Consider the following 57,671-nt stretch of genomic DNA (forward strand, 5'->3'; position numbering starts at 1 on the left):
TTTTTCCCGTGGTGGCGGCCTGGTCCAGTTCGTTCAGCCTCCGTTGGCGGAATTCATTGGGGGTGTAGCTGGGCAGGTCAGCGTTGCTGACCAAAGAGCGGGGCAAGTCATGGACCGCGGCCAGGGCGGAACCAATCTCCCGGGCCAGGCCGTCGGGTTCCGAAGCCAGTTCCTCGACACTGCGAGTGCTCCCGGACAGGTGCGAGTAGACGAAAGTGGTGAGGCTGCCCAGCCGGACACTGCCGGCAACGGTGGGCATCAGGAACGGCAGTTCCGCACGGACAGCGGGAGCGAAGGCACGCAGCACCAGGAACTCTGTTTCCAGGCGCGCGCTGGCTTCGGCATGCCGCGGCGACCGAACCCGCCAGCGTTTGCCTTCAGAATCGAGGAGCAGGGCCGAATCGAAGTCCGCGGGGTCATCCGGTGCGGAGCTAACAGCTGTCGGGGTCAGTCCGGGGACTGCCGCGGTTGCAATCGCCGCCAGTTCAATCGGTTTTCTTCTCACCGTTCCACGGTAGATTGCGCGCCGTCCCAGACGGCGGTCCGGCCGCGGCGAGTCTCCAGATAGCTGGAATTAGGGGGTACCCCCGTAACCGGTGTGGCCGGCTGGAATGTGAAATGTCGGTAGCAGTCAGTACGGTGGAAGCATGAGCCAAACGGAGTCCGTCCTGCCCGTCCACCAGGCTACGCCGGTCCCGCTGCCGGCCAACCATCTGGTGGATACCCTGCTCCCGGTGAGGCCTGCGCTCGTGGACCGCGGATCAGCTGCGCGCATCAAAGCCGGGATGATCGATGACCTGTTGACCCGGACGGACACATTGGCTGCAGTGCTCTCGGGGCGCCAAGGTTTGGTAAATGGCGCCACCCTCGCCCTGACGGGAGCCCGGGAGCTCCTGGCAGAGCTGGAAAAGGCAGGGTCCGCACCGCAACTCGTAGCGTATCTGGGATCCGCCCTGCCTCACGCGGACCTTCCGGCCGGCACGGAGCTGCTGCTGTTCGTCCTGCCTGAACCCCCGGAACCCGGCACCGCCGGGATCCCCGCGGATGCCAGGTGGGCCGGGTTCCGGGAGGTTGCAGGAGGCCTGACCGCCACCTCCACGGCCTTGTTTGTCGAGGCCAGCGCCATAGCCAACTGGCACGCGGCCCACACCCACTGCCCCCGTTGTGGCACACCTACCAACGTTGAGGCCGGCGGCTGGGTCCGCCGGTGCCCGGCCGACAACTCTGAACACTATCCCCGGACCGATCCAGCGATTATTGTCACCGTCGTTGGCCCCGACGGCCGCCTGCTCCTGGGCGGCGGCGGCCCCGTGGACGCACGCAACTACTCCACCCTGGCCGGGTTCGTTGAGCCCGGGGAATCCCTGGAGGAAGCTGTGGTCCGGGAAATCCAGGAAGAAGTTGGCGTGCAGGTTACTGCCTGCCAGTACCTGGGCTCCCAGTCCTGGCCGTTTCCGGCCTCCCTTATGCTTGGATTTACCGCCGTCACCGGGGACGCCCAGGCAACACCCGACGGCGTGGAGGTCACCAGGGCCCGCTGGTTCAGCCGCGAGGAGCTCCAGGAAGCTGTGCTCAGTGGTGAGATCACTATTTCCAGCAGGCTCTCCATTGCCCGTTCGTTGATTGAGCACTGGTACGGGGGCCGGATCCAGGACCTGGCCGGCGCGTAATTTATTTCCATCCACCAGACTCCAGCACGCGGTAGTCGAGAAACAAAGCAGCAGAAGTGACTACAGAACATTTTGACGGAGCAGCTTCCCTTGAGGACCGGATTCTCGGGGGGCTGGACGCGGAACAGCGTGAGGTGGCCAGTACGCTGAACGGCCCATTGTGCGTGCTGGCCGGCGCGGGAACCGGAAAAACCAGGGCCATCACCCACCGCATTGCCTATGGCGTCCACTCCGGGGTCTACAGCCCGCAGCGGCTGCTGGCCGTCACCTTCACCGCCCGTGCAGCGGCAGAGATGCGCAGCCGCCTGCGCGACCTTGGTGCAGGAAACGTGCAGGCCCGCACCTTCCACGCCGCAGCCCTGCGGCAGCTGCAGTTCTTTTGGCCCCAGGCCGTCGGCGGCACACTGCCCAACCTGCTGGACCACAAGGCCCAGATGCTTGCAGAAGCCGCCCGGCGGCTCCGGCTGAGCACGGACCGGGCGTCAATCCGGGACCTTGCCTCCGAGATCGAATGGGCGAAGGTGTCAATGCTGACACCGGCCAACTACCTGGAAAATGCGCAGGGGAGGGGCGCGCCCGGCGGTTTGGACCTCACGGCCGTGGCCCGGGTTTTCCAGTCCTATGAGGACGTCAAGACGGACCGCAATGTGATCGACTTTGAAGACGTCCTGCTGATCACCGTGGGTATCCTGCAGGAGGATGAGAAGGTGGCCGCCACGGTCCGGGAACAGTACCGGCACTTCGTGGTGGACGAATACCAGGACGTTTCCCCGCTGCAGCAGCGGCTCCTGGAGCTTTGGCTCGGTGGCCGTGACGAACTCTGCGTGGTGGGTGACGCCAGCCAGACCATCTATTCCTTCACCGGTGCATCGCCCAAGCACCTGCTGGACTTCAAAACCCGTTACCCCCAGGCCAGCGTGGTCAAGCTTGTCCGTGACTACCGTTCAACCCCGCAGGTGGTGAAGCTGGCCAATGACCTGCTGGCCGGACGCCGCAGTGGTGGGCCCGCCGCGGACGCAGCCTGGGCATCGCCCCTGCAGCTCGTGGCGCAGCGTCCTGCCGGCCCCGCACCCCAGTTCACCGAATGCACGGACGACGAAGCCGAGGCCGCCACGGTGGCGCAGAAGATCAGGATACTGCTCGACGCCGGGACCCCGGCCAGCGAGGTCGCCGTCCTCTTCCGCACCAACGGCCAGTCCGAGGCTTACGAACAGGCGCTGGCAGCGGCAGGAATCGGCTACCAGCTGCGGGGCGGCGAACGTTTCTTCGCCCGCAAGGAGGTCCGGGACGCCATCCTCCAGCTGCGTGCCGCCACCAGGGCCGTGGCGGAAACGGATGCCCCCGAACCGCTGGGCCAGTTGGTCCGGGACATCGTCTCGTCCCTTGGCTATACGGACTCGGCCCCGCACAGCGGGGGAGCCCTGCGTGAGCGGTGGGAGTCCCTGGCCGCGCTGGTGGCGCTGGCCGATGAACTGGTGCAGAACCGCGGGCCGGAATTCGGGCTCGGCGATTTCGTCAACGAACTCCAGGAACGTTCCCTGGCCCAGCACGCGCCCACCGTCCAGGGCGTAACGCTGGCTTCCCTCCACGCAGCCAAAGGCCTGGAATGGGACGCGGTCTTCCTGGTGGGCCTCAGCGAGGGCCTCATGCCCATTTCCTTCGCGGATTCGCCCGAATCGGTGGATGAAGAGCGCCGACTCCTGTACGTCGGCATCACGCGGGCCCGGGAAGACCTCTTTCTGTCCTGGAGCACCGCCAGGACCCCCGGCGGCCGCGCCAACCGGAAGCCGTCGCGGTTCCTGGACGGCCTGCGGCCGGACTCGGTGGCAAGCTCAAGCGCACGCGGAAAGGGAGCCGCCCCGCGCCGGAAAGCCGCTGCGCCAGCCGTGTGCAGGGTCTGCGGCACCATGCTCGCCACCGGGGCCGAACGCAAGGTGGGCCGCTGCAACGCATGTCCGCCAATCTACGAGGAACAGACCTTTGATGCCCTCCGGGACTGGCGGCGTGAGGTGGCCCAGTCAGCCGACGTCCCTGCGTTCGTCGTCTTCACCGACGCCACCCTTACCGCCATCGCCGAGGCAAGGCCGGCCTCCCTGGAGGAGCTGGCCGGCCTGGCAGGAGTCGGGCCGTCCAAGCTGGAAAAGTACGGGGAGGACGTCCTCCGGGTCCTGACCGAGAGTTCAGTCCTGTGACTGCTGCCGCCGGTCCCGCAACGAGCCAAGGCACCCCACTGACCACAGCCGACGGTTCCCCGGTCGAGATACGGCGCTCTGCAAGGCGGACGCGGACCGTTGCAGCCTTCTGGGAGGACGGAACGGCCGTCGTCGCCATCCCGGCCCGCTTCACTGCTGCCCAGGAGCGGGAGTGGGTGCACCGCATGCTGGCGAAGCTGCACAAACAGGGGGAGCGGCGGGCTGCAGCCGGCCGCCGCCGCCCGGCAACCGATGATGCCCTTGCAACCCATGCAGCCCAGCTTTCCGCCCAATATCTGGGCGGCCGGTCTGTGCCCACCTCCGTCCGCTGGGTCAGTAACCAGAACTCCCGGTGGGGTTCCGCCACGCCGGCCGAGGGAACCATCCGGTTATCGGACAAACTGCGGTCCATGCCCCAGTGGGTCATCGACTATGTCCTGCTGCATGAACTGGCACACCTCCTGGTGGCTTCGCACAACGCCGCGTTCTGGAAGCTGCTGGAGGCCTACCCCGAAACCGGCCGGGCCAAAGCGTTCCTGGAGGGTGTTTCGTTTGCCACGTCCCGTGGTCTGGACAAGGACCCGGCAGCCGGCAGCGGGGACGCCGACTAGCTCCCGGCCCTGCCAACACCGAACGAAAGACTGGACAAGGAAGCACCCCGGCCGGCCAGAACGTCCTGGCCCGCCGGGGTGCTTAGTATTCCGGTGCCTGTGCCGGGCTATCCTAAAGGTCAGCCTTTGGGCTGGCCGTGGCCGCCGTCGTCGTCCTTCTCACCGGGTTTGCCAGCATCCCCGGCGCCGCCGGCAGCACCATCAGCGTCCGCTGCGCCGCCCTCTTCGGCGGACTTATCGTCAAACCCGCCACTGAGCAGTTTCTGGAGTGCGTCGTCAACTTCGCTGTCACTGGCCTCGGCGAGCTTGCGGCGTGAGCTGAAGCCCTTCGGATCGTCCAGGTCTTCGGCGGTGGGCAGCAGGTCGGGGTGGTGCCAGATGGCGTCCCGGCCCTCGACTCCGCGCTCTTCCTTCAGGGTGGCCCACAGCGTGGCGGCGTCGCGAAGCCTGCGGGGCCGCAGCTCCAGTCCCACCAGGGAGGCGAACGCGTGCTCGGCCGGACCACCCGTCGCCCGGCGCCGGCGCACGGTTTCCCGCAGCGCCCCGGCAGACGGCAACACCTTCTCCGTAGCCGCCGCGGTCAGTTCATCCACCCAACCCTCCACCAGGGCCAGTGCGGTCTCAAGCTTCTCCAGGGCCTGCTCCTGCGCGGGCGTCCGCTGGGGCATGAAGACACCCTGGGACAAGGCTTCCTGGATGCCTTCCGGGTTGCTCGGGTCCAGGTCGCGGGCCAGTTCCTCGATGCGGGAAGTGTCGATGTGGATGCCGCGGGCGTAGGCCTCGATGGCGCCCAGCAGGTGTCCGCGCAGCCAGGGGACCTGCACGAAAAGCCGCGCATGGGCGGCTTCCCGGACGGCCAGGAACAAGCGGATGTCGTTCTCCGGCAGGGACAGGCCCTCACCGAAAGCCGCAACGTTTGCCGGCAGCAGTGCCATTTCCAGGTCAGCCAGCGGGACACCGATGTCCGTGGAGCTGACCACGTCCTTGGACAGGGCGCCGATGGCCTGGCCCAGCTGCATGCCGAAGATCGCGCCGCCCATGTTCTGGAGCATGGAGGAGGCGCCGCCCATCATGGACTTCATTTCCTCCGGCATCTGCTCCGTCATGGCCGAGGAGAGCGCATTGGCGATGCTGTTGGCCACCGGTTCGGTCAGCCGCTTCCAAGTGCCCAGGGTGGCTTCCACCCACTCGGCGCGCGACCATGCCTTGCCGATCAGGCCCGTGGCGGGCAGGTCGGTGACCGGGTCAAGCCACAGCTCGGCGAGGCGGAGGGCCTCGTCCACCTCCCGGGACTGCTGCGCGGAGACCGACGGGTCGGAGCTGCCGGCGGCTACGCGCCGGGCGTTGTCGTGGGCCAGCGTCCAGTTGACGGGGCCTTCGGACGGGGCGCTCATCATCGCCTGCACCTGGGAGAACATCTGTGCCAGCAGGTTGGGGTCATCCGGCAGGCCGGCAGCCTTGGCGAGCTCGGCGGGGTCGAAGTTTTCCATCCCCTTGCCGCCCATCAGGTTCTGCAGCATTTCGGTCAACGGATCCTTGGGGGTGTCGTCGCCGTTGGACGGATTGAGTGGGTTGGAGGTCATGGTCCCGCCGATCGATGGTGTGACTGTTGATCAACCTTCACGGTACCCCGGTGGGGCCGGGCTGTCTGCCGCCTGCCGCCGTCGTTCGCTCTAGGCAAAGCGCCCCGGCGCGGCGCCACCGCGTACTGTTGGTGGGGTGACTACAACCCGTGGCGGCCACCCCTCTGAGGACCACGCTTCCGATGTTTCCCCCTTCTCCAGCCACGGCCCCTTTGAGGCCGGCAATCTGCCGGAAGGCCCGGGCGGAGCGGGCGCGGGGGAAACCGGCGGCGGCACGGCGGACGACGGCGGACGCCCCCGCCGGCGGCTCTCCACCCTGATGGTTGCCGGGCTGGCCTCGCTGGGGCTGGGAATAGCCGTGGGCACCCTTCCGGTGCCGTACGTCATCGAGTCGCCCGGCCCTACCTACAACACGCTGGGGCAAAGCCAGGGGCATCCCGTTATCAACATCAGCGGCCACGAGACGTATCCCGCTGCCGGGAACCTGGACCTGACAACGGTGTACGTTGATGGCGGCCCCACCGGATCCGTGAGCATCCTCAACGCATTCTCCGCATGGCTGGACAACTCCAAGGCCGTCTACCCGGTGGAACTGATCTATCCCACGGGAACCACCAAAGAGGAAGCCCAGGAGCAGAGCGCCGTGGCCATGGCCACGTCCCAGGAGAACGCCGTGGCCTCTGCCCTGAATGAACTGAAGATTCCCTTCGGCCAGCAGCTGCAGGCCGCGGGGTTATCCAAGGACTCCGCGGCTGAGGGAAAGATCCAGCAAGGGGACGTCCTGAAGTCCATCAACGGCAAGGACATCACGTCCCTCAGCGTCATCCAGGATGAACTGGCCGCTGGGAAGGGAGCACCCGCCGAGGTAACCGTGGAACGCGCCGGCCAGCCTGTCACCCTGGAGGTGACGCCCAAGGACAACGGCCAGGGGCGGTTCATCCTCGGCGTCATGCTGAAGTACCTGTTCAGCTTCCCCTTCCAGGTGCAGATCTCCCTGGACAAGGTGGGTGGCCCCAGCGCCGGCATGATGTTCTCACTGGGAATCATTGACACGGTGACGCCGGGCGACCTCACCGGCGGCAAGCACATCGCCGGCACCGGAACCATTTCGCCGGACGGAACGGTGGGCCCCATTGGCGGCATCGGCCAAAAGATGCGGGGTGCGCGGTCCTCCGGGGCCACCCTGTTCCTGGCGCCCGCCGCCAACTGTGACGAAGTGGCCGGCCACGTCCCGGCCGGCCTCCAGGTGGTGCGCGTGGAGAACCTTGCGGAAGCGCGGCACGCCGTGGAACTGGCCGGGAGCGGGCAGGACACATCCGCACTCCCGGCGTGCTCGGGCAAATAGGCCGCCTGCGCCATGCATAGACTGGGCCCAAACAGTTTCGACAGGAACTAAGCTTTACCGCCACTCGTGGCACTGATGACGGACGAAACCAGCCGTTTGACCGGTACCGTACGTCGCTCGCACGCTTTGAATGTCTCGACGACCAGCTATGAGGTACCCAGTTTGTCCCGTCCCGCCAGCACCACGTCCACAGGAAGGCCCCCCTCGCGACGGGGAGCCCTGACGCCCACCCTCATCGTCGTCGCCTTGGTGGTGGTGGGCTTCATCTTCTTCGCCAACGTCTGGACCGACGTCCTTTGGTACCGGCAGCTAGGCTTCCTTGAGGTCTTCGTCACCGAAAACCTGGCCAAGATCGCCACCTTCGCCGCCGGCTTCGCCATCATGTTCGCAGCGGTGTTCTTCTCCATCCGCATTGCCTACAACGCCCGGCCCGTCTACGCCCCGGACTCCGAGATCCGGGACAACCTCAACCGGTACCAGGCGCAGCTGGAGCCGGTACGCAGGATTGTGATGATCGGCCTGCCGGTCCTCTTCGGCCTCTTTGCCGGCAGCGCAGCCGCGAGCCAGTGGCAGAAGGTCCTGCTGTTCTTCAACCAGGTGGGCTTCGGCCAGCCCGATCCCCAGTTCAAGATGGACATCAGCTTCTACGTGATGACGCTGCCGTTCCTTGGGTTTGTGACCGGCTTCCTGATCAGCGTGGTGGTGATCGCGGGCATTGCCGGCATCCTGACGCACTACCTCTACGGCAGCATCCGGCTGATGGAGCGGGGCGTCTTCACCAGCCGTGCAGCGCAGATCCACATCGCCGTGACCGGCGCCGCGTTCCTGGTGCTCCTGGGCCTCAATTTCTGGCTGGACCGCTTCTCATCGGTGCAAAACAACGGTGGCCGCTGGGCCGGCGCCCTCTACACCGACGTCAACGCCGTGATCCCCACCAAGGCCATCCTTGCCGTAGCTGCCGCCCTGGTGGCCATCCTGTTCATCGTGGCCGCTGTCATCGGCCGCTGGCGCCTGCCCGTCATCGGCACAGCCATGCTGGTCATCACCTCCATCCTGGCTGGCGGTGTCTACCCCTGGGTCATCCAGCAGTTCCAGGTCCGCCCCTCGGAGCAGACGCTGGAACGTGAGTTCATCCAGCGCAACATCGACAACACCCGCAAGGCCTATGGCCTGGATACCGTCCAGGAAACCCGGTACGACGCCACCAACACGGCCAACACCGGAGCGCTGGCCCCCGATGCCCAGACCACGGCCAACATCCGGCTCCTGGATCCCAACCTGATCTCCGACGCCTTTGCGCAGCTGGAACAGTACCGCCCGTACTACCAGTTCCCCAAGGCCCTCAACGTCGACCGCTACGAGGTGGACGGCAAGGTCCAGGACACCGTGATCGCCGTGCGCGAGTTGAACCCCACCAACGTTGCCACCAACCAGCAGGGGTGGCTGAACCAGCATGTGGTCTACACGCACGGTTACGGTGTCGTCGCAGCCAAGGGCAACAAGTTCACGGTGGATGGCAAGCCCGAGTTCCTCCAGTCCGGCATCCCGTCAACCGGCGTGCTGGGCAACGACACCACGTACGAACCCCGGATCTACTTTGGCGAGTCCTCGCCGGAATACTCGATCGTGGGCGCACCGGACGGTGCCACCCCGCGTGAGCAGGACCGGCCGTCCGGCAAGGAGGGGGAGGGTGAAACCCAGTACACGTTCAAGGGCAACGCTGGCCCGAACGTCGGTTCGTTCTTCAACAAGGTCCTCTACGCCATCAAGTTCCAGTCCTCGGACCTGCTGCTCTCGGACGGCGTGAACGCCGAGTCCCAGATCCTTTACGACCGCAACCCGCGTGAGCGTGTCCAGAAGGTTGCTCCGTACCTGACTGTCGACGGCGGCGCCTACCCGGCGGTGGTCGACGGCCGGGTCAAGTGGATCGTGGACGGCTACACCACCAGCCAGTACTACCCGTACTCGCAGCAGAAGTCGCTCTCGGACGCCACCGCCGATTCACAGACGAGTTCCGGCCGTGCGGTGGCCCTGCCCAACAGCACCGTGAACTACATCCGCAACTCGGTCAAGGCCACCGTCGACGCCTACGACGGCTCGGTCACCCTGTACGCCTGGGATGACACGGACCCGGTCCTGAAGGCCTGGCAGAAAGTCTTCCCGTCATCTTTGAAGCCGTATTCGGAGATGTCCGCCGCCGTGATGAGCCACGTCCGGTACCCGGAAGACCTGTTCAAAGTCCAGCGTGAACTGCTTGGCCAGTACCACGTGACCGATCCCATCAGCTTCTACAAGAACAACGACGCATGGAGTGTTCCCGCCGATCCCACCGTCGATACCGACGTGAAGCAGCCTCCGTTCTACATGTCGCTGCAGATGCCTGACCAGGAGAAGCCGGCATTCCAGCTGACCTCATCCTTCATTCCGCAGATCGTCAACGGCAATGCCCGCAACGTCCTCTACGGCTTCCTCGCCGCTGATTCGGATGCGGGCAACCAGGCAGGCGTGAAAGCCGACGGGTACGGGAAGCTGCGGCTGCTGCAGATTCCGCCGGAAACACAGGTCCCCGGTCCGGGACAGGCGCAGAACAAGTTCAACTCGGACCCCACTGTGTCCCAGGCGCTCAACCTGCTGCGGCAGGGTGCGTCCGACGTCCTGAACGGCAACCTGCTCACCCTGCCGGTGGGCGGCGGCATCCTGTACGTCCAGCCGGTCTACCTCAAGTCCACGGGCGAGACGTCCTATCCCACGCTCCAGCGTGTGCTGGTGGCCTTCGGCGACAAGGTGGGTTTCGCGCCCACGCTTGACGCGGCCCTCAAGCAGCTGTTCGGTGGGGATTCCGGCGCAGCCGCGGGGGATTCCGCCAACAACGGACAGACGCCGGCCGGCCCGTCAGCGCCGGCCACCCCGGCAGAAGCGGATGCGAAGGCCCAGCTCAAGGCAGCCCTGGACGAGGCGAACTCCGCCATCCAGGCAGGCCAGACGGCACTCGCGGCCGGGGACTTCGCCGCTTATGGCGACGCCCAGAAGAAGGTTGCGGCGGCGCTGAAAAAGGCGATGGATGCTGAGGCCAAGATTCCGGTGACTGCCCCGGAGGCCAGCCCGGCTCCTGCGGCATCCGCGTCGCCCTCGGCTTCGCCGTCTGCCTCGCCGTCCGCCTCGCCGTCGGCATCCCCTTCGGCAGGGCAGTAGTACGACGCCGGCGCCCGGCATCCGGTCCTGCGGGAACCGGGTGCCGGGCCGGGGTAACGGACGTCACGCCGCTTCGATTTGGCCTGCGGTTCACCTCCCGGTAGAGTAGTTCTTGCGACGCGGGGTGGAGCAGTTCGGTAGCTCGCTGGGCTCATAACCCAGAGGTCACAGGTTCAAATCCTGTCCCCGCAACTGAGGAAAGACCCGGACATTGGAAACAATGTCCGGGTCTTTTGCTTTTCCACCAGTTAGCCGTCCCGGGCCTCGAGCTCCAGCACCTGCGCGAGGATGGTCGGGGCCGACGCAAAAGTAGGGTAGTGTTGATCTAGCGACGCGGGGTGGAGCAGTTCGGTAGCTCGCTGGGCTCATAACCCAGAGGTCACAGGTTCAAATCCTGTCCCCGCAACTTATGAAGGCCCCGACCGGCAGATATGCCGGGCGGGGCCTTTCTTTTCCGTGGAAGCGTCCAGTTCCTAGTATTCTCTTTCGAAGGGTCCCGCGATCTGCGGGCAAGACCTGTCCATTCCTGAGAGGTATGTTGTTCGATGGCCACACCCACGAAGAAGCCCGGCACCGCGACGGGGAAGCGGTCCCGCCTCTACTGGATGGTTCCCGCCGTCCTCGTGGCCCTCGTCCTGGTGGTGCTGGCCGCCAAGCTGCTGGCCGGGCTTCCGGGCGTGGCGTCCTTCGTTGCCACCTACCCGGGCCGGTCGGAGCTGCCGGACAACGCGCCCGTGGGATTCCCTGCCTGGCTGGCCTGGCAGCACTTCCTGAATGCTTTCTTCCTGCTCCTCATCATCCGCACCGGATGGCAGGTGCGGACCACCACCCGGCCCAGCGGCCACTGGACCCGGAACAACAAGGGCCTGATCCGCACTAGGAATGCCCCCACCAAGATCAGCCTGGAGCTGTGGTTCCACCTGACGCTGGATGCACTGTGGATCCTGAACGGCCTTATTTTCGCCGTCCTGCTGTTCGCCACCGGGCAATGGATGCGCATCGTCCCCACCAGCTGGGACGTCTTCCCCAACGCTCTGTCAGCCGCCCTGCAGTACGCCTCGCTGGACTGGCCCACCGAGGACGGGTGGATCAATTACAACGCCCTGCAGCTGCTGGCCTACTTCGTGACCGTCTTCATCGCGGCGCCGCTGGCGTTCATCACGGGCCTGCGGATGTCCGGAGCCTGGCCCAAAAAGGCAGCCGGCCTCAACAAGGCATTCCCCATCGAATGGGCCCGGGCTGTCCACCTCCCGGTCATGGTCTACTTTGTTGCGTTCATCGTGGTGCACGTCTTCCTGGTCCTCACCACGGGCGCGCTGCGGAACCTGAATCACATGTACGGGGTCCGGGACGACGACGGCTGGTTCGGATTCTGGGTGTTCCTCGCCTCCGTAGCGGTCATGGTGGCGGCCTGGTTCCTGGCCCGGCCGATCTTCCTGCGGCCCATCGCGTCACTGATGGGCAAGGTCAGCCGCTGACCGCTCGGCGACGAGGGGCCGCCCTCAGGAGTCCTTGAGCTTCTGGTAGGCGTCCAGGGCGCGTTCCCGCGACTCGGGCAGGTCCACGAGCGGGGCGGGATAGCCGTCCGTTTCCGCTGACCATGGCTCATGGATCTCCTTGCCCATAAGGCTCCGGAGTTCCGGGATGAAAGCCTTCAGGTACGTGCCGTCGGCGTCGAACTTCTTGCTTTGGGTGACCGGGTTGAAAATCCGGTAGTACGGCGAGGCATCCGCCCCGGAGCCCGCCACCCATTGCCAGTTGGCGGGGTTGTTGGCGGCGTCGGCGTCCACAAGCGTGTCCCAGAACCATTCCTCGCCGATCCTCCAGTCCGTCAGGAGATTCTTGACCAGGAAGGACGCGGCAGCCATGCGTACCCGGTTGTGCATCCACCCCGTCTGCCACAGCTGGCGCATCCCGGCGTCCACCAGCGGGTAGCCGGTGTTCCCCTGCTGCCACGCGGCGAGCTCCTGGTGGTTGGGGGAGGCCCACTGGAAGTTGTCGAAGGCCGGCCTGAAGTTCCGGGTCGCAAGGTCCGGGTTGTGGTACAGGAGGTGCCAGTTGAATTCCCGCCAGCCCAGTTCGGCCTGGTAGGTGCCGACGTCGGAAGGGACTTTGCGTGGATGGCGGCGGCGGATCTCGCGCCACACGCGGAACGGACTGACCTCGCCGAACCGGAGATGCGGTGAGAGCCGGCTGGTCCCTTCCGTTCCGGGCAGGTTCCTGCCGGTCCCGTACTCCTCTATGGGACCGTCCAGGAAGTCGTCAAGGCGCTCCAGCGCCCCCTTCTCGCCTGGCTGCCACGTGTCGGCGAGACCGCTGCTCCAGTCGGGCCCGGAGGGAAGCAGCTTCCAGCTGTCCAGGCTGTCGCTGCCGGGCAGTCCCCGTCCCGAAGCTGCCGGCCCGGGCAGCGTGTCCGGCGCCTCTAGAGGGTCACGGATGTCCTGGGAGGCCAGGCAGGCGCGCCAGAACGGCGAGTAGACCTTGTAGGGGCCGCCTGCTCCGGTCTTGACGGTCCAGGGTTCGAAGAGAAGGTTCGCCTGGAAGCTTGAGGCCTGGAGGCCGTTCCCGACCGCCCATTCCTTGAGTTCGGCGTCGATGCTCCGCTCAGGCTGCCCGTACCGGCGGTTCCAAAAGAGGTGGCTGGCCTTCGTCCGGGCGGCAAGGTCCTTGATGGCCTCAACGGACGGGCCCCGCGCGAGCACCAGCCGGGACCCCTTGCCCTCAAGGTCGGCGGCCAAAGCGGCCAGTGAGTGGTGCAGCCACCAGCGGGCTGCGCCACCGAGCGGCCGCACGCCGTCGGACTCCTCGTCCAGGACGTAGGCCACCGTCATCGGTGCACCCCGGCGCGCGGCCTCAGCGATGGCGGGGTTGTCGTCCAGCCTCAAGTCATCGCGCAGCCAAACCAGGGACGTTCCATCAGAAGAAGTCATGGCACCACGCTACACACAGCAGACACGCCAATGGCCGGGACCACGGCCCCGGCCATCGCCAGATTTAATCGGAGTGGTTGCCCCGGATATTAGAGCTTGTCGAAGTCAGCCTCATCGACCGTCGATTCTGACGAGGCGGAGCCCGCCGCACCAAGGGCAGGCTTGGAGTTTCCGGCCTTGAGGGCGGCCAGCCTGGCTTCGATTTCCGTCTGCTCGCCCAGGTCCTCCAGCTGGTTGAACTGTGCGTCCAGGCTGGATGCTGCGAGCTCCTGCTGCCCACGGACCTTGGCTTCTTCGCGGCGGATCTTTTCCTCGAAGCGTCCCACCTCGCTGGTGGGGTCCATGATGTCGATGCTCTTGATGGCGTCGTGGACCTGGGACTGGGCCGCTGCCGTCTTCGACCGGGCCACAAGCTCGTTGCGCTTGCTGGTCAGCTGGTTGAGCTTGTTCTTCATCTGGTCCAGACCGGTCTTGAGCTTCTCCACCACTTCGCGCTGGGAGGCGATGCTCGGCTCTGCACCCTTGGCTTCGCTTTCGGCCGCCATCTGGCGCTGCAGGGCCACCTTCGCCAGGTTGTCGAACTTCTCGGCGTCGGCTGCGTCGCCGGCGGCCCGGAATTCGTCAGCCTTGCGGGAGGCGGCAAGTGCCTTGTTGCCCCAGTCGCGGGCGTTGTTGACGTCCTCGTTGTAGTCGTCTTCCAGCATCCGGAGGTTGCCGATGGTCTGCGCAACAGCGGACTCGGCTTCGGCGATGTTATTGGTGTAGTCGCGGACCATCTGGTCCAGCATCTTCTGCGGATCCTCGGCGTTGTCCAGCAAAGAGTTGATGTTCGCCTTTGCCAGCTGCGCGATCCGGCCGAAAATGGACTGCTTAACCATGGTGTTTGCCTTTCGTCCTGCTCTGTGTTGACCACTGGAACCGGTGCACAGTGGTGTCCTGCGTCTGTCCGCCCGCCGGGATGGTCCGGCGTGTCCGGCGGAAGTCTCTAGAAACTGCCGGAGTCTCCGCCGCCGAAGTCGCCGCCGCCAAAATCTCCGCCGCCGCCGAAGCCGCCGGAGTCTCCACCCCAGCTGCCACCGCCGCCGTTACCGCCACCCCAGCCTCCGTGGCCGCCGTTCAGGATGGAGTTGATCAGGATGCCGCCCAGAATGGCACCGCCAAGTCCGCCGCCTCCGCCGCCGCCAAACATGCCGCCGCGGCCAAAGCCCTGGTTTGCGTAGCCGTCGAAGTGGTCCACGTCTGCCTGGGCAAGCTGGGCTGCCTGCGCCGCGAGGGCATGGGCCTGCTGCGCGTAGGTCAGTGCGGTGACGGGATCTGTCCGCGCGATGGACAGCGCGTAGTCGAGGTTCCGCTGGGACTCTGCGAGCCGGGTGCGTGCCTCGGTGCCCACACCGCCACGGCGGGCGGTGATGTAGTCGGAGGTGGCGCTGATCTGGGCCTGCGCCGACATGATGGTCTGCTGCAGGGATGCCTGTGCGCGGCGGGCCTGCTCCTGCTGGTCCCGGATGCCGGTGAGGGCCTGGTCCAGGGACTGGTGGGCGGTTTCCACGCGCTGCAGGGTGGCGATGGGATCGATCCTGCCGCCCTGGATTTCGGTCTTCACCTGTGCCAGGGCGGCCTCCACGGCGGCGACCGGGCCCGCCAGTTCCGCGTGGGCGCCGGACTGGATCATGGCTTTTGCCTGGGCCAGGTCCTGTGACGTGTCCACCACGGCGGCTTCAAGGCCGTTGCGGGCATCATCCAGGTTGGTGGCGACCTTGGAAATGGCGTCCAGGAGGACATTGGTCTGATGCAGGCTCTCTTCGGCTGCGCGGACGGCGACCGCCGCCAGGCTCGCTTCGCCGGCACCGAGCTTCTGCTGCGCGGCCTCTGAGGCATTTTGCACGAAAGCAAGACGTTCCTTGGCCTGCACAATGTTGTCTGATACCTGGGTCAGCGCGCTGTCCGCGTACTTGGACCGCATCCCCTGCAGGGACTGCTCGGCGCTGGCAATCTTGCCGTCAGCCTCGCGGGCTCCGGCGTTCACGGCTGCCAGGGCCTGGGGAGCGTTCTTCTCCAGTTCGCGCAGCGAGTCGAAGTCCGCCTTCTGTTCCTGGAGGGATTCGAGGGCGGCCTCCGAACGGCGGACGATCTCGCCCAGCCAGGTCCGCTGCTGCTCCTCCGTGTCCGGGATGTGGTCATCAAGCTGCTGCTGCAGCTTGAAGGATTCGGTCATGTGCGCCTTGGCTTCCGCCAGGGCCTTGGTGAAGTTTCCGACGGCGGAATCGCCGTACTGTGCCTGGGCGAAGCCGAGCTCCTGCTCGCTGGACTTGATGGCGTCATCGGCTTCGATCAGCAGCGACCCGCTCTTGCGCCGGAGTTCCTCCACGCTGAGCGAGGCCAGGGGGTCCAGTTCCGCGCCCTGTGGGCCATAGCTTCCGCTGGACGCAACCTTGCCTGCGGCCTTCTTCCGGCGGTTGCGGAAGTACAGGTAGGCGCCGCCGCCGGCGACCACCACACCGGCACCCACCAGCAGGCCCGCGCCGGCTCCGTCACCGGATGAGACGGTGCCGCTGCCGCCGCCGGCGGCGTCGCCCACGGCGGACGCGGTATCAATGGCGGCCTGGGCGAAGTCACGCTTGCCGCCGGCGAGGTTGGCCACCACGGCATTCTGCGTGATGTTGGAACGCTTCGAGTAGATGGCGCTGGCGGAATTGGGCGAGAAGTAGTACTTCCCCTGATCGGTGGCGATGGCAAGGATGACATCGGCCTTGCCCATGCCCTTGGTGGTTGCCACAGCCTGGCTCCACGCCGTGGGGTCCGAGGGGTTCTCGAACGACTTCACGGTGACCACGTACAGGTTGTACTTGTGGTCCCTAAGCAGCTTCTGGATGGCGTCCTGGACCTCACCCTTTCGGCTGCCCAACACGTTGGCGTTATCAACGATGTTGGTCCCGGAGGGGATGGTCACCGGGTCTTCGGCCCATGCCGCGCCGGCGGGTACCGCCAGCAGCCCGGCAAGGCCGATCACGGCGAGGATACGTTTGAACTTTGACCGCATGTGCAACCCTTCAGCACGCCTGACACCGATTCGGGACGAATCAGTCGTCGAATCCAACAGCGCCCCCACGCTTGGTGTGAAGCCGCAGGTCGCTGTGGCAATTCATCTTGATTCTATGGTGCACCCCACAGCCAGTCCATGTGATGGAATATGCCGCCAGCGAAAAGGCTCTCCGGCCTGCCCGCCGTCGGTGCGGCGTTCAGGAAGCTTTCAGCAAACATCCGAGCTTGTTCCAGCGGGACCCGTCATAGTTAACGGCAGACGAGGATGAAAGGAAGTCCCATGACTGAGAATCAAACCCCAGGACCGGTCCCGGAGGACAACCAGGGGGGCAGCCGGAACCCTTGGCAGCAGCAGGGCCCGCAGCAGCCCGGAGACCGCCCGGCAGCTACTCAGGATGGGAACAGTGGCGCCGGCGGGGGACCGGAACGCGGCTACAGCGCCGGCGACCAGCGCAGCGCATCCGGCCCGCACGGGACCGCAGCGCCGTATGGGGACCCTGCGACGCATGGAAACACAGAGCGGATTGACCGGCCGCAGATGCGGGACAACTACACCCAGGAGCTGCCGGGTGCCCCGCGTCCTGTGTACCCGCAGCGGCAGCCCTTCTACGGCCAGTCCGGGGACTTTGGCCAGCCGCAGCAGCAGGGCGGCCATCCCATGCATGGCGGTGGCCACGGTGCGCCCGCCGGGGGCCCGGGCCTGGCGCCAAACCCGAAGGACGCGCCCCGCCGGAAGGCAAGCTTTGGAGTGGGAACCCTCGTGGCAAGCATCCTCGCGGCCGGACTGGTGGGCGGCGGAGTGGCAACGGTCGGCGCCGGTGAACTGTTCGGAAACACAGGGTCCAGCACCTCAACCGTCAGCAGCAACAACCAGCCCGGCACGGTCATCGTCAACAACAAGGACGATGTCAACGCCATCACCGCAGCTGCAGTGAAGGCTTCGCCCAGCGTTGTCACCATCAGCGCCAGCAGCGGCAGCTCCGGCGGCACCGGATCCGGCATTGTCCTGGACGACCAGGGGCACATCCTGACCAACACACACGTCGTCACCCTGGACGGGCAGACAGCCAACGCCAACCTGGAAATCCGCACCAGTGATGGGAAGGTCCTGCCGGCAAAGCTGGTGGGTACCGACCCGCTGTCCGACCTCGCCGTCATCAAGGTGGACGACACGTCCGGCCTCACCCCGGCCACCCTGGGTGATTCCTCCAAGCTCAACGTGGGCGATACCGCCATCGCCATCGGTTCCCCGCTTGGCCTGACCGGAACGGTCACCGACGGCATCGTGTCCACACTCAACCGAACCATCAGCGTGGCTTCCTCCGCGGCTCCCAAGGGCGGCGACAACAGCCAGGGCGGTGACCAGGGATTCCAGTTCGCCCCTCCGGGCGGCGGCCAAAGCCAGCAGAACTCCAGCGAGGGCTCCATCGCCATCAACGTGATCCAGACTGACGCCGCCATCAACCCTGGGAACTCCGGTGGTGCACTGGTGAACAGCAAGGGCGAGATCATCGGCGTGAACGTGGCCATCGCCTCTGCCGGTTCCGGCGCTTCGACGTCCCAAAGCGGCAACATCGGCGTCGGGTTCAGCATCCCCATCAACAACGCCAAGCGGGTGGCCCAGGAGATCATCGACAGTGGCAAGGCCTCCCACGGGCAACTGGGCGTCAGCGTCAAGGCCAAGACCACGTCCGGTGCAAGCTCCGAGTTTTCGGTGGGGGCCGACGTCGCCACCGTCGAAGCCAATTCAGCGGCCGGCAAGGCCGGCATCAAGGTGGGTGACGTCATTACCAAGTTCAACGACCTCAGCATCGGCGAGCCCAACCAGCTGACGGCAGCCGTGCGCGAGCAGCCGGCCGGATCCACGGTGAAAATCACGGTCATGCGCAACGGAAGCGAGCAGACCTTCGATGTGACGCTGGGTGCGGCTGCCAGCTGACGTGCGGCAGCGGCAAAGCCGGCAGTGAACGACGGCGGCGCCCCCACCAAGGGGGCGCCTCCGTCGTTGTGTCTTCCCCGGTGGAAGAGCCTGACACAGGCGTTAACGGAAGAGGGCGCGGGAACGCGCCGATATGGTTAGCTAGGGTTACCCGCCTGCCGGGCATATCGCGGCCATGTCCCACCCGGCTGGCTGTCCACAAGCATGGAAGGCTGCTGTAGAAACAGTGGAAGAGACATTGAAGATCGTAGTCCTGGTCAAACATGTACCGGACGCCCAGTTTGACCGTCACCTCAACGGCGAGGGCAACACCGCCGACCGCGACGAAAGCATTCTGTCCGAGCTTGACGAATACGCCCTTGAAGCAGCACTGCAGCTGGCGGAGGCGCGCGGCGGAAGCAAAGCGGGGAACCAGGTCATCGCCTTGAGCATGGGACCCGCGGGAGCTGTCAACGCGGTCAAGAAGTCGCTGCAGATGGGCGCCACCGAGGGCGTGCACCTCACGGACGATGCCCTGGCCGGTTCAGACGCCGCAGCAACCTCGCTTGCCCTCGCAGCCGCCGTGCGCCACCTGGGTGGGGTTGACCTGGTCATCACCGGCATGGCATCCACCGACGGCGAAACCTCCCTTGTTCCGGCCCAGCTGGCCGAACGGCTTGGCCTGCCCCAGGTGACCTTCGCGTCAACGCTGGAAGTGGACGGCGGCCGGCTCACGGCACGCCGCGACGCCGATACGTCATCCGAAACGGTGGAGGCGCCGCTGCCCGCCGTCGTCTCCGTGACGGACCAAATCAACGAACCCCGGTATCCCAACTTCAAAGGCATCATCGCCGCGAAGCGCAAGAGCATCAGCACGCTGTCCCTTGCCGACATCGGGGTGGACCCGGCCCAGGTGGGCTTTGCAGGGTCCTGGACCACCGTGGCCAGCGCAGAACAGCGGCCACCCAGGACGGCAGGCACCATCATCACCGACGAGGGCGATGCCGGCATCAAGCTGGTTGACTTCCTGGCCGCCCAGAAGCTGCTCTAAGAGGGACACCGACATGGCAAAAGTACTTGTATTCATCGACCACCCCGGCGCCTCGCTCAAGAAGAGCAGCCTGGAACTGCTGACCCTGGCCCGTTCCCTCGGCGGGGGCGCCGTAGCGCTCAACGGCGACCTGTCCGACAGTGCCGCGGCTACGTTCGCCGAGTACGGGGTGGAGGCCGTCCTGCGCCCGGCAACGGACACCCTGGACGACTTCCTGGTGGCGCCCAAAGCCGCGTACCTGGCCGCCGCGGCTGAGAGCACCGGCGCCGGCATTGTGCTCCTGGACAACTCACCGGAAGGCAAGGAAATCGCGGCACGGCTGGGCATCCGACTGAACGCCGGCGTCATCACCGACGTCGTGGCCGTGGACCCGGACGGCACCGCACACAAGTCGGTCCTGGCCGGCTCCTACACCACCGCCTGCAGGGCCACGACACCTGTGTCCGTGCTGACCCTCAAAGCCAACAATGTCACCCCGGAACCGGCCGGCGCAGCCACCAGCCCGGAAACCGCAACGGTGGAGGTGCCGGCAGTAGCCGTCGCCGCCCGCATCACCGCCCGCGAGCAGAAGGTGGCCAGCGGCCGCCCCGACCTAACGGACGCCCGTATCGTCGTGGCTGGTGGCCGCGGCATGGACGGCGACTTTGGCCCCGTCGAGGACCTCGCTGACGCCCTGGGCGCTGCGGTGGGTGCATCGCGTGCCGCCACGGACGCCGGCTGGATCAGCCACGACGCCCAGGTGGGGCAGACCGGCAAGACGGTCTCCCCGCAGCTGTACATCTCGGCAGGCATTTCCGGTGCCATCCAGCAGAAGGCCGGCATGCAGACGTCCAAGGTGATTGTCGCCATCAACAAGGATGCCGAGTCACCGGTCTTCGAGATCGCCGACTTCGGGATCATCGGCGATGTGTTCGACGTCCTGCCGCAGGCCACCGCCGAGATCAAGAAGCGAAAAGGCTGAATTTGTTGACTGCCTCCCACGAGCAGGCACAGAGCCCGTTCAATCCGGACATTCACCGGGTTGGGCGGGTGCTCTGTTTTGCGGCCCATCCTGACGACATCGACTTCGGCGCCGCCGGCACCGTGGCTGCCTGGACGGCCGCCGGCGTGCAGGTGAGCTACTGCATCATGACCGACGGCGACGCCGGCGGCTTCGATCCTGCCCACCGGGCGGACATCATCGCCATGCGCGACGCCGAGCAGCGGCGGGCCGCGGAGCTGGTGGGCGTCACCGACATCTACTACCTCCACCAGCGGGACGGGTACCTGGAACCGTCGCACGAGGTGATGAAGGGGGTGGTGCGGCTGATCCGCGAAATCCGTCCCGACGTCGTCGTTGCCATGCACCCGGAACGGAACTGGGACCGGATCCAGAAAAGCCACCCCGACCACCTGGCCGTGGGGGAGGCGGTGACCCGGGCGGTATATCCTGCCCTCGAAAACCCCTTTGCCTACCCTGAACTGGCAGAAGCAGGCCTGGAAGCGTACAAGCTGCCGTGGCTGTGGCTCTACGCCGGCCCGGGGGAGCGGGAGAACCACTTCGTCGATGTCACCGGCCAGGTGGAGGCTAAGTTGGCCGCCATCCATGTGCACGTCAGCCAGCACCCCGACGTGGAGGCCATGGAAGCCACTGTCCGCCAGGGCATGCGGACCAACGCCGCCAGGGCAGGCCTGCCGGAGGGCCGCAGCGCGGAGGCGTTCCATGTGGTGGCAATCAACGGTCCCGGCACTATTGCCGGTTTCTGAGCCAAAAAAATGCCCCGTTCCTTCCGGTGGAAGGAACGGGGCATTTTGTGATTTAAGCCGGTGTTACGCGCCCAGCGTGGCCGCTGCCACGGTGGGCAGGGTGGGTGCCTTGGATCCGCCGGCGGGCTCGACCGTGATGCCCAGTGATGCCGCGGAGTGGATGCCCTGGACCACGGCGGGCTTGGACAGCGCCTCCTCGTCCATTAGACCCTGCGATACCGGAGCCGAGCCGTCCTTGGGGATCAGCCACATCTGGTAGACCTTGCCCGTGGGCGGAGCGGGAACTCCGCTCATCTTCACCACGGCCGCATCCTCGGACGCCGAGATCAGCAGGGTGGCCTTGCCGCCGCCTGCCACGTTCACTGACGCTTCGCGGAGGTCGCTTGCCCTGGCCACCTGGTTGACGGGATCGTTTTGGTCCGCCAGGTAGGATCCGACGCCCACGCCGCCCAGTGCGATGGCTGCAGCCGCTGCCACTCCCACCAGCCAGCGGCGGGTTCCTGAAGCTCCCCGGCGTTCCTCGCGGCGCTTCCGGGCCTGCGCCAGCTCGTCGGCTGGCTCCGGCCGGGACGGTTGTGCCATTACCGGCGCGCCACCGGCGCCCGGGCCGCGTTGTCCGGTGGACTGGGCCGGCAGTTGGGCAACAATCCGGTCGAACAGGTCCGACGGCGGTTCCTCCTCAGCGCGGAACGTGCGGACCAACGCTTCACGGGACTGCCGGACGCGCTCCTGGAAGGCGCGGCGTTCCGCTTCTGAAGCTGTTGAGATATAGCGATCGATCGCTTCGCGTTCTTGCTCCGTGACAGCATTAAGGGCGTAGAGTTCGGCAAGGTCGACGGCACGGCCGGCGGCGATGTCCATGGCCACCGTGTCACCGAAGGCACGTGACCGGTTATCGCGGCCTTCGTCCATTCCACTCATCTCAACTCACCCCCAAACAGGTTTTCAATCGGATCAGTCCATCGCGGATGCGGGACTTGATAGTGGGCACTGCTGCATTCAGCCGTTCTGCGACCTCCCGGTAGGTGAGGCCGCCGTAGTAGGCGAGGCGGACGGACTCCTGCTGCGTCTCGGTCAGCGTACCCAGGCAACGGACCACCGCCTCGGCCTCCAGGCGGCTTCCCACCTCGTCGGAGACGGTGTCGTGGTCGATCTCCTGGGTGCTGGCCCCGTACTTGGCCTCCCGGTCCGTGGAGGACTGCGACGACCGGACCTTGTCCACCGCACGCCGGTGCGAGATGGTCATCAGCCAGGACAGCGGGCTTCCCGCCGTTGGGTCAAACTTGGAAGCGTTCTGCCACACCTGAAGGAAAACTTCCTGCGTGGTGTCTTCGCTGAGCTCAGGATCAATCAGCACGCGGCGGGCCATGCCAAAAACCCGGCGGGATGTGAGCTGGTAGAACTCGGCGAATGCCGCCTGGTCCCCGCGGGCAATGCCCGCCAGAAGGGTCGAGAGGCGCTGGCTGAGATCTGCGGGTGGGTCAGTCACCGCGGCGGAGCCTTCGGAATTCGGCGCGTTGGGAGTTTCCATTACGTCCAAGCATAAGTCTCCGCGCGCCTGATTCACGGCAGTGCCGTGCCGACTGCGGATGTCCTGCCTGGAACCTGCCTCCAGTAGGGTCACCTGCCGCTCCCTTTGTCCGCTCGAATGTCTACATATGCCATTCGGTGCCGCGGGCAACCTGGATGGGGCGGCCGGTAATCTTTCGTCAGGACGCCGCCCGTACCTGTGGTGGAACGCTACTTCCTGGCGCCGGCGAAACCCTGCTGGCGCCAGGCCTCATAAACGGCGATGGACGCTGCGTTGGCCAGGTTCAGGGAGCGGAGGGCAGGCAGCATGGGCAGGCGCACAGTGGCGGTGACGTGGGGATCGGTCTTCATCTCCGGCGGCAAACCCACGGACTCGCGGCCGAACAACAGCACATCTCCCGGGCGGTAGGCAATGTCTGTGTAGCTGGTGGTGCCGTCCGAGGTGAAGGCGTAGACGCGTTCGGGCTGCAGGTGCTGCCAGGCGTCCTCGATGGTCTTATGCACGGTAACCACGGCGAGGTCATGGTAGTCGAGCCCGGCCCGGCGCAGTTTTGCGTCGGAGAAGTCGAAGCCCAGGGGTTCCACTAAATGCAGTTCGGCGCCGGTGATGGCGGCAAGGCGGATGGCGTTGCCGGTATTGCCGGGGATTTCTGGTTCATGGAAAAGGATGCGGAACACCTCCTTATCCTAGCCACCCGGCGTCAGTGCATGCCGCGCAGCAACCTGGCCAGGACCGGGACGTTGACCGTATTGGGGGCCGGGCCGGAGGCCAGGAATTCCTTCATGCCGCGCGCCAGGCCCGCTGCGTTAACGATCTGGACGGTTTCCAGCGCATCTGCCTGGCGGCGGTGGTGGTCGATCACCGGTTCATGGAGGTTGCCGTCGGGGCTGTGCACCACGGTCCACCCCGTGACGTTGAGCTCGGGAAAGATGTCCTGCATGGCCCACACCACGCGGGCAAGCTGCGGCGGGGCCACCGCGCGGCCGCCGTGGTTGAGGGTGCGGCCGTCCCAGGCGTAGGCGCCCTTGGGCAGGAGCATCGAGTTGACCAGGGCCAGGCGGTAGCCGGAGAGGACAGCATGGTCGATGTGGCTGTTGTCCGCCGGTGACTGCAGGCCGTTGACCAGGCGTGCGGCGGGGATGGCCGGCAGGACCTGCCGGGTCAGCAGCTGCACGGTGCGCATCTCCCGCTGGATGCGGGCCTCGGCACCGAAAATGCCACGCTTGCGGGGCATTCCGTGGACCTGCTGCCGGGCCTGGGCAAAGGGGATGAGCGGGACGTCGTTGCCCTCGAAGGGCGGAACGTAGACGGGCGGATCGCCGGCCGTGCTCCTGCCGTTGCCCGGCCGGCGGACGGTTGCGGATGCGCGGCTTCCGGCGGCCGGCGCATCAAAGTGGGCGCCGTCGTCGGACGCGGCGCTGCGGCCCGTGCCCGCGCCGTACGAGCGGTCGTAGGCTTTCCTGCGCTGCGGATCGATCAGGGTCTCATAGGCGGCAGTGACGCGGCGGAACGTCGCGGCGTCACCTCCGTGGTCCGGGTGGGCCATCCTGGCAGCGCGGCGGTAGGCGACCTTGATTTCCTTGTCGGTGGCGGTCACGGCCACCCGAAGGACCTGGTAATGGGAGCTGTTGCCCTCGGTCAAGCAATCTTCCTTCCCTTGGGGCGCGGCTTCCTCAGTCCCGGCGGGAAAGCGGAGCGCCCGCCCAGTCTAGCCAGCGTGGATGGTGCGCCTTCGGTGACAACGAACATCCCGGGTCTGTGGGTTCCCGGCGGAGCCTGAGTCTAGACTCGTGCCTGCGCGGTGCGAATGCCGGCTGAGGGGGATGGACGGAGTGGAGATGGAAAAGCCGACGACGGCGGAGCAGGCTGCCAGGTCGTGGCGCCGGGCAGTGTTGCTGGGGATTGGCTGCATGGTGGCCGCCCTCCTGGGCGGTTGCAGCGTTGACGTCCCGGATCCCTCTGTCACTGCAGCCCCCGCCGGCACCCCGGTGCCGGCCACTCCAACCATCACGCCCGGCCATGATGCGGCCGCAGTGGCGGCACGTGATATGCCCTTCGCGGCAGGCAGCGACCTGGCCCCAGGGGTACCCGTGGGCATCTCCGATGACCTCAAGGGTGCGCCGGGCTGGAGTGCGGTAAAAGAGAACGTGGCCGGTGCCAGCCAGTATGCCAAGGCCGACGGCTGCGTCGTTTCCGCCAGGGTCAGCACCGGTCAGGACGCGCTGGTGCGCACTGACGACCGGGAGTCCACCGTTGCCCTGTTCCAATACCTGGATGCGACCATCCAGCCTTCGTACCTGAAATCGGCAACCCTGCAGTGGGGCGGCACCCCCGAGGCTCCCGGGCGGACCGTGGAAGTGCTGGCCCTGGAACAGGCAGCACCCGGCGGACGTTCCACCGCAGTGCTGGCCAGGGTGTTCGGCGCTGCTGCTTCCTCGGCTTACGTATCCGTGTCCTGCCCGGACGCGGCAACCCTTGGCGCGGCGCGGCAGGATCTGGGCCGGTACCTGGCCCTGGTGCCGCCGGCCGCGTGAGTTCCTGCCGTTGGCAGGCGCAAAACCGCCGGCGGCTGGAGGGCTCAGCCGCCGGCGGGTCTGTGTGGCTGCAATGTCCTGCGCCCGGCAAACGCCTGCGGCGTCACGCTGTGGTCCGGCTGGTCCCCGCTGACAGCCGGTTGAGGGCCAAGGCGCCAACCAACAGCCCGAAGTCACGCAGCGCGACGTCGTAGAAGCTGCCCAGCAGGAGCAGGTTGATGATGATTCCGGCCAGCCACGCGGCCACGATCAACGAGCCGTATTTAGGACGCACCGCCACGGCCACGCCGGCGATGATTTCCACGACCCCCACGATGTACATGAAGGTCTGGGCCGGCAGCGGCACGATGGCCGTGGCCTGGGGTGCCAGGTACATGGTCCAGTGCGTGAGGATGTTGGTGAATTTGTCCAGGCCGAAGAGGATCGGTGCGACGGTGAACACGGTACGCAGCAGCAGGAACGCCTGCCGCGCCGGCGACACGGTGGCTGGTGCATGATGGGCCCGCATTGCCGATGCTGATTTCATGGTGCTCTCCTTCTAAAAGTAGGTATGTCAATTTTAGAAAGTTGTTGGTCTATAATCAAGACATCTTGACTTTGGAAATTGGAGGCGCCATGTACCGAATTCCCTGGGCAGACAGGATTGCTGCCGTTGCGTCGCTGACCGACGCCAAGAGGCTGCAGCTTTTTGAACTGGTCGCAGCCTCACCCCGCCCGCTGGGACGCGACGAGGTGGCCGAAACTGCCGGGATGGCGCGCAGCACCGTCTCCTTCCATCTGGACAGGCTGGTCCAGGACGGCCTGCTGGCCGTGGAATTCCACAAACCCGCCGGCAGGACCGGTCCGGGGTCCGGTCGTCCCGCCAAGATGTACCGGCCGGTTGGAAGTGAAGTGGGAGCGTCCGTACCGGACCGGAACTACGACCTCGCCGGGGAGCTGATGGCCGGGGCCATCGAGGCCACCGAAGCCGAAGGATTGGCGGTGGGGGAGTCATTGCGCGCCGTCGCCTTCCGGAAAGGCCGGGAACTGGCGGAAGGTTCGGCGGGCCTGGAAGAGTTCCTGGCAGAAACGGGCTATCAGCCGGAGCCCGACGGGGACGGGGGATACCTGCTGCCCAACTGCCCGTTCCACCGGCTGTCGCGGTCCCATGCGGCAGTGGTGTGCGACATGAACGGCGCCTTCCTGCGGGGGGCTGCGGTTGGCTGCGGCGGCGCCGAGGACCGGGTTGTCCCCGTTGCAGGCCACTGCTGCGCACGGATTACCGGCGGGAGCTGACCGCTCCACGCGGCGGCCACCGGGACCGGCCGCGATAGAATTAACGGATGCCCGCCTACCTCGACCACGCCGCCACCACCCCGTTGTCCGAAGCCGCGCTCACTGCCATGACGCGTGAACTGGCGAGGACCGGCAACCCTTCGTCACTGCACGGATCCGGGCGTCGGGCCCGCCGTGCCGTCGAGGACGCGCGGGAGGCGATTGCGGCCGCAGCCGGCGCCCATCCCTCGGAAGTCATCTTTACGTCCGGAGGCACCGAGGCGGACAACCTCGCCGTCAAGGGCTTGTACTGGTCCCGCGTGGCAGAAGACCCGAAGCGACGACGCATCCTTTGCTCCGCCGTCGAACATCATGCGGTGCTTGACACGGTGGAATGGCTGGAACGCCATGAAGGCGCCGACGTAGCGTGGCTCAAGGTGGACAGCGAGGGCGTTGTGGACCTCGAGGCACTCGAAGCCGAGCTGTCCCGTGATCCCGGGACCGTGGCGCTGGTGACCGTGATGTGGGCCAACAATGAGGTGGGAACCATCCAGCCCATCACGCGGATTGTCGAACTGGCCCATGCCGCCGGGGTGCCGGTGCATTCTGATGCGGTCCAGGCCTTTGGCTCAGTCCCAGTGCACTTCAAGGATTCCGGCCTGGACGCCATGTCCATTTCCGGCCACAAGATCGGCGGCCCGGTGGGTGTGGGCGCACTCCTGCTGGGGCGGGCCGTGAAACTGACACCCGTGCAGCACGGCGGCGGCCAGGAGCGCGATGTCCGCTCCGGCACGCTGGACACCGCCTCAATTTCTGCCTTTGCGGCGGCGGCGGAATCCGTTACTGCCGCTTTGCCCGCGGAAGCGGCGCGAATCGCAGCCCTGCGCGACCGGCTGATCGACGGTGTCCGCGAACGGGTCCCGGAGGCGGTTCTTCGCGGGACCACCGGCGGGCGCCGGCTGCCGGGCAATGCGCACTTCACCTTCCCGGGCTGCGAAGGGGATTCGCTGCTGTTCCTCCTTGACCTTGCCGGCATTGAATCGTCCACCGGTTCGGCCTGCACTGCAGGTGTGCCCCGCCCCTCCCACGTCCTACTGGCCATGGGCCTGGATGAAGAGACCGCGCGCGGGGCCCAGCGGTTCAGCCTGGGACACGCCTCCACGGAGGCCGACGTCGATGCCCTTCTTTCGGCGCTGCCCGAAGCGTATGTGCGGGCCCGCCAGGCCGGCATGGCAGGACATGAATCCTCGATCCAGACCGCCGGCACGGAAGCGCGGAAGGCCCTCCGCGGTATGTAAAGAACCGTGGCAGCGCACGCTGCCGCCAGCTGATTTGCATGCCGCCGTAGAATGGATAGGCGAAGATCGTTTCCGCCGCCGCTGCGTTCACCGCGGCCCCGGCGCGCACACATCCCCCAACAGAAAGCCAGCATGCGAGTACTAGCAGCCATGAGCGGCGGAGTTGACTCCGCTGTTGCCGCCGCCCGCGCGGTGGAGGCAGGTCACGACGTCGTCGGCGTCCACCTGGCCTTGTCGCGCATGCCCGGCACCCTGCGCACGGGCAGCCGCGGCTGCTGCACCATCGAGGACTCCCGGGATGCGTGGCGGGCCTGCGATGTGCTGGGCATTCCCTACTACGTGTGGGACTTTTCCGAACGCTTCAAGGAAGACGTCGTCCAGGACTTCATTGACGAATATGCCGCCGGCCGGACGCCCAACCCCTGCATGCGCTGCAACGAGCGGATCAAGTTCGCAGCGCTGCTGGAGAAGGCGATAGCCCTCGGGTTCGACGCCGTCTGTACGGGCCACTACGCCAAGGTCATCGAGGATGCTGACGGCAACCGGGAGCTGCACCGCGCGGCAGACTGGGCCAAGGACCAGAGCTACGTCCTGGGCGTGCTCACCCACGAACAACTCAAGCATTCGATGTTCCCGCTTGCCGACACCCCGTCCAAGGCGGAGGTCCGGGCCGAGGCGGCGCGGCGCGGCCTTTCCGTTGCCAACAAGCCGGACAGCCACGACATCTGCTTCATTCCCGACGGCGACACTGCCGGCTGGCTGGCCGAGAAGATCGACATGACCCAGGGCGACATCGTGGATGAAACCGGTGCGAAGGTGGGGGAGCACCCGGGGGCCAATGCCTTCACCGTTGGCCAGCGGCGCGGCCTCAAGCTCGGAACCCCGGCCGCTGACGGAAAGCCCCGCTTCGTCCTGGAAATCCGGCCCAAGGAAAACAAAGTGGTGGTGGGCCCCGAAGCCTTGCTGGCCATCGACGAGATCCGCGGCATCAAAGTCTCCTGGGCAGGCCTGCCCATCGCCGAGGTGGAAACGGGCGCCGCGTTCGACTGCTATGCACAGGTCCGGGCACACGGGGACCCGGTCCCGGCTACGGCCCGGATGGAACCTGGCGCGGACGGTGCGGCCGGCAACCAGGTGGTGGTCCGGTTGGTGACCCCGCTGCGCGGTGTGGCCCCGGGACAGACAGTGGTTCTCTACCAGGGCAGCCGGGTGCTGGGCCAGGCCACGATCGACGCCGCCCGCTCGCTCCAGCGCGCCGCACTGTAAAAAATTGCGGGCTTCAGCGCCGCCACGGTTCCGCCGTGGCGGCGCTTTTTCGTGCCCGTTGATCCTCTTCGCCGGTTCTGCCGGGCCTGCCGGGTAACTTTTAAGAAAATTTTGTGGTGGAACTCACAGAAACGGCCGTCCCGAGGGCTGACTCTCTGATTCAATCGAGTGATCAGCACTGCACGCCGGCGCCTGCAGCTATCAACCTGTGGTTCCGGCGTGCGCGTACTCATCGGAAAGAAGTCCACAGATGATCAAGAGCACAACGGCCCTGCACCGCGCCATCGCGCTGGCAGGCATCTCCGCCCTCGCCCTGACAGCCTGCACAGGGCCCTCGGGCGGCGGCGGGGGAACGTCCACCGGGAATGCCGGTGGCGGTGCCATAACGTTCGGAACGACGGACAAAGTCGTCACCCTCGACCCCGCCGGCTCCTACGACGCGGGTTCCTTCCTGGTAATGAACCAGATCTACCCCTTCCTGATGAACTCCAAGCCCGGTTCGGCCGAGGTCAGCCCGGACATCGCGGAGTCGGCTTCCTTCACCGCCCCCACCGAGTTCACCGTGAAGCTCAAGCCCAACCTCAAGTTCGCCAACGGCCACGCCCTGACCGCCTCGGACGTGAAGTTCTCCTACGACCGCGTGGTGAAGATCGATGATCCCAACGGCCCGGCATCCCTGCTGTCCAACCTGAAATCGGTCGAGGCCAAGGATGACACCACCGTGGTCTTCACGCTCAAGGAAGCCAACGACCAGGTGTTCCCCAGTGTCCTGGGCACCAACACGGGTCCCATTGTGGACGAGGAAGTCTTCCCCGCGGACAAGGTGATGAGCGATGAGGAGATCGTCGCCGGCAAGCCCTTCGCAGGCCCCTACACCATCGATTCCTACAAGAAGAACGAACTCGTCAGCCTCAAGGCCAACGCAGACTACAACGGGCTGCTGGGCAAGCCGGCCAATGACAGCGCCGTCATCAAGTACTACGCCGACTCCAACAACCTCAAACTGGATGTCCAGGGCGGCAACATCGACGTTGCCGGCAGAAGCCTGACCGCAACCGACGCGGCCGACCTGGACAAGGACTCCAAGGTCAAGGTCTACAAGGGGCCGGGTGGCGAGTTGCGCTACATCGTCTTCAACTTTGACACCATGCCTTTCGGCGCCAAGACCCCGGACGCCGACCCCGCCAAGGCGCTCGCTGTCCGTCAGGCCATGGCCGACATCGTGGACCGCCAGGCCATCTCGGACCAGGTCTACAAGGGCACGTACGTCCCCGCCTACTCCGTGGTTCCCGACGGCCTGCCCGGTGCCACCCAGCCCATGAAGGAGCTGTACGGCGACGGCAACGGAAAGCCGAGCCTGGACAAGGCCAAGAAGACCCTGGCGGACGCCGGCGTCACCGGTCCGGTCAACGTGAAGCTTCAGTACAACCCCGACCACTACGGCAAGTCCTCCGGTGACGAGTACGCCATGATCAAGGAACAGCTGGAAAAGTCGGGCCTGTTCACCGTGGACCTGCAGTCCACCGAATGGGTGACCTACTCCAAGGCCCGGACCGCCGATGCCTACCCCGTCTACCAGCTTGGCTGGTTCCCGGACTACTCGGACGCGGACAACTACCTCACGCCGTTCTTCATCCCCGGTAACTTCCTGAAGAACCACTACGAGAACCCCACCGTCACTGACCTCGTGCAGAAGCAGCTCACCACGCCGGACAAGACCGAGCGCCAGAAGCTGATCGGCGATGTCCAGACGGCCGTTGCCAAGGACCTGTCCACGCTGCCGCTCCTCCAGGGCTCGCAGCTGCTGGTGGCCGGAAAGGACGTCAAGGGCGTCGAGAAAACCCTTGACCCGTCCTTCAAGACCCGCCTTGGCGTCCTGTCCAAGTAAGCACTCCACCCCCATCGGGCTCTGACGGGCCAGAGGCGGGACGCCGCAACGGTGTCCCGCCTTTTGCCGGTCATCAGCCAGCAACGAGGGGACTGCTGGCTCCCGGTCACCACGAATCCAGGTACCGATGACATCTTTGATAGACGCGCCACCAAGTGACGCCGACGCACTCCTCCCGCCCAAGAAAAAGCAGGCAGGCGGCGGGCTGGGCCAGTACATCCTGGTCCGCTTCCTGCTGATTTTCCCCACCATCCTCATCCTCGTCACCATGGTGTTCTTCCTGATGCGGATCACCGGTGATCCCATCACCGCCGCCATGGGCGGCCGGCTGCCCCCGGAACAGCTGCAGGAAAGGATCCACGCCGCCGGATACGACCGGCCACTGCTTGTGCAGTACTTTGAATACCTGGGCCAGCTGGTCACAGGGAACTTCGGCACCACCCTCTCGGACAACCGCAAGGTCACCGAGATGCTCACAACCTACGGGGCCGCCACGCTGGAACTCTCCATCAACGCCATCATCGTGGCGCTGCTGGTCGGCATCCCGCTGGGCATGGTCGCCGCCCACCGCCGTGACCACCTGCCGGATGCCGTCCTCCGGATCCTGGCCATCCTGTTCTACGCCACCCCTGTTTTCTTTGCCGGCATGCTGCTCAAATTGGTGTTCTCCGTCTGGCTGGGCTGGCTTCCGGTCGCCGGCCGCGCAGGGACCAGGACCGAACTGTCCCTCACGGCGCTGGAGGCACCCACCGGCATCTACTGGCTGGATGCCCTGCGCAGCGGCAACATGGCCGCCTTCAGTGACGTCATGTCCCACGCCGTCCTTCCCGCGCTGGCGCTCGGACTCCTGACCGCGGGAGTCTTCCTCCGCCTGGTCCGGACCAACGTCATCGGCACCCTCGGCAAGGACTACGTTGAGGCAGGCCGTTCCCGCGGCGTCAGCGAGTTCCGACTGGTCACCAAACACGCCTACAAACCCGCGCTGATCCCGATCATCACGGTGATGGGCCTGCAGATCGCTGTCCTGCTGGGAGGTGCCGTGCTCACTGAGACCACGTTTGAGTGGAAAGGCCTCGGGTTCCAGCTGGCCAATTACCTCACGGCCCGCGACTTCGTCGCCGTGCAGGGCATCGTTGTGCTGCTGGCCGTGATCGTCGCCGTCACCAACTTCATCGTGGACATCATCGCCGCGCTGATCGACCCCCGCGTGAGGTACTGAAATGTCTGCCAATACAACTCTCGAACCCGCGGCCAACCCGCGGGCTTCCCTGTTCCGCCGGCTGCCGGTCGTTTCGCATTTCAACAAAAGCGTCGGACTGCAGCGCTTCATGCTGGTGGTGGGGCTCGTCCTCACCGGCATCTTCCTGCTCACCGCGCTGGCCGCACCGCTGCTGGCACCCTACGGCTTCGCGCAGCTTTCGGATGCCGACGGCAGCTTCCCCACCCAGCAGGCTCCCGGCGGGAAACACCTCCTGGGCACCACCGTCGGCGGTTACGATGTCCTCTCCCGCGTGATCTGGGGTACCCAGACGGCACTCCTGGTCATCATCGTGGCTGTGGTCCTCTCCATCTTCGCCGGCGTCATCCTCGGCCTGGTGAGCGGCTACATCGGAGGATGGCTGGACCGCATCCTGGTCGTCGTGGCTGACGCCATCTATGCCTTCCCGTCGCTTCTGGTGGCAATCGTCATGGCAATCGTCATCAGCGGCGGCCAGTCCAGCCTCTTCGGCGGGATCCTGGCCGCGGCCATTTCCATCACGGTAGTGTTCATCCCGCAGTACTTCAGGGTGATCCGGGCCGAGACCATCCGGCTGAAGGCGGAGCCCTTCGTTGAATCCGCCAAGGTGGTGGGCGCGTCAAACATCCGCATCATGACCCGCCACATCTACCGAAACGCCACCCGCACCCTGCCGCTGATCTTCACGCTCAACGCCTCTGAATCCATTCTGACGCTGGCAGGGCTGGGCTTCCTGGGCTTCGGCATCGAGCCGAGCTCAGCTGCCGAGTGGGGATTCGACCTGAACAAGGCGCTCGCCGACACCACCTCGGGCATTTGGTGGACGGGACTGTTCCCGGGCCTCGCCATTGTGTGGACAGTCCTTGGCCTGACGCTGGTGGGCGAAAGCATCAACGACCTCAACGATCCGCGCCTCCGCGGCCGCAAGCGCAGCGGCCGCAAGGCAGCCGCCGGCGCGCCGGCCACTCCTGCTGCGCCTGCCGCAGCGACGGGGTCCGGAGCAGAAACAGAATCGAGCAACCCATGAGCGAAAATCCCGGCTCCGAAAATACGCGGTCATTGTCCAGTGCCCAGGACCGGAAAACAGTATTGGATATCGACCACCTGAAGGTCACCTTCGCCACGGACGGTGGCGACGTGTACGCCGTCAAGGACGTCAGCCTGGACGTCAAGGCGGGAGAGGTGCTGGCCATCGTGGGGGAGTCCGGCTCCGGCAAGACGGTCACCGCAAAGACCATCCTGGGCCTGCTTCCGGAAACGGCCGTAAGCTCTGGCGCGGTGCTGATTAACGGCGCAAACGTCATCAGCCTCAGCCCCGGCCGGTTGCGCCAAATCCGCGGCCGGGACGTGGCCATGGTGTTTCAGGAGCCCTCCACCGCCCTGAACCCCGTGTTCACGGTGGGATGGCAGATCGCCGAAGGCATCCGCGCCCACGCCCACGCCAACGCCAACGGCGGGGGACGGGTATCCGCGAAGGAAGCCAAAGCCCGTGCCATCGAGGCCCTGGGCAAGGTTGGCATCCCGGACCCTGAGCACCGGGTCAACTACTACCCGCACCAGTTTTCCGGCGGCCAGAAGCAGCGCGTGGTCATTGCGGCCGCCCTGGCGCTGAATCCGGGCCTGATTGTTGCCGACGAACCCACCACCGCGCTGGATGTCACCGTGCAGGCGGAAATCCTGGAACTCCTCCGGGACCTCAGGGACAAATACGGCACCTCGATTGTGCTGATCACTCACAACATGGGTGTCGTGGCCGATCTGGCGGACCGGGTGGTGGTGATGTACCAGGGCGACGTCGTCGAGGAAGCCCCGGCGAAGACCCTCTTCGCCGAACCCAGGCAGGATTACACCCGCAACCTCCTTGCCGCGGTGCCGCACCTGGGCCGCAATTCGGCGTCGGAAGGCCTCAGCCGGCGCAGCCACCAGGATGAGGAAGTGCTGGTAGCCGCCGACAACCTGGTGATTGAGTACCCGGGGCGGCTGGGGACGCCGGCTTTCAAAGCCGTGGAGGGTGTCAGCTTCACCCTGTCCAAGGGTGAGGTCTTTGGCCTGGTGGGGGAGTCAGGGTCCGGCAAGACAACCATTGGCCGTGCCATCGCAGGTCTGAACCGAACGACCGGCGGCAGCCTCAAGGTCCTGGGCTACGAGATGCTGAACCTCCGCGAACGCACGTTCAAGCCGCTGCGGAAGGACATCGGCTTCGTGTTCCAGGATCCCGCCGCCTCCTTCAACCCGCAGCTGACCATCGGCGAGTGCATCGCCGAGCCCATGCTCATCCACACCCGGCCCAGCGACGCCCAGGCACGCAAGCGCGTGGGGGAGTTGCTGGAGTCGGTCCAGCTGCCGGCGTCGTATGCGGGCCGGTACCCGCACGAACTGTCCGGCGGCCAGCGGCAGCGGGCATCACTCGCACGTGCTCTCAGCCTGAACCCCCGGCTGCTGATAGCGGATGAGCCGACGTCGGCCCTGGACGTTTCGGTGCAGGCAAAAGTCCTGGAGTTGTTCCGGGACATCCAGGAAGAGTTCGGATTCGGCTGCCTGTTCATCAGCCACGATCTTGCCGTAGTGGACATCCTGTCCACCTGGGTGGGCGTGCTGTACAAAGGCAAGCTGGTGGAGCAGGGAATCGGCAGCCAGGTCATGGGCAACCCGCAGCATGACTACACTCGGCGGCTGATCGCCTCCCTGCCGGTGCCGGACCCGGCCGAACAGGCCAAACGCCGAGAGGAGCACCGGGCACTCCTGGGCATCTGACCCTGCAGGATTGCTCCCTGTGAAGCGCCGGTGGCCGCAGCTGACCGCCACCGGCGCTTCACACCCGCAGTGACGCATCCGGCTCCCATAGACTGGAGCCATGACGCAGCACAACCCCAATTCTCCTGGTTCCGATGATTTTGATCCCTCCGCCAGCTCCCTCGCGGGCCATGTGGATGAATCGGTGATGGCTGAGCTGCTGTCCATCCGTTCCAGCATCGACAACATCGACGCCACCCTGGTGTACCTGTTGGCTGAGCGCTTCAAGGCCACACAAAAGGTGGGTTTCCTGAAGGCCACCCACCGCCTTCCCGCCGGCGACCCCGGACGGGAAGCCGCGCAAATCGCCCGGCTGCGCCGCCTGGCCGAGGACGCCCACCTCGACCCCGCGTTCGCGGAGAAGTTCCTCAACTTCATCATCGGTGAAGTGATCCGCCACCACGAAGCCATCGCCGAGGACCACCAGGCCGCATCCGGCCAGCAGCACACCTCCGCGCTGGCGTGAGCCGGGAACAGCACGAACAGGGCCGCGCCACCCTTCCGTCCCAGGGTAAGTCCCAGACAGCAGCGGCCCGCCAAGTGACGGCCACCGGGCTTGGCCCATGGCCCGGCGATGATCCGCTTGAGGCCACCCGGATGATACGCGGCGAGCTGGGCAGCCCGCACCTTCCCTTCCTGGCTGAACTGCCGGACCGGGGCGTAGGCTCCGATGCCCTGGGCCGAACAGCCGCCCTCCTCGAAGAACTCGCCGTGGACGTCCAGCCGCACGGCTGGCGGCTGGTGGACCGCCCGGGCAAGGACATGCGGCGGGCATCCTCCGCCCTGTCCACCGACCTGAACGTCCTGGCAGATGTTGCCGGAGCCGAAGACATATCAGCAGCTGAATTCAAGGTTCAGCTGGTTGGCCCGATGAGCCTGGCCGCCGGCCTGCACCTGCACAACGGTGAGCGGGCGCTGCTGGATTACGGCGCCCGCCGTGACCTGGCTGCCTCCTTGGCCGCGGGAGTCGGCGGCTATCTCACCCGGGTGGCTGCCGCCGTTCCCGGCGCCCGGCTGGTGGTCCAGGTGGACGAACCCGCCATCGCGGCTGTGCTGGCCGGAACCATTCCCACCGCCAGCGGCTACCGCACCCTCCGGGCAGTAGCAGCGTCGGAGGTGCGTGAGTCATGGCGCCTGGTCCAGGAGGCCCTGCGCGCGGCCGGCGCAGCTGAGGTGGTGGTGTCATTCCCCGAGATCGAGGCCCCGATCGACCTCGCCCTTGCGGCAGGAGCCGACGGCGTCGCGTTGCCCCTGAAAGCGTTGACCAACCGCCAATGGGAGCAGGTGGCTGGTGCCGTAGAGGCGGGAAAACAGTTCTGGGCCGGCGTCCTGGACGTGGCCGCCGGAGGACCGCCGCCCAAAGTCGGTCCCAGCGTGGAGTCCGTGTGGCGTCCCTGGCGCCAGCTGGGCCTGCCGCCGTCGCTGCTTGGTGCCATCCGGGTGACGCCGTCCGCGGGGCTGGCAAGCCACACACCCGCCCAGGCCACGGACGTGCTGCATCGGCTCACGCAGGTGGCCGACGGCCTGAACCAGCAGGCGCTGGGTTAGCTACACCCTGTTCTCCCAGCGGTCCGGCTGGGCGTAACGGGGCAGGTAGCTCTGGGCGGAACTGCCGCCGGTGTAGGGGCGCAGGCGGTAGTCGAAGGCCCCGGCGTAGACCAGGACCAGGCCGATCTGCGGTTGGATGACTTTCACCTGGATGCGGTGGCGGCCATTGCTGCCTTCGGCCGGATCCCACCACTGCTCGGCGTAGGCTTTGGCGTCCAACCCCGCCGGAAGCGGCACCCGGAGGGGACCCACGAATAGCCGCGACACCTCAGAAACGCCACGCAGCCTTCCCTCGGCCGTGACACTCAGGTTCAGGTCCGTTACCAGGCGCCGGTAGCGTCCCACGTAGTCCACCAGCTGGGTGTTTTCCTCCGCGCCGGTGGCGCTGGTGGTGTCCTGAAACAGCCGGGTACGGCCGGGGAAGCGGATTTCACGGCGGGCGGTGAGGCTGGAACGGCCAAAAGGATCCTGGTGGGCGTGGTTCTCGATCCGGAACGGGATGTTCTCTCCGTACTCAGGGAAGAAGGCCTCTTCACCCGCCGTGAGCCGGAGCAAGGGGCGCAGCCAGCGCTGCCGGCACCCCACGACGTCGAACGTTCCTTCCCCCACGCCGTACTGCCCGGATCCTGGCGCAAGCGAGAAATACTCCTGGAGCTCGGGCTGGAGCCGTGAAAACTCCGCTCCCAGGGCCTGCCGGTAGATGGGGACGCTCATGTCGTGGACCTCCTGTTGCGTGCGGCAAGGGCTGCCTGCCTCCGGTTTCACAATCTACCGGCAGTTTTGAGCCGGATGTACATGTCGGCGAGCCGGGGCGGCAGGTCATGTGGTTCCGCGTCCACCACTTCCACGCCGCAACGCCGCAGTTCGGCGGTGACCGCCGCCCGCTGCAGGAGGGCGCGCTCCGCGGCAGCTGCGCGGAACACGCCGGTGGCGTCGCTGCGTTCGTGAAGCATGGTGCCGAGCTGGGGGTCGCGGACGGCGGCCACCACCACCACGTGCTGGCTTGCCAGCCGCTCCGCCGTGGGCAGCAGGCCCTCTTCCGGCGCTCCGCTGTCCAGCGATGTCAGCAGCACCACCAGGGACCGGTGTGCCGAGACAGCACGGACCTGTGCCGGGACGGCGGGCCAGTCCATCTCGATCAGCTCGGCCTCCAGGGGAGCCATGGCCTGGACCAGGCGGCCCAGGATATTGCCCTGGCCCGCAGAGCCTGCACGCGCCCGGGTCCTGCGGTCGAAGGCCACGAAGTCCACCCGGTCCCCGCCGCGTTCAGCCAGGACGGCCAGGAGGAGCGCTGCCTCGATCCCGGTGTCCAGCCGGGTTTCGTCAGCGATCCTCGCCGCTGACGTGCGGGAGGTATCCAGCACCATGACCACCCGCCGGTCCCGCTCCGGCCGCCAGGTCCTGACCACCACGGCGGAGCGCCGTGCGGTGGCGCGCCAGTCGATGGACCGTACGTCGTCGCCGCGCACATAGTCGCGCAGGGAGTCGAACTCCGTTCCGGCGCCACGGATCTGGACGGCGGCCTTGCCATCGAGTTCGCGCAGTTTCCGCAGCTTGGAGGGCAGGTGCCGGCGCGAATGGAAGGGTGGCAGCACCCGCACGGAGCCGGGGCACGAGATGGTCCGCTGGCGGGCCGCCAGGCCCAGCGGGCCATACGAACGGATTGTCACATGCTGCGCGGCGAGGTCCCCCCGGCGGACTGGCCGGAGCCTGACCGTGAACCGCCTGCTTTCGCCGGACGGGACGTCAATGTCCTGGACGGGATCCTGCGCGCCGGCGGAAGGCTGCCATCCGTCCCTGAACGTGCCGCGGAGCCTGCGGGTGCCTCCATTGCGGAGCGTGAAGCCGGCCGCCACCACGTTGTCCAAGGTGACGTTTTCCGGCTCGGCACGTACCGTGCCCACCTGCCGGAGCGACGCTGCCAGCAACAGGTCGGCGCCCACCAAGGCCAAAAGCACCGCTGCCGTGGCGAGTATGGCCGGCCATCCCGGGAGCAGCAGCACCGGCACCAGGCCCAGCAGCACCACCGCCACAAAGCGCCCAGAGATGGCCATCAACGCGGAACGGGGACAGAGGCCAGGATGCTGCCCAGGACGTCGTCCACCCGGACCCCGTCCATTTGGGCTTCGGGCTGCAGCGCCACCCGGTGCCGCAGGCAGGGCAGCGCCAGGGCCTTGACGTCGTCCGGGGTAACGAATGGGCGTCCAGAAAGCCAGGCCCAGGCCCTGGACGTATTGAGCAGGGCGGAGGCGCCACGCGGCGAGACACCAAGCTGGAAGGACGGGGCTGCCCTGGTGGCGCGCACCAGGTCCACGATGTAACCGATGATTTCCGGCTCCACGGCCACCGCGGACACAGCTTCGCGTGCCCGCTTCAGGTCCTCCGCTCCCGCCACCGGGCGGACACCGGCTGCCGCCAGGTCGCGGGGATCGAATCCGGCGGCATGCCGGCGGATCACCTCAATCTCTTCACCGCGGCCGGGCAGGGGCATGGTGAGCTTGAGCAGGAACCGGTCCAGCTGCGCCTCGGGCAGGGGATACGTTCCTTCGTACTCCACCGGGTTCTGCGTTGCCGCCACCAGGAACGGGGTTGGCAGCTGCCTGGAGACCCCGTCCACGGAAACCTGCCGCTCTTCCATGGCCTCAAGGAGGGAGGCCTGGGTTTTCGGCGGAGTCCGATTGATCTCATCGGCCAGCAGGAGGTTGGTGAAAGCCGGCCCTTCGCGGAAGCTGAACTCGGACGTATGGGCGTCGTAGACCAACGAGCCGGTGACATCGCCCGGCATGAGGTCGGGGGTGAATTGGACCCGCTTGGTGTCCAGGCTCAGCGCAGCGGACAGCGCGCGGACCAGCAGCGTCTTGGCCACCCCCGGTACCCCTTCCAGCAGGACATGCCCCTGCGAAAGCAGGGCAATCAGCAGGCCCGTGACCGTGGCGTCCTGTCCCACCACCGCCTTGGCCACTTCGTTGCGGACGGCCAGGAGCGCCTGCCGGGGGCCGTCGTCGTCCGTGGCACCACCGGGATTGGCCGGGCTCAGGACCTGCGGACCGCTGCTCTGTTCACTCATCGGGTCATGACCTCTTTCTCAAGTTTTTCCAGGGCCTGGGACCAGGCCACCAGCCGGGCTTCAGTTGTGGGGCGTTCGTTGACCAGCGCGCGGATGCCGGTGGCATCCCTTCCGAGCAGCCTGGCTGATGCGGCAATCGTGTCCTCGGCGGTGGCGCCGGGGCCCAGCCGGAGTTTGCCGGCGAGCCGCACCAGCAGGCCCGCCCGCAGGTTGTCCCGGGCCTGGTCTACGGCACGGGAGTCCTGGTAGAGCCGGGCGCGGCCTTCCACGGTTTCGACTGCCTTGACCACCACCGGCAACGGCTCGAACACCAGGGGGCCGTGGCGCCGGCCGCGCCACACGATGGCAGCGGCGGCAACCAGCAGCAGCCACGGGCCAAGGAAGCGGGCCCAGTCCGGTGCAAGGTCGTCCAGGGTCTGCCCGGACCCGCCTGCCGCGGCGTCTTCGATCGAAGGCAGGTACCAGACCAGGTCCGGCGACGCGCCAAGAATCCGGACCGCCAGCGCGGCATTGCCCAGCTCATCGAGCTTGCCGTTGCCCAGGACTGCCCGGCTGCCCAGGACGGTTACCAGGCCGTCGTCGCTGACGGCGAGCATCCCGGCGGTTCCCGCCGCGCGGTAGCAGGTGGTGCCGCCGTCGTACACGTATCCCGGCTGGCCCGTGACCTGTCCCGCTGCTTCAGCGTCGGGTTGCGCGCAACCGGGGTCAAGGACCTGGGAGGCGTCGGGAACCACCCCCGCCTGGCGTATGCCGGCCTTCAGGGCGGCGAGGGTTTCCAGCCTCGGGGTGACAACCACCACCCGGTCGGCGGCGGCCGCGAGACCTGCCAGCTGCTGTTCGTCCAGGACGCCGTTCCTGTCGTAGAGCAGGAGGGTGGGGGAGGAGCTGGAACGCAGGTCCTCCAGCGCCGCGTCGAAGCGGGTGGGAGTATGGACCGAAACGCCGTGCCGGCCCAGGATTTCGGCCAGCGCCCTTGCACCTTCGGGCCCAGCATTATGGACGGACAGCGGCACCCTGTCACCCTTGGGTGCGAGCTGCGTGCCAATCACCAGGGCCAGCGCCGCAGCCACCACCGCAGCCGCCGCGGTGACTCCACGATGCTGCCGCATCCAGGCCAGAAACCTGCCGGCCGGACCGATCCGGCCGGCAGGCGTGGGGCCGGAGTGCTGCCGTGTCCCGGGTACCGTCTCCATGCCCCGCTCAGGTTCCGCATCGGCAACGGTGGGTCCGGTCATGACAGTGCCGCCGGTGAGGCAGCGGGCTTCAGGGCGTCCAAGGCCTCATCGAGAGCCGCCATCTCCCGGTACTCGGCACTGCCCGCCGGCCTGTTTCCGTAGCGTATGCCGTCAAAGGAGGCCGCGGCCCGGGACAGGCGCCGGGACTCGCCGGGAAACGGCACGGACAATGCCTGTGCGGCCTCGTCAGCCGTACGGCCTGGCTGCGGCTCGAGGATGGTCCGGTCTTCGGCGCTGCGGACCACCGCACGGAAGCGGTCGACGACGGCGTCCCCCCAGCGTCCATCCGCGGCGGCGGCTTCCGCGCGTGCCCGGTAGTCCTGTGCGGCCAGTGCGGTTTCCCTTTCGAAAAGGTCAGCGGACTGCCTGGCCCGCGCGTTCAGCCGGGGGCGGGCGAGGAGGACGGCGGCCGCGATGATGGCGGCGATGACGAGGGCGATGACGGGGCTGGGCACCGGAGCGGCATCCCCGGGGGAGCCGCCAAAGGACAGCAGCCAGTCAAGGAAGTTTTGCCACACAGTGTCCAGCCAGGAAGGCGCGGCATCCCGGTATTCGGGTTTGGCCAGCTCCTCCGCCGCCCACCGCCGCGCTTCGTCGGCTCCGGGCAGCAGCGGCGGCTCAGCTGCCATGCGGCCATGCCCCCGGCGCCGTCCCGTACCCGGAGCCGGCGATGCTTCCGGCTGCGGATGTCCGGCCCGGAACGCCGTCCGGATCCGACCCCGACTCCAACTCGCGCAGCAGCACGATGTCAAGGCCGTCCTTGCGCATCCGCAGGTCCATGTAGAGCAGTGCCATGACGGAGGTTTGGAAGGCGTAACCCACCGCACCCACCAGGGCGCCCAGTACTGCAGTGAGGACGCCTACGACCGCAGTGACAGTGGCATCCTGCCCGCTGCCGCCGTGCGGCGACACGACCCCCGACAGGATGGTGGGCAGGAGGCTTGCAGGGATCAGGACCACCTGGGTGATGACCGCGACCAGGATTCCCACCACCAGGGTGATGCCCAGGATGCGCCACCAGTTTGCCCGGGTGAGGACCCAGGAGCGGCGAAGCCCGGCGAATGCGCCCAGCTCTTCGATCACGACGGCGGCAGGTGCCACCATGAGCTTGATCGCCACCCAGAGGAACAGGACGGCAAAGCCCATCATCAGGGGGAAGGCCAGCAGCGCAGCCGCCCCCCGGACGTTGGAAAACAGGAGCACGATAAGGGCGAAGAAAATCAGTATTGCCACAGCTGCCGCACCCACCAGCACCGCCGCCAGCCTGGCCAGCGCCCCGAGCCGCGGCCGCACCAGCGAGAGCATGCGCCGAAATCCGGTGGGACGGTTGAGGACGGCCCGGGCAACAGGGACCACCATGGCCCCCTGGAGAACCACGGACATGAAGACGGACAGGATCGACAGGATGGTAAACGAGACCATCAGTCCGATCCCGAGGGACGCGATGTCGGTGCTGCTGGCCGTCGTTGCCCAGGATTCAATTGACCTGGACGAGGTCGCAGCCACGCCGGTGATGACGGCTGCGAGGACGGCAGACAGTGACTGTGCAAGGAGGCCGCCGCCCAGCATTGCCTTGGCGTTGCGCCTGATGCTTTGGAACGAACCGTCGAGGACCTCCCCGAACATCAGCGGACGCAAGGGTATGATCCCCGGCTTGGGCGGGGCGGCATAGCGGGGCTGTCCGTAGGGCGGCGCGGCATACGGCATTCCGGGGTATGGCGCACCGGTATACGGCTGGCCAGAATAGGGGTGGGGGTACTGGCCGGGCTGTTGCCACTGCAGCGGCGGTTGCTGTTGCCAGGCAGGCTGCTCCGCCCACCCAGGTGCCTGCTGAGGCTGTCCCGGCCCCCACTGGCGGCCGGCGGGCGGCGCCCACGGCTGGCCCGCTGGTTGCTCCCACGCAGGTGGCACGTGGCTGCGTGCGCCGGCAGCGGCTGTCCCGCCGTCGTCGTGCCGGTCGCCCGGCCACGCCGGCGTCGGCTCTCCCTGCTCAGGCTCTTGTGGTGACACTGATTTCCTCCCCCATATCAGTCCGCCGGCTTTGCGGACCGCCCGTCAAAGGCGGGCACCGGCCAAGCAGGGCATGCCCCCAAGACTATAGTTCCGGCGTCGGACGGCCTAGTGTCCCGCCATGCCGGGAGGCCGCTCAACAGGACAAACCCATCCCGATAAGGGAATATATAGCTATGAAGGCACGCATTCTGGTGGTAGATGATGATGAAGCGCTGGCCGAGATGATTGGAATTGTCCTCCGTAATGACGGCTTCGAGCCGGTCTTCTGCGCTGACGGCGCCCAGGCCCTCGACGTTTTCCGGTCGTCACGGCCGGACCTTGTCCTGCTCGACCTCATGCTTCCCGGCATGGACGGCATTGAGGTCTGCCGGCTGATCCGCGGCGAATCTGATGTCCCGATCGTCATGCTGACCGCCAAATCCGATACCTCAGACGTGGTCCGTGGGCTGGAATCCGGTGCCGATGACTACGTGCCGAAGCCGTTCAAGCCTGCCGAACTGGTGGCACGCGTGCGTGCGCGCCTCCGACCCGGAGACCAGAAGGCCCCCGAAACCCTGAAAATCGCCGACATCACCATCGACGTCGCCGGACACACCGTCAGCAGGGGCAGCGAGCGGATTTCCCTGACGCCGCTGGAATTCGACCTCCTGGTGGCACTGGCGCGCAAGCCGTGGCAGGTTTTCACCCGGGAACTGCTGTTGGAGCAGGTCTGGGGCTACCGCCATGCCGCTGACACCCGCCTGGTCAACGTCCATGTCCAGCGCCTGCGGTCCAAAATCGAACAGGACCCGGAAGCTCCGGAAGTTGTATTGACGGTGCGTGGTGTCGGCTACAAAGCAGGGGTCTGACTCCGCCGCGCAGGACGGGGAACCGGACCGGCGCGAAGTTCCGCACTCCGCGGACCAGGGCCTGAACCAGGCGGTCGCCGCGCAGGACACCACGTCTCAGGCCGGTGGGGAGCCCGTCGCTCCAGGCCCTGGCGGGACCGGAAACCCCGGACTCCGGCATGTGGCCTTCCGCGCACGGATCTGGCAGCGCCGCGCCTTGATCGTGGCGCTCCGCGTGGCGCGGCTGGTGCTGACCGGAGTCCGCCGCTTCCTTCCAGGGCTGCGGTACCTTGGCCGGTCCCTGCAGCAGCGCTGGCGCCGGTCCCTGCAGTTCCGGACCGTTCTGACCACCCTGATGCTGGCCGTGACCTCCTTCGCCGTGGTCGGCGCCTACCTGTCCAACCAGATCGCCAACAACCTGTTCCAGGAGCGGCTGACCCAGGCGGAGTCCGAGACACGCTACAACGTCAAACAGGTGCAGGAAACGTTCGACGGCGCCCAGGTCACCGACCAGTCCAGCGTCATCACCTTGGTCTCTGACACCCTCAGCGCGGTGGAGGGGCGCGGCTCCGTCATCCAACGGCGTTACGTGTTCGAGGCAATGCCCAACCAGACCAAGCCGCGAAACCGCTGGGTGGAGTCCCGGGCCTCGGACCAGCTGACCGTCAGCGTCATTCCGCCCGACCTGCGCAAAGCGGTCCAGGAATCCGGGAAAGACCAATACTGGGCATCCACGGTTATTCCCGTGGGGACCGAGGACCGGCCCGGCATTGCCGTGGGCAACAAGGTGACCTTCAACGGCACCGTCTACGAGCTCTACCTGATCTACGACCTCAACACAGCGCAGCAAACGCTCAACGAGATCCAAAGTGTGCTGTGGGCCGGCGGTGCGGTCCTCGTGCTGCTGATCGGCGCTGTTGCCTGGTACGTCACCCGCAACGTGGTGAGCCCGGTGAGCCACGCCGCCATGGTGTCCGAAAAACTTGCGGCTGGCCAACTGCAGGAACGCATGGTGGTCAAGGGCGAGGACGAAGTGGCCCGCCTGGGTGCCTCCTTCAACCACATGGCAGCCAGCCTGCAGGAGCAGATCACCCAGCTGGCCACGCTGTCGCAGATGCAGCAGCGCTTCGTGTCCGACGTTTCGCACGAACTGAGGACGCCGTTGACCACTGTCCGGATGGCCGCGGAAGTCCTCTACGATGCCCGGGACGATTTCGACCCCATCAACAAGCGGTCCGCGGAACTGCTCTACAACCAGGTGGAGCGCTTCCAGTCCCTGCTCTCCGACCTGCTGGAAATCAGCAGGTTCGATGCCGGCGTGGCAGTCCTGGATGCCGAACCGGAGGACCTCCTCCAGGTCATCGCCCACGTCATTGAAGGCGCAGCGCCTGTCGCGGCTGAATACGGCTCCGAGATCCTCTATACGGCCCCCAGCGACGCCGTGATTGTTGAAATGGACGCCCGGCGCATCGACAGGATCCTGCGGAACCTGATCCTGAACGCCGTGGAGCATGGTGAGGGCAAACCGGTGACAGTCACGGTCGTGGCAAACGATACGGCAGTGGGTGTTTCGGTCAGGGACCACGGGATCGGGATGGACCAGTCGCAGGCGGCCCGCGTCTTCGACAGGTTCTGGCGCGCTGATCCTGCCCGTGCCCGCACGACGGGAGGCAGCGGTCTGGGACTTTCCATCGCCATGGAGGACACCAAATTGCACCACGGCTGGCTGCAGGCATGGGGCCGAAAGGGCGACGGAGCCAACTTCCGCCTGACCCTTCCCTTGCGGCAGGACGGCGAGATATCGGAGTCGCCCGTACAGCTGGAACCGACAGACGCCACCATGCCGGGAGCGCCAGGAAGTATCCCCGCGGAACAGGACTACAAGAACATGCTGCTGCTGCAGGCCGGGGCAGCCGGATCCGCTCCGGTGCGGCCGCCCGAGGAGGCACCATGAGGGCATCGATGCGCCAGGCCAGGTACACGGCTGCGCTCCTTGCGCTGCTCATTGTCTTCCTGTCCGGATGCGCGCGGATCCCCACGTCCGGCCCTGTTGGGAAAAGCAGTGAAAGCAGCGCCGGCAACGTCAACGCACCCGTCTTCCTGCCGGCTGCACCGCAGCCCGGCGCCTCACCCGAAACAATCATCGACTACTTCTACCGGGCAGGCAGCGGCTACGAGGATGACTACGCCGTGGCCCGCCAGTACCTCACCCAGGCCTCGGCAGTGTCCTGGAAGCCGGACAAACGGGCGCTGGTCTATCGGGAGGCCCGCGTTGTCCCCACGGCAACGGAGAACGTCTTCAACTACGAGTTGGACGTCTCCTACACCGTGGATGCTGATGGCATCGCCACCCAGTCCCCGCCCGGAACGGTGGAGCGCATCCCGGTGACGGTGACCCAGGTGGACGGGGAATGGCGGATCTCCGCGATTCCGGACGGAACCGCCATCGCGGAGGAAACCTTCAAGGTGATCTACGGCGCCTACCCCATCTATTTCTACGACCCCACTTTCACCTACGCCATCCCCGATGTGCGCTGGTTCCTGAAGAACAAGACCGTCAAAGCGATGACCAGCGCCCTGCTGGCCGGTCCGGCCCCGTACCTCCGCGGCGCCGTCGCAAGCGCCTTTCCGTCGGGGATCAAGCTTGCCCGTGAGTCCGTCCCGGTGGTCTCCGGGGCCGCCCAGGTGGATCTGACAGCGAAAGAGTTGACGGAAACCTCCGCGGAGGACCGGCTGCGCATGCAGATGCAGCTGACGTTGACGTTCCGCAGCCAGCCGGACGTGGTCAACGTGGAACTGCGCGCCAACCAGGACCTGGTCCGGGTGGAGGACAACGGGTCCGTCCTTCCTCCCGTGCTCGACAAGACCGTTCCCTCGCGCCAGATCGCCGTCAGCGGCAACGAACTGGTGCGCTACGAGAACAACCGCATCTCGCCCCTGCCCGACATGCAGCCGGTCTCGGCCCTGAACCCGCGCTATCCCGCGGAATCGCCGGTGTCCCAGGCTGCAGCCTTCCTCAACGACGGCCGCACCACCCTGTACAGCATCAGTCCGGGCCAGCCTGCCCGCGCCCTGACCACCCGCAGCACCCTCAGCCGGCCATCTTTCAGCATCAATGACTGGCTGTGGACGGCCGGGCCAGGTGCCACGGGTGCCACCGAAGTCGTGGCCTTCCATCCCACCGGGGTAGCCGAGGGTGCCCCAGTACCATCCGTCACCCTGGCGCCGTCATGGCTTGCCGGCCGGACCGTGAAGGAACTCCGCATTTCCCGCGACGGCGTGCGTGCCCTGGTCATTTCGGAACAAAACGGGAAATCCAAGGTGCAGGTCACTGGCGTGATCCGGGCCGCCGACGGAACACCGCGGGAATTGACCCCGCCCATCACCCTGGTCTCGTCCACGGATCCCGATCAGGGTGTGTGGGTGAACGGGACCACGGTGGCCGTCATGAAGGAGGCAGCCGGTGCCAACGTCACTCCTGAGCTGCTGTCCCTCACCTCCGGACAGCCGCAGCAGCTTGCCCCCTGGCCCGGCCTGGTTGCCATCAGCGCTGGTAACGGTGCAGATGACATCTATGTCCAGTCCGGAGAGGGAATCTTCCAGCGCCTGGGCAACGGGTGGTCGCCCCAGATCAAGGGTCCCATCGATCCTGCTTTCCCCGGCTGACCCTGCTGCTTGTCCACATAGCGGTGGCGGGGCTCCCGCCTGCCCGGACACCTGGCGCATCGTAGGGGAATGGACGGCCTGACCAACGGGACAAAACATCCCCGCCGCCGGGGGAGCCGGGCGATCGACCCTGATCTGCAACCGCAGCCCCGTACCGCACTGCACAGAAGCGACCACGCAAGAGTGTCCGTTCGCCTCGCTGATTGGCTGTCCACTGTTGGGACAGATCTCCTCTCCCTGGCAGTGCCTGTGGACTGCGTCTGCTGCGGGGCGGAGGACCGGACCCTCTGCCCTTCCTGCGGAAGCAGGATCCGCCAACTGACCAGGCATCCTTTCCGTGCGGAAGGCGGAGCGCCGGCGCTGGTGGCTGTCGACGGGACCACGCTCCTGCCGGTGGTGGCAGCGGGGGTGTACCGGGACGAACTGGCCCAGGCCCTGCTGGCGTTCAAAAGACAGGGCCAGCACCAGCTTGCGGGAAGCCTGGGCCGGGTGCTGGCCGGGGCAGTGCGGTCCGCTGCCCCTCGCGGCAACGGCATCCTGCTGGTTCCGGTGCCTACCGGGACGGCGGCATACGTCAACCGGGGGTTCAGCCCGGTCCACCTGCTCCTGAAGGAGGCGGCCAGGCAACTGCCGGGACTCGACGTTGCCGATGTCCTGGGGAAGAAGTCCGCTTCGCGGCTGGAGTGGTCAAGGGCGCTGGGTTTGGGACATGGGCCGGGCGGCCAGAAAGGTTTGGGCAGGGGAGCCCGTTCGCGCCGTGTCAGGGGGTCCATGCGGGTCAAATCCGGTGCCCGCGCCAGGGTTGCAGGGAAGCCCTGCATCATCGTCGACGACGTCCTTACAACCGGCGCTACCCTCGGTGAAGCAGCCCGTACTTTGCATGCGGCCGGCGCACGGGTGAGGGGCGCCGTCGTGCTCGCAGCGACACGCCCGCCCGATGCGGCAGCCGTAGCGACTCCTGCCCCCGGACCGTGCGGGACAGGCCATGACTTAGAAAAAAATAAACCGGGAAAGGATGAATAACAGGTGGCTATGAACTAACGTCGGTGGTGGGTACCAAGAACAGAATGTACCTTTCGATGGCGGCTCGGAGAGGGGCTCGACTGTCAGACAGCCCGGCCCAGGGAAGCGCCGCCGTCGTGTCACCGAAGTCATTTGGAGGGCACCATGGAGTTTATGATCAGCGGACGAAATCTGACGGTTTCAGACCGGTTCCGCGAATACGCCGGGGAAAAGATCGCAAAGATCGAATCACTCGGCGACAAGATCCAGCGGGTCGATACGAAGGTCTCCAAGGAGACCAACGCCCGGCAAACCGGGGACCAGTTAACCGTCGAAGTGACGGTCCTGGGACGGGGACCCGTAATCCGTGCCGAAGCGAGTGCCGCAGACAAATTTGCCGCCTTTGACCTCGCCTACAACAAGCTGCTTGAGCGTCTCCGCCGCGCAAAGGACCGCAAAAAGGTCCACCACGGCCGCCACACACCCAAGGCCGTCCGTGAAGCCACCGCTTCCCTTGAACCTGCCAGCGCACACGAACCGCTCTACGTTGAGGCCAACCGCTGGACCGAAACAGCGCAGGCACCCGAAGAAAAGTCCCCCTACGACGTGGAGAACGACATCCCGGCGGGGAACTCTCCGGTTCTGATCCGGCGCAAGGTCTTTCCCGCTGCGTCCATGACGCTCGATGATGCCGTCGACAACATGGAGCTCGTAGGCCACGATTTCTACCTCTTCGTGGACAAAGCCACCAACACGCCGTCCGTTGTCTACCGCCGCCGCGGCTGGACTTACGGCGTCATCACCCTGGACCACGAATGCGAGCCAGGCGACACGGTCGTGGAGGAAAAGGTCATTGCCTACCGTTCGGACGATGCCCCCGCCAACGCCTAGGCGTGGCAACAGCCACCAGGGAGGACCTCATTGCCGTCGACGCTGAGCCTCGACCAGGCACGGCGAATCGCACTGGCAGCCCAGGGACTCCATAAAGGACGGCCCACCGGCCCCGTGACAGCACGGACGGTGGGCCGTACCTTTGCCCGACTGCAGCTTGTCCAGATCGATTCCGTGAACGTCCTGGTCCGCAGCCATTTCCTGCCGTTCTACTCGCGGCTGGGCAACTACGACCGGGATATCCTGCAGCGCATGTCGGCCAAGCATCCGCGGCGGATGCTTGAGTACTGGGCCCACGAAGCGAGCTACATCCGGCCGGAGCATTACCAGGACCTCCTTCTCTGGCAGAAACGGGCCTGGGTGGGCGCTTCCCGCATGGACCCGGCACTCCGTGACGAGGTTGCGGCCAGGATCCTGGGGACCCTCGCCAGTTCCGGACCCCTGACGGCCTCGGAACTGACCACACTGCTGGGGCATGTCGAGGAAAGGCGCGTGGAGAACTGGGGCTGGAACTGGAATGCCGTCAAAAGGGTCCTTGAACATCTCTTCGAGGAAGGGCTGGTGTCGGCGGCTGCCAGGACGGGGCAGTTCGAGCGCCGGTATGCGCTGACCTCTACGGTCCTCCCCGACGCTGCTGCCGCAGCAGGGGAAAAAGATTCCGCCGCCGCACTCCAACGCCTCACGGAAGCAGCTGCCCGCGCCCATGGGATCGGCACCATCCGCTGCTTTGCCGATTACTTCAGGACTCCGGTCAAGGCCACTGCGGTGGCGGTGGAGAACCTCGTGGATCAAGGCAAACTGCAGCCGGTCACCGTAGCGGGCTGGGAGCGGAAGACGTTCCGGCATGTGGACTCGGTCCTGCCGCGGCGTGCCACCGGCAGGGCGCTGTTGAGTCCGTTCGATTCCCTGGTCTTTGAGCGGCGGCGCCTGGCCGAACTGTTCGGTTTCCATTACCGGATTGAGATCTACACCCCGGAACCCAAACGGCGCTTCGGCTACTACGTGCTGCCTTTCCTGCTGCGTGACCGAATCGTGGCCCGTGTGGATTTGAAGGCGGACCGGGCCGGTGGGCGGCTGCTGGCGAGGGCCGCCTTCGCCGAGCCCGGCGCACCGCCGGACACCGCCGTCGAACTTGCCCGCGAGCTGCAGCTGATGGGCCAATGGCTTGGCCTCCCGGAGGTTGAAGTGGGGCAGTCCGGGGACCTCGCCGCCCGGCTGGGGCAGGAACTGGCACGCCCGTAGGGAGTATCCGCTCTCAGGGAAAAGGGGCACCGGCCGCGTGTCTCTCCCGTAGACTGAACACGCCAGAATTCGGCGGCATCAGACTGGGAGCATCTTCACGTGGCATCACTTATCGAAAAAATTCTCCGCACGGGTGACAAGAAAACACTCCGGCAGCTGAGGAACTACGCCGATTCCATCAATGCCCTCGAGGACTCGTTCAAGACCTTTACCGACGCCGAGCTGCGTGCCGAGACAGACCGCCTCCGGGCACGCCACCAGGACGGCGAGAAACTCGACGACCTGCTTCCGGAAGCCTTCGCCGCAGTGCGGGAAGCGTCCTCCCGCACCCTGGGAATGCGCCACTTCGACGTCCAGCTGATGGGCGGCGCCGCCCTGCACATGGGCAACATCGCCGAAATGAAGACCGGTGAAGGCAAAACGCTGGTGGCGACCGCTCCCGCCTACCTGAACGCACTCGCCGGCAAGGGTGTCCACGTTGTCACCGTCAACGATTACCTAGCCGAGTATCAGTCCGAACTCATGGGGCGGGTATACCGCTTCCTCGGCCTGACCAGCGGTGTTATCCTCGCCAACCAGGATCCGGCCGTCCGTCGCCAGCAGTACGCGGCCGATATCACTTACGGAACCAACAACGAGTTTGGGTTCGACTACCTGCGCGACAACATGGCATGGGACCGCACCGAACTCGTCCAGCGCGGCCACAACTTCGCCATCGTCGATGAAGTGGACTCGATCCTCATCGATGAGGCCCGTACTCCGCTGATCATCTCCGGCCCCGCGCAAGGGGACACCAACCGCTGGTACAGCGAATTCGCCAAAGTGGTGCTCCGGCTCCAGCCTGAGAAGGACTACGAGGTCGACGAGAAGAAGCGCACCGTGGGCGTCCTGGAGAGCGGGATCGAAAAGGTCGAGGACTACCTTGGCATTTCCAACCTCTACGAGTCCGCCAACACCCCGCTTATTGGCTTCCTGAACAATGCCATCAAGGCCAAGGAACTCTTCAAGCGGGACAAGGACTACGTCATCCTGGACGGCGAAGTGCTGATCGTTGACGAGCACACCGGCCGCATCCTGGCGGGCCGGCGCTACAACGAAGGCATGCACCAGGCGATCGAGGCCAAGGAAGGCGTCGAGATCAAAGCGGAAAACCAGACCCTGGCCACCGTGACGCTGCAGAACTACTTCCGTATGTACGGCAAGCTTTCCGGCATGACCGGTACCGCCGAAACTGAGGCAGCCGAGTTCATGAGCACCTACAAGCTCGGCGTCGTCGCCATTCCCACCAACAGGGACATGCAGCGGATCGACCAGCCGGACCTGGTCTTCAAGAACGAGGTAGTCAAGTTCGACGCCGTGGTGCGCGATATCGCCGAACGGCACGAAAAGGGCCAGCCTGTCCTGGTGGGCACCACCAGCGTGGAGAAGAGCGAGTACCTGTCCAAGCTGCTTGCCAAGGAAGGAATCCGCCACGAAGTCCTGAACGCCAAGAACCACGCCCGGGAAGCAGCCATCGTCGCCCAGGCGGGCCGGAAGGGCGCTGTCACCGTGGCCACCAACATGGCCGGCCGTGGCACTGACATCATGTTGGGCGGCAACGCCGAATTCACGGCAGTTGCCGAACTCGCCAAGCGCGGACTGGACCCCGAGGAGAACTCCGAACAGTACGAAGCCGTATGGCCTGCTGCGCTGGAAGCGGCAAAACAGTCGGTCAAGGACGAACACGAGGAGGTGCTCGACCTAGGCGGCCTGTACGTCCTGGGAACCGAGCGCCACGAGTCACGCCGCATCGACAACCAGCTCCGTGGCCGGTCCGGCCGCCAGGGCGACCCCGGTGAGTCACGGTTCTACCTGTCGCTGACCGATGATCTCATGCGGCTCTTCAACTCCGGGGCTGCGGAACGGCTGATGAACAGTTCCGTGCCGGATGACGTCGCGTTGGAATCGAAACTGGTGTCCCGTGCCATCGCTTCCGCCCAGGGGCAGGTTGAAGGCAGGAACGCCGAGCAGCGCAAGAACGTGCTGAAGTACGACGACGTCCTGAACCGCCAGCGCGAAGCCATCTACAGCGACCGACGACGCATCCTGGAAGGCGATGACCTGCACGAAAAGGTGCAGTACTTCATCGAGGACACCATCGCAGCCCTGATTGATGCTGCCACCGCCGAAGGAAACGGCGATGACTGGGACTTCCACCAGCTGTGGACCAACCTGAAGACGCTTTACCCTGTCAGCGTTGGCGCGGACGACATCATCGAAGAAGCCGGTGGGAAGTCCAGGGTTACCGTGGAGCTGCTGAAAGAGGAGATCCTCTCGGACGCCCGCCTGGTGTACCAGTCCCGCGAGGAGGTCATCGGCTCCGAAAGCATGCGGGAGCTGGAACGGCGTGTGGTCCTTTCCGTCATTGGCCGCAAGTGGCAGGAGCACCTCTATGAGATGGACTACCTGAAGGAGGGCATCGGCCTGCGTGCCATGGCCCAGCGTGATCCGCTGGTGGAGTACCAGCGCGAAGGTTTTGCCATGTTCCAAAGCATGATGGAAGCCATTCGGGAGGAAAGCGTTGGATTCCTCTACAACCTTGAAGTAGAGGTAACGCCGGCTCAGGATGTCGTCGTCCCGGATGCGGCCGGCGGACACACCGAGCACGTGGATCCGCAGGTTCACGCCGCCGGTCTTGAAGCCCCGGAAAAGCCGGCGCAACTGCAATACACCGCGCCCAGCGAGGGCGGCGGAACCGAGACCCGGCTGGAGACCCGGCCCGGGACTGGACGTTCCGGCAACCCGGCCAAGGCCGCAGCCCAGGATGCCTCGAAGCGCCCGGCAAAGAAAAAGAAGCGCTAGCAGTACTGCCGTCAACGTCTCATGGCGTTGAGGGACAGGGCAGGGACTGATCAGTCCCTGCCCTGTTTGCGTTCTGCGCCGCATAATGGACAGCGCTTCCTTGGGAACCCATGAAGTCAGCCGATGACGAGTTCAACGATCCGCCAGACCTGCTTGCTGCGCTCCAGGCGTACGGCCACGGCACGGGCCCGTACGTCATCCACCACCACAGCGGTGGCCTCGAATATTCCTTCCGCAACCTCGCAGACCCTGACGGAACGGACCGCAGAGTTCCGGTGCAGCCGTGCCAGCGCAGGGTTTCCCGTCCTGGTAAGTTCGCGCCGTATCAGTGCCGCCCGGTGCTGCAGCGAAGCCAGGCAGCGCGGGTCCAAACGCCGCGCCAGTTGGTGGATGGGGCGGATTCCGGCCAGCACCTCCATGGCAGCCTGCACCGTCCCGCGGGTTATGGCCACCACTTCCGCGGCGTCATTTACGGGACGCAGCGGCGGTGGGGTGGCGGCGGGTGACCTGCCTGCGGGCGTCGCTGTCTTTGGTGTGGAGGCTTTCCGGGGTGCACTCCCGCCAGCGATGGAGCTGTCTCCCAGCCCCTGGGCGGTACGGACGGGTGTCGCTGCGCTCATAATGTTCCCCTTGGTTCGAAAAGTGGATGTTTGGTGGGTCGGTCGGTCGGGCTTCGGGCGGTGCGGCGGCGCAGGCCGTTACGGCCCGGGAGCCTGGAGGATCTGGCCCGGGAGCAGGACATCGGGGCTCCCGCCGATCAGTCCACGGTTGGCTGCATACCACCGTGGCCATTCCATGGCGATCTCCACGTCTGATGCCTCCGGTCCGAGCCAGGCCGCCACGATGTCCCATAAGGTGTCCCCTGCGAGAACAGTCACAGCCCCCGCCTCTCCGCCCGCGGTGTGCCGTACAGGACTCTGTTCCGGGTCGGTCCTGGTGTCCGGTGCCGCGAGCAGGCCGGGTTCCAGCACAGGGGACGACGGTTGCCAGCCAGGGTTGAAAGTGGTGATGGCAGGAGGCGTGGCGTCGGTCTGCCGTCCCGTGGGGAAGCCTGCCTGAGTTGGTGTTGGGGTGTCCGCCGGGGCGGGTACTCCAGGGCCATAGCTGTCTGGGGTGCCACTGTGACCGGGCGCCGTAGCATCGCCGGCAGTTGCGGTGGTTGGGAGAGCCGCCGACGAATGCGCGTGTATGGGTGTCCACTCCGGTCCCGGGGTGGTGGTGCCCGCGTGAGCTGCGGCGCCAGCCATGAGCTGAATTGAAAGGGCGGCGATGACAGCCCGCTGCATGAATGCCGGTGAAAGCCGGCGGGCGGCGGCCGCAGCCCGATACCGTCCCAACCGTTCAAGGAGGACAGCGGCTCCTGCCGCCAGCACCGCAACGGTCCACCACAACAGAAGCGCGAGACCGGTAACGGTTGCAGCCAGTGCCAAAAGGGCCTCAACAGTCCAGTCCTGCTGTTGGGCCGAAGCTTCTTGCCACTGCACAAACTGGCTTCTTCCCAGAGCGCAGAGTAAGGCGCCGAGGATCAGGAGGGCCAGTGCCATGGCGCCATCCGACGATTGTGTCTTCCCGGAGAATCCCATTTCCAGCCCATCTAGATGTCATTTGATGCAGTTTGATAATGTTTGATTCAGTCTGAACCGCTTTATTGTCTTTTGTCCAGACGTTGGAGAGGGAAAGTGGGAACGTTGACCGTCCGGGAAGGGCGCTTTACGCTGGCGGGATGCGCTGGGATGCACTCTTTGATGACATGGAAAACCAACTGGCGGAGGCCGACCGGCTGATGCTCGAAAGCGAAATCGCCGAGCGTACGAGGGCCGAGTTCGTTGGCCTGCAGCTCGGGGACAGGCTGCGTGCGGTGGCAGGCTACAGGATCGGGGTGCACCTGCTGTGTGGCGAATCGGCGCACGGGGAGCTGATTCATGTTGGCGCCGATGCCCTGGTCCTTCGTGAAGAAAGGCACCAGGCGCTCATACCCTATGCGGCCATAGCCAGGTATGTGGGCTTGGGCAGGCATATGAGGACAGAGGACTCGTCCGTCCGACGGTCGATCGGACTTGCCCATTCCCTGCGGGCCCTTTCCCGGGACCGGAAGGAAATAGCCGTTACGCTGTCCGGTCACACCGGAACCGCGCGGCTGGACGGCGTTATTGACCGCGTCGGCCGCGACTACATTGACCTGGCCTCGGTTGTTCCAGGCGAAGCTCGTAGGGCCCACAGCGTAGGCCAGGTTTCAGCTATACCCTTTTCGGCGTTGTCGGTCATCAGGGCGCTAAGGGTTGACGGGGACTAGCAGGTCACACCGACTTGGACCGCGACTCCTGGATCATGCGGCTGGCCTCGGCATAGCGTTCCTCGATGTACTGCTCCAGCATCTTCTCTTCGACGCGCCACTGCCCACGGCCACCCACCTGGATTGCCTTCAGCTCGCCGCTTCGAACCAGCGCATACGCGGCAGGGGAGTTGATCTGCAGTTGCTCAGCGACGTCCGCGAGCGTGAGAAACCTGGGCATGCACCCCATTTTGCCATCAGACGACGTTGTTTGTTCCTGTTTTCCACAGATCGCCGGTTTTTGCGTAAATGACTTTCCTCCGCCGGGCCTTGCGGTAACAATGAGGAGTCCGGCCAGAGCGGGCAGGTCCGGTGTACCAAGGGGGAGAACGGTATGGTTCCTGATTCAAGCGCCACTGCGCCGCGGCTGAAGCGCCCATCGTGGAAAGATCCGCGCTTGCTGGTGGGCGTTCTCCTGGTCCTGGTGTCAGTTGCGGGGGTGACACTCCTGGTCGGCAGCGCAGACCGCACCACCGAGGTGTATGCTGCAAAGGACGGCATTGCCGTGGGGGAGCGGCTTACGGCGGAAAATGTGGTCCGGGCCAAGGTCCGCCTGGGTGACATCGAGCAGCACTACATCACCGTGGCGGACGGCCTGCCCCAGGACGTTGTCGCTGTGCAGCGGATCGCCAAGGACCAGTTGGTGCCCAGGACAAGCCTTGGTGGGGTGGACCGGCTGGACCGCAAACCTGTGGCCTTGAACATTGCCCAGACCCTGCCGTCACAGGCGGTTGCCGGCGCCAGGGTGGACGTCTGGGTCGCGCAGCCGGATGCGAAGAACGGATTCAGCGAGCCGAAACTGGTCCTTCCCGGAGCGGAAATCGCCGAGGTCGCCTCAGGTTCCACGGCCCTCGGATCGTCAAAGACCACCGTCCTGATGGTTCTGGTGGAGGACAAGCAGATGCCGGCGTTGCTGGGGGCCCAAGCCAATGACGCGAAGATATCCGTGGTGTGGAATCCGGGCGGCGCCCGATGAGCATCCCGGTGGTCACCGTCGGCCAGAGCAGGGAGGATCTGGTGGGCGGGCTCGAACGCCTGCACGGTCCGGTGACGGTGGTCAGACGGTGCACGGAACTTCCGGAGCTGCTTGCCGCCTGTCAAAGCGGCCTGGCAAGGGCCGCTGTCGTGGCCGAGGGGTCCGAAGGGTTGACTGCCTCCCTCGTCGATCGCCTGGGAGCTGTTGGGGTTGCCGTGATCGCATTGACTGACAACGCGGATGAAGCAGCCAGGCTCCGCAAAATCGGTGCCGCCTCGGCGCTGACGGGAGTCGAGTCCTCGGAACTTTCGGCCCGGATAGCCGATGCCGTTGCCCAGCTGACAGGTGCTGCCCGTCCCTTCACCCGGAGCGCAGGTGCCGACACTGGTGCCGCGTTAACGACGGAACCTGTGCAGCCGGATCCTGGGGTGCAGGACCATCCAACGGGAAAGCTCATTGTGGTTTGGGGTCCTGCCGGGGCGCCCGGCAGGACCACCGTGGCGGTGAACATTGCCGGCGAGCTGGCCGCCGACGGCAGGGACGTCCTGCTGGTGGATGCGGACACCTACGGTGCCAGCGTCGCCGCTGTGCTCGGTCTCCTCGATGAATCCGCCGGCCTGGCCCAGGCGTGCAGGCTCGCAGACCAGGGCCTGCTGGACCTGGACGCCCTTCGGAAAGTGGCCGCCACCGTTGCTACTGCTGCCGGAACATTCCGGGTACTTACTGGCGTCACCCGCGCGGAGCGGTGGACGGAGCTGCGCGCCACTGCCCTGGCACTCGTGCTTGAGCGGGCACGGCAAATCGCGGACGTTGTGGTGGTTGATTCCGGTTTTTGCCTTGAAGCCGATGAAGAGCTGAGTTTCGACACCATGGCGCCGCGACGGAACGCTGCAACTTTGCGTCCCCTTGAACTTGCCGACTCGGTGTACGCCATTGGCGCTGCCGACCCG

The 57,671-nt window shown here is 66.1% G+C and carries 49 protein-coding genes and 2 tRNA genes (2 of these 51 cut by a window edge); 32 read left to right on the plus strand and 19 right to left on the minus strand.

The features are described from left to right. Positions 1–505 carry the beginning of a macrolide 2'-phosphotransferase gene (locus HNO81_RS02140; RefSeq protein WP_175316502.1) on the minus strand. 656 nt of this gene lie to the left of the window's left edge, so the window shows 505 of its 1,161 coding nt (coding positions 1–505); its start codon is at positions 503–505; its stop codon lies beyond the left edge, outside the window. A gap of 142 nt (positions 506–647) precedes the next feature. Between HNO81_RS02140 and nudC the strand changes: the two genes are divergently transcribed. From nudC to HNO81_RS02155, 3 genes are read left to right on the plus strand one after another with little or no spacing between them, the layout of a single operon-like run. Beyond that, entirely contained in the window at positions 648–1,670 is a 1,023-nt protein-coding gene (gene nudC / locus HNO81_RS02145; protein ID WP_175316503.1) for an NAD(+) diphosphatase, read from the plus strand. 56 nt (positions 1,671–1,726) lie between these two features. Next, a complete protein-coding gene (locus HNO81_RS02150; protein ID WP_175316504.1) occupies positions 1,727–3,862 on the plus strand; it encodes an ATP-dependent DNA helicase UvrD2 in 2,136 nt (711 codons plus the stop codon). Then, positions 3,859–4,473 carry a M48 family metallopeptidase gene (locus HNO81_RS02155; RefSeq protein ID WP_175316505.1) on the plus strand — a complete coding sequence of 205 codons (615 nt, stop codon included), beginning with the start codon at positions 3,859–3,861 and terminating at the stop codon, positions 4,471–4,473. The genes HNO81_RS02150 and HNO81_RS02155 overlap by 4 nt, the downstream gene beginning before the upstream one ends. A gap of 119 nt (positions 4,474–4,592) precedes the next feature. On the opposite strand, the gene HNO81_RS02160 is transcribed toward HNO81_RS02155, so the two are convergent. Further along, complete coding sequence (locus HNO81_RS02160; protein WP_175316506.1) at positions 4,593–6,056, minus strand: zinc-dependent metalloprotease; 1,464 nt, start codon at positions 6,054–6,056, stop codon at positions 4,593–4,595. 136 nt (positions 6,057–6,192) lie between these two features. Here HNO81_RS02160 and HNO81_RS02165 point away from each other — a divergent pair, with 136 nt between their 5' ends. From HNO81_RS02165 to HNO81_RS02185, 5 genes are all read left to right on the plus strand, one after another. After that, positions 6,193–7,401, plus strand: a complete 1,209-nt coding sequence (locus tag HNO81_RS02165) for a S16 family serine protease (RefSeq protein WP_175316507.1) — start codon at positions 6,193–6,195, stop codon at positions 7,399–7,401. A gap of 162 nt (positions 7,402–7,563) precedes the next feature. Next, on the plus strand, positions 7,564–10,593 hold the full coding sequence (locus tag HNO81_RS02170) for a UPF0182 family protein (protein WP_254703265.1): 3,030 nt from the start codon (positions 7,564–7,566) through the stop codon (positions 10,591–10,593). A 118-nt stretch (positions 10,594–10,711) separates the two neighbouring features. Next, a tRNA-Met gene (locus HNO81_RS02175) sits at positions 10,712–10,785 on the plus strand. A gap of 140 nt (positions 10,786–10,925) precedes the next feature. Beyond that, positions 10,926–10,999: transfer RNA gene (locus tag HNO81_RS02180), tRNA-Met, on the plus strand. Positions 11,000–11,138: 139 nt separating this feature from the next. Next, positions 11,139–12,071 carry a cytochrome b/b6 domain-containing protein gene (locus tag HNO81_RS02185; RefSeq protein WP_175316508.1) on the plus strand — a complete coding sequence of 311 codons (933 nt, stop codon included), beginning with the start codon at positions 11,139–11,141 and terminating at the stop codon, positions 12,069–12,071. Positions 12,072–12,095: 24 nt separating this feature from the next. Here HNO81_RS02185 and HNO81_RS02190 read toward each other — a convergent pair whose 3' ends face one another. The 3 genes from HNO81_RS02190 to HNO81_RS02200 all read right to left on the minus strand — a co-directional run bounded on the left by HNO81_RS02190 (position 12,096) and on the right by HNO81_RS02200 (position 16,563). After that, entirely contained in the window at positions 12,096–13,523 is a 1,428-nt protein-coding gene (locus tag HNO81_RS02190; RefSeq protein ID WP_175316509.1) for a deoxyribodipyrimidine photo-lyase, read from the minus strand. A gap of 89 nt (positions 13,524–13,612) precedes the next feature. Continuing rightward, the gene (locus HNO81_RS02195) at positions 13,613–14,401 is read right to left on the minus strand and encodes a PspA/IM30 family protein (RefSeq protein ID WP_175316510.1); all 789 of its coding nucleotides are present in this window, start codon (positions 14,399–14,401) and stop codon (positions 13,613–13,615) included. A 107-nt stretch (positions 14,402–14,508) separates the two neighbouring features. Continuing rightward, positions 14,509–16,563 (minus strand): TPM domain-containing protein, encoded by a 2,055-nt coding sequence (locus tag HNO81_RS02200; protein WP_175316511.1) that lies wholly within the window; start codon positions 16,561–16,563, stop codon positions 14,509–14,511. Positions 16,564–16,845: 282 nt separating this feature from the next. Between HNO81_RS02200 and HNO81_RS02205 the strand changes: the two genes are divergently transcribed. The 4 genes from HNO81_RS02205 (at position 16,846) to HNO81_RS02220 (ending at position 21,280) form a co-directional block, all read left to right on the plus strand. Then, entirely contained in the window at positions 16,846–18,504 is a 1,659-nt protein-coding gene (locus HNO81_RS02205; RefSeq protein WP_175316512.1) for a S1C family serine protease, read from the plus strand. 238 nt (positions 18,505–18,742) lie between these two features. Next, the gene (locus tag HNO81_RS02210) at positions 18,743–19,534 is read left to right on the plus strand and encodes an electron transfer flavoprotein subunit beta/FixA family protein (protein WP_217509010.1); all 792 of its coding nucleotides are present in this window, start codon (positions 18,743–18,745) and stop codon (positions 19,532–19,534) included. A gap of 13 nt (positions 19,535–19,547) precedes the next feature. After that, positions 19,548–20,495, plus strand: coding sequence for an electron transfer flavoprotein subunit alpha/FixB family protein (locus HNO81_RS02215; protein WP_175316514.1), 948 nt, complete (start codon positions 19,548–19,550; stop codon positions 20,493–20,495). A 5-nt stretch (positions 20,496–20,500) separates the two neighbouring features. Further along, positions 20,501–21,280, plus strand: a complete 780-nt coding sequence (locus HNO81_RS02220) for a PIG-L deacetylase family protein (RefSeq protein ID WP_175316515.1) — start codon at positions 20,501–20,503, stop codon at positions 21,278–21,280. A 63-nt stretch (positions 21,281–21,343) separates the two neighbouring features. Here HNO81_RS02220 and HNO81_RS02225 read toward each other — a convergent pair whose 3' ends face one another. The 4 genes from HNO81_RS02225 to HNO81_RS02240 all read right to left on the minus strand — a co-directional run bounded on the left by HNO81_RS02225 (position 21,344) and on the right by HNO81_RS02240 (position 24,453). Further along, the gene (locus HNO81_RS02225) at positions 21,344–22,192 is read right to left on the minus strand and encodes an anti-sigma factor domain-containing protein (RefSeq protein WP_175316738.1); all 849 of its coding nucleotides are present in this window, start codon (positions 22,190–22,192) and stop codon (positions 21,344–21,346) included. A 10-nt stretch (positions 22,193–22,202) separates the two neighbouring features. Continuing rightward, on the minus strand, positions 22,203–22,811 hold the full coding sequence (locus tag HNO81_RS02230) for a sigma-70 family RNA polymerase sigma factor (protein WP_175316516.1): 609 nt from the start codon (positions 22,809–22,811) through the stop codon (positions 22,203–22,205). Positions 22,812–23,020: 209 nt separating this feature from the next. Next, on the minus strand, positions 23,021–23,488 hold the full coding sequence (locus HNO81_RS02235) for a tRNA (cytidine(34)-2'-O)-methyltransferase (protein WP_175316517.1): 468 nt from the start codon (positions 23,486–23,488) through the stop codon (positions 23,021–23,023). A gap of 23 nt (positions 23,489–23,511) precedes the next feature. Next, positions 23,512–24,453 carry a J domain-containing protein gene (locus HNO81_RS02240; RefSeq protein WP_175316518.1) on the minus strand — a complete coding sequence of 314 codons (942 nt, stop codon included), beginning with the start codon at positions 24,451–24,453 and terminating at the stop codon, positions 23,512–23,514. Between the two features lie 196 nt (positions 24,454–24,649). Here HNO81_RS02240 and HNO81_RS02245 point away from each other — a divergent pair, with 196 nt between their 5' ends. Beyond that, positions 24,650–25,345, plus strand: a complete 696-nt coding sequence (locus tag HNO81_RS02245; RefSeq protein ID WP_175316519.1) for a hypothetical protein — start codon at positions 24,650–24,652, stop codon at positions 25,343–25,345. 103 nt (positions 25,346–25,448) lie between these two features. Here the strand turns inward: HNO81_RS02245 and HNO81_RS02250 are convergent, their stop codons facing one another. Beyond that, positions 25,449–25,871 carry a hypothetical protein gene (locus HNO81_RS02250; protein ID WP_175316520.1) on the minus strand — a complete coding sequence of 141 codons (423 nt, stop codon included), beginning with the start codon at positions 25,869–25,871 and terminating at the stop codon, positions 25,449–25,451. Between the two features lie 89 nt (positions 25,872–25,960). Here HNO81_RS02250 and HNO81_RS02255 point away from each other — a divergent pair, with 89 nt between their 5' ends. From HNO81_RS02255 to HNO81_RS02295, 9 genes are all read left to right on the plus strand, one after another. After that, the gene (locus HNO81_RS02255) at positions 25,961–26,620 is read left to right on the plus strand and encodes a metalloregulator ArsR/SmtB family transcription factor (protein WP_175316521.1); all 660 of its coding nucleotides are present in this window, start codon (positions 25,961–25,963) and stop codon (positions 26,618–26,620) included. A gap of 47 nt (positions 26,621–26,667) precedes the next feature. After that, on the plus strand, positions 26,668–27,897 hold the full coding sequence (locus HNO81_RS02260; RefSeq protein WP_175316522.1) for a cysteine desulfurase family protein: 1,230 nt from the start codon (positions 26,668–26,670) through the stop codon (positions 27,895–27,897). 132 nt (positions 27,898–28,029) lie between these two features. Then, entirely contained in the window at positions 28,030–29,163 is a 1,134-nt protein-coding gene (gene mnmA, locus HNO81_RS02265; RefSeq protein ID WP_175316523.1) for a tRNA 2-thiouridine(34) synthase MnmA, read from the plus strand. Between the two features lie 250 nt (positions 29,164–29,413). Beyond that, the gene (locus tag HNO81_RS02270; protein ID WP_175316524.1) at positions 29,414–31,051 is read left to right on the plus strand and encodes an ABC transporter substrate-binding protein; all 1,638 of its coding nucleotides are present in this window, start codon (positions 29,414–29,416) and stop codon (positions 31,049–31,051) included. A gap of 127 nt (positions 31,052–31,178) precedes the next feature. Then, entirely contained in the window at positions 31,179–32,270 is a 1,092-nt protein-coding gene (locus HNO81_RS02275; RefSeq protein ID WP_175316525.1) for an ABC transporter permease, read from the plus strand. A gap of 1 nt (position 32,271) precedes the next feature. Then, positions 32,272–33,315: an ABC transporter permease gene (locus HNO81_RS02280; RefSeq protein WP_175316526.1), complete on the plus strand. Its 1,044-nt coding sequence runs from the start codon at positions 32,272–32,274 to the stop codon at positions 33,313–33,315. After that, the gene (locus HNO81_RS20320) at positions 33,312–35,042 is read left to right on the plus strand and encodes an ABC transporter ATP-binding protein (protein ID WP_254703266.1); all 1,731 of its coding nucleotides are present in this window, start codon (positions 33,312–33,314) and stop codon (positions 35,040–35,042) included. Before HNO81_RS02280 ends, HNO81_RS20320 begins: the two co-directional genes overlap by 4 nt. 100 nt (positions 35,043–35,142) lie before the next feature. After that, positions 35,143–35,547, plus strand: a complete 405-nt coding sequence (locus HNO81_RS02290; protein ID WP_175316527.1) for a chorismate mutase — start codon at positions 35,143–35,145, stop codon at positions 35,545–35,547. 131 nt (positions 35,548–35,678) lie between these two features. Beyond that, a complete protein-coding gene (locus tag HNO81_RS02295; protein ID WP_217509036.1) occupies positions 35,679–36,629 on the plus strand; it encodes a hypothetical protein in 951 nt (316 codons plus the stop codon). Here HNO81_RS02295 and HNO81_RS02300 read toward each other — a convergent pair whose 3' ends face one another. Genes HNO81_RS02300 through HNO81_RS02325 form a run of 6 tightly spaced genes read right to left on the minus strand, consistent with a single transcriptional unit; the run spans position 36,630 to position 42,569 of the window. Next, entirely contained in the window at positions 36,630–37,343 is a 714-nt protein-coding gene (locus HNO81_RS02300; RefSeq protein WP_175316528.1) for a DUF4166 domain-containing protein, read from the minus strand. Between the two features lie 47 nt (positions 37,344–37,390). Next, positions 37,391–38,683 (minus strand): DUF58 domain-containing protein, encoded by a 1,293-nt coding sequence (locus HNO81_RS02305; protein ID WP_175316529.1) that lies wholly within the window; start codon positions 38,681–38,683, stop codon positions 37,391–37,393. Next, the gene (locus HNO81_RS02310; protein ID WP_175316530.1) at positions 38,683–39,696 is read right to left on the minus strand and encodes a MoxR family ATPase; all 1,014 of its coding nucleotides are present in this window, start codon (positions 39,694–39,696) and stop codon (positions 38,683–38,685) included. The genes HNO81_RS02305 and HNO81_RS02310 overlap by 1 nt, the downstream gene beginning before the upstream one ends. Then, on the minus strand, positions 39,693–40,931 hold the full coding sequence (locus tag HNO81_RS02315) for a DUF4350 domain-containing protein (protein WP_254703267.1): 1,239 nt from the start codon (positions 40,929–40,931) through the stop codon (positions 39,693–39,695). The genes HNO81_RS02310 and HNO81_RS02315 overlap by 4 nt, the downstream gene beginning before the upstream one ends. Then, complete coding sequence (locus tag HNO81_RS02320) at positions 40,928–41,560, minus strand: DUF4129 domain-containing protein (protein ID WP_175316531.1); 633 nt, start codon at positions 41,558–41,560, stop codon at positions 40,928–40,930. Before HNO81_RS02320 ends, HNO81_RS02315 begins: the two co-directional genes overlap by 4 nt. Beyond that, positions 41,550–42,569, minus strand: coding sequence for a hypothetical protein (locus HNO81_RS02325; protein ID WP_175316532.1), 1,020 nt, complete (start codon positions 42,567–42,569; stop codon positions 41,550–41,552). The genes HNO81_RS02320 and HNO81_RS02325 overlap by 11 nt, the downstream gene beginning before the upstream one ends. A gap of 548 nt (positions 42,570–43,117) precedes the next feature. On the opposite strand from HNO81_RS02325, the gene mtrA reads away from it, so the two are divergent. The 7 genes from mtrA to secA all read left to right on the plus strand — a co-directional run bounded on the left by mtrA (position 43,118) and on the right by secA (position 53,413). Beyond that, positions 43,118–43,792, plus strand: a complete 675-nt coding sequence (gene mtrA / locus HNO81_RS02330; RefSeq protein ID WP_175316533.1) for an MtrAB system response regulator MtrA — start codon at positions 43,118–43,120, stop codon at positions 43,790–43,792. A gap of 160 nt (positions 43,793–43,952) precedes the next feature. Further along, complete coding sequence (gene mtrB / locus HNO81_RS02335) at positions 43,953–45,725, plus strand: MtrAB system histidine kinase MtrB (RefSeq protein WP_371818151.1); 1,773 nt, start codon at positions 43,953–43,955, stop codon at positions 45,723–45,725. Continuing rightward, positions 45,722–47,437, plus strand: a complete 1,716-nt coding sequence (locus HNO81_RS02340; protein ID WP_175316535.1) for an LpqB family beta-propeller domain-containing protein — start codon at positions 45,722–45,724, stop codon at positions 47,435–47,437. Before mtrB ends, HNO81_RS02340 begins: the two co-directional genes overlap by 4 nt. A 363-nt stretch (positions 47,438–47,800) precedes the next feature. Next, the gene (locus HNO81_RS02345; RefSeq protein WP_371818143.1) at positions 47,801–48,460 is read left to right on the plus strand and encodes a ComF family protein; all 660 of its coding nucleotides are present in this window, start codon (positions 47,801–47,803) and stop codon (positions 48,458–48,460) included. Between the two features lie 144 nt (positions 48,461–48,604). Then, entirely contained in the window at positions 48,605–49,330 is a 726-nt protein-coding gene (gene hpf / locus HNO81_RS02350) for a ribosome hibernation-promoting factor, HPF/YfiA family (RefSeq protein ID WP_175316537.1), read from the plus strand. A gap of 30 nt (positions 49,331–49,360) precedes the next feature. Next, positions 49,361–50,572 (plus strand): winged helix-turn-helix domain-containing protein, encoded by a 1,212-nt coding sequence (locus HNO81_RS02355; protein ID WP_175316538.1) that lies wholly within the window; start codon positions 49,361–49,363, stop codon positions 50,570–50,572. A gap of 99 nt (positions 50,573–50,671) precedes the next feature. Continuing rightward, on the plus strand, positions 50,672–53,413 hold the full coding sequence (secA, locus tag HNO81_RS02360) for a preprotein translocase subunit SecA (protein WP_175316539.1): 2,742 nt from the start codon (positions 50,672–50,674) through the stop codon (positions 53,411–53,413). 116 nt (positions 53,414–53,529) lie between these two features. On the opposite strand, the gene HNO81_RS02365 is transcribed toward secA, so the two are convergent. Both HNO81_RS02365 and HNO81_RS02370 read right to left on the minus strand, forming a co-directional pair. After that, entirely contained in the window at positions 53,530–54,033 is a 504-nt protein-coding gene (locus HNO81_RS02365; RefSeq protein WP_175316540.1) for an Rv3235 family protein, read from the minus strand. Between the two features lie 78 nt (positions 54,034–54,111). Continuing rightward, entirely contained in the window at positions 54,112–54,291 is a 180-nt protein-coding gene (locus HNO81_RS02370; RefSeq protein WP_175316541.1) for a LysM domain-containing protein, read from the minus strand. 845 nt (positions 54,292–55,136) lie between these two features. Between HNO81_RS02370 and HNO81_RS02375 the strand changes: the two genes are divergently transcribed. After that, a complete protein-coding gene (locus HNO81_RS02375) occupies positions 55,137–55,706 on the plus strand; it encodes a hypothetical protein (RefSeq protein WP_175316542.1) in 570 nt (189 codons plus the stop codon). 4 nt (positions 55,707–55,710) lie between these two features. On the opposite strand, the gene HNO81_RS02380 is transcribed toward HNO81_RS02375, so the two are convergent. Next, a complete protein-coding gene (locus tag HNO81_RS02380) occupies positions 55,711–55,926 on the minus strand; it encodes a helix-turn-helix domain-containing protein (protein WP_018768505.1) in 216 nt (71 codons plus the stop codon). A gap of 153 nt (positions 55,927–56,079) precedes the next feature. On the opposite strand from HNO81_RS02380, the gene HNO81_RS02385 reads away from it, so the two are divergent. Both HNO81_RS02385 and HNO81_RS02390 read left to right on the plus strand, forming a co-directional pair. Next, a complete protein-coding gene (locus HNO81_RS02385; protein WP_175316543.1) occupies positions 56,080–56,721 on the plus strand; it encodes a hypothetical protein in 642 nt (213 codons plus the stop codon). Next, positions 56,718–57,671: the 5' portion of a P-loop NTPase gene (locus tag HNO81_RS02390; protein WP_175316544.1), read on the plus strand. Its footprint extends 351 nt past the window's final position; the window shows 954 of its 1,305 coding nt (coding positions 1–954); it begins with the start codon at positions 56,718–56,720; its stop codon lies beyond the right edge, outside the window. Before HNO81_RS02385 ends, HNO81_RS02390 begins: the two co-directional genes overlap by 4 nt.

The organism is Pseudarthrobacter sp. C4D7, from assembly GCF_013359725.1.
Taxonomy (GTDB): Bacteria; Actinomycetota; Actinomycetes; order Actinomycetales; family Micrococcaceae; genus Arthrobacter.

Bases quoted from the DNA above. Each gene is read 5' to 3' on its own strand.
- nudC (WP_175316503.1), top strand. From the start codon at position 648: ATGAGCCAAACGGAGTCCGTCCTGCCCGTCCACCAGGCTACGCCGGTC.
- HNO81_RS02160 (WP_175316506.1), bottom strand. From the start codon at position 6,056: ATGACCTCCAACCCACTCAATCCGTCCAACGGCGACGACACCCCCAAG.
- HNO81_RS02185 (WP_175316508.1), top strand. From the start codon at position 11,139: ATGGCCACACCCACGAAGAAGCCCGGCACCGCGACGGGGAAGCGGTCC.
- HNO81_RS02190 (WP_175316509.1), bottom strand. From the start codon at position 13,523: ATGACTTCTTCTGATGGAACGTCCCTGGTTTGGCTGCGCGATGACTTG.
- HNO81_RS02195 (WP_175316510.1), bottom strand. From the start codon at position 14,401: ATGGTTAAGCAGTCCATTTTCGGCCGGATCGCGCAGCTGGCAAAGGCG.
- HNO81_RS02200 (WP_175316511.1), bottom strand. From the start codon at position 16,563: ATGCGGTCAAAGTTCAAACGTATCCTCGCCGTGATCGGCCTTGCCGGG.
- HNO81_RS02205 (WP_175316512.1), top strand. From the start codon at position 16,846: ATGACTGAGAATCAAACCCCAGGACCGGTCCCGGAGGACAACCAGGGG.
- HNO81_RS02215 (WP_175316514.1), top strand. From the start codon at position 19,548: ATGGCAAAAGTACTTGTATTCATCGACCACCCCGGCGCCTCGCTCAAG.
- HNO81_RS02225 (WP_175316738.1), bottom strand. From the start codon at position 22,192: ATGGACGAAGGCCGCGATAACCGGTCACGTGCCTTCGGTGACACGGTG.
- HNO81_RS02230 (WP_175316516.1), bottom strand. From the start codon at position 22,811: ATGGAAACTCCCAACGCGCCGAATTCCGAAGGCTCCGCCGCGGTGACT.
- HNO81_RS02245 (WP_175316519.1), top strand. From the start codon at position 24,650: ATGGAAAAGCCGACGACGGCGGAGCAGGCTGCCAGGTCGTGGCGCCGG.
- HNO81_RS02250 (WP_175316520.1), bottom strand. From the start codon at position 25,871: ATGAAATCAGCATCGGCAATGCGGGCCCATCATGCACCAGCCACCGTG.
- HNO81_RS02255 (WP_175316521.1), top strand. From the start codon at position 25,961: ATGTACCGAATTCCCTGGGCAGACAGGATTGCTGCCGTTGCGTCGCTG.
- HNO81_RS02260 (WP_175316522.1), top strand. From the start codon at position 26,668: ATGCCCGCCTACCTCGACCACGCCGCCACCACCCCGTTGTCCGAAGCC.
- mnmA (WP_175316523.1), top strand. From the start codon at position 28,030: ATGCGAGTACTAGCAGCCATGAGCGGCGGAGTTGACTCCGCTGTTGCC.
- HNO81_RS02270 (WP_175316524.1), top strand. From the start codon at position 29,414: ATGATCAAGAGCACAACGGCCCTGCACCGCGCCATCGCGCTGGCAGGC.
- HNO81_RS02275 (WP_175316525.1), top strand. From the start codon at position 31,179: ATGACATCTTTGATAGACGCGCCACCAAGTGACGCCGACGCACTCCTC.
- HNO81_RS02280 (WP_175316526.1), top strand. From the start codon at position 32,272: ATGTCTGCCAATACAACTCTCGAACCCGCGGCCAACCCGCGGGCTTCC.
- HNO81_RS20320 (WP_254703266.1), top strand. From the start codon at position 33,312: ATGAGCGAAAATCCCGGCTCCGAAAATACGCGGTCATTGTCCAGTGCC.
- HNO81_RS02290 (WP_175316527.1), top strand. From the start codon at position 35,143: ATGACGCAGCACAACCCCAATTCTCCTGGTTCCGATGATTTTGATCCC.
- HNO81_RS02295 (WP_217509036.1), top strand. From the start codon at position 35,679: ATGATACGCGGCGAGCTGGGCAGCCCGCACCTTCCCTTCCTGGCTGAA.
- HNO81_RS02300 (WP_175316528.1), bottom strand. From the start codon at position 37,343: ATGAGCGTCCCCATCTACCGGCAGGCCCTGGGAGCGGAGTTTTCACGG.
- HNO81_RS02305 (WP_175316529.1), bottom strand. From the start codon at position 38,683: ATGGCCATCTCTGGGCGCTTTGTGGCGGTGGTGCTGCTGGGCCTGGTG.
- HNO81_RS02310 (WP_175316530.1), bottom strand. From the start codon at position 39,696: ATGAGTGAACAGAGCAGCGGTCCGCAGGTCCTGAGCCCGGCCAATCCC.
- HNO81_RS02315 (WP_254703267.1), bottom strand. From the start codon at position 40,931: ATGACCGGACCCACCGTTGCCGATGCGGAACCTGAGCGGGGCATGGAG.
- HNO81_RS02320 (WP_175316531.1), bottom strand. From the start codon at position 41,560: ATGGCAGCTGAGCCGCCGCTGCTGCCCGGAGCCGACGAAGCGCGGCGG.
- mtrA (WP_175316533.1), top strand. From the start codon at position 43,118: ATGAAGGCACGCATTCTGGTGGTAGATGATGATGAAGCGCTGGCCGAG.
- HNO81_RS02340 (WP_175316535.1), top strand. From the start codon at position 45,722: ATGAGGGCATCGATGCGCCAGGCCAGGTACACGGCTGCGCTCCTTGCG.
- hpf (WP_175316537.1), top strand. From the start codon at position 48,605: ATGGAGTTTATGATCAGCGGACGAAATCTGACGGTTTCAGACCGGTTC.
- HNO81_RS02365 (WP_175316540.1), bottom strand. From the start codon at position 54,033: ATGAGCGCAGCGACACCCGTCCGTACCGCCCAGGGGCTGGGAGACAGC.
- HNO81_RS02375 (WP_175316542.1), top strand. From the start codon at position 55,137: ATGCGCTGGGATGCACTCTTTGATGACATGGAAAACCAACTGGCGGAG.
- HNO81_RS02380 (WP_018768505.1), bottom strand. From the start codon at position 55,926: ATGCCCAGGTTTCTCACGCTCGCGGACGTCGCTGAGCAACTGCAGATC.
- HNO81_RS02385 (WP_175316543.1), top strand. From the start codon at position 56,080: ATGGTTCCTGATTCAAGCGCCACTGCGCCGCGGCTGAAGCGCCCATCG.